Genomic DNA, 57,671 nt, shown 5'->3' with positions numbered 1-57,671 from the left:
TAAATTTCCAAACCATGATTACAGATCTTACGGGTATGGAACTTGCAAACGCATCACTTCTTGACGAAAGTACTGCTGCTGCAGAAGCTATGAGTCTTTTATTTGCTGTTAGAGAAAGAGCACAGAAAAAAGACAACGTCAATAAGTTTTTTGTTTCAGATGCTGTTTTACCTCAAACTATTTCTGTTTTAAAGACACGTGCGCTTCCTATTGGAATTGATTTAGTAATCGGTGACGAAAACACATTTGATTTTTCTTCAGAATACTTCGGTGCTATTGTTCAGTATCCTGGTAAAAACGGACAAATTACAGACATTAAAACATTCATTGCAAAAGCAAATGAAAACAATATAAAAGTTGCAGTAGCAGCAGATATTTTAAGCTTAATTAAGCTTGAAGCTCCAGGACAATTTGGTGCCGATGTTGTTGTTGGTACAACACAACGTTTTGGTATACCAATGGGTTATGGTGGTCCTCATGCAGCTTATTTTGCAACAAAAGAAGCTTATAAACGTGATATTCCTGGTCGTATTATAGGCGTTACCAAAGACGCTAACGACAACCGTGCATTACGTATGGCGCTTCAAACAAGAGAGCAGCACATTAAGCGTGATAGAGCAACATCTAACATTTGCACAGCACAAGTTTTACTAGCGGTAATGGCAGGTATGTATGCTGTTTACCATGGTCCAAAAGGCTTAACGTTTATAGCAAATAAAGTTCATAATAGTGCTTCTACCTTAGCGTCTACCCTTTCAAAAATGGGATTAGAACAAACAAACACATCTTTCTTTGACACTTTACAAGTCAAAGCTAATGCTGCTAAAGTAAAAGAAGTAGCAGAAAACAATGAAGTTAACTTCTACTATCAAGATGATAACACCGTTTTAATTTCTATTAACGAAACAACTTCAATTTCTGATTTAAATGAAATTGTTAAAATTTTCGCTGAAGCGGAAAACAAAAAAGCAATAGAAATAACTGAATTAGCTGACACAAATAATATAGATAATGACTTAAACAGAACAAGCGACTTTTTAACGCTTGAAGTATTTAACAGCTACCATTCTGAAACCGAATTAATGCGTTACATCAAAAAGTTAGAGCGCAAAGATTTGGCATTAAACCATTCTATGATTTCTTTAGGATCTTGTACAATGAAGTTAAATGCAGCTTCAGAAATGCTACCTCTAAGTCAAACCAATTGGGGAAGCATTCACCCATTTGCTCCAATAGATCAAACTGAAGGTTATCAAAAAGTATTAAAAGCTTTAGAGGATCAATTAACAGAAATTACTGGTTTTGCAGCAACATCGTTACAACCAAATTCTGGTGCACAAGGTGAATATGCAGGATTAATGGTAATTAAAGCCTATCATGAATCTCGTGGCGATCATCACCGTAACATCTGTTTAATTCCTAGTTCTGCACACGGAACAAACCCTGCAAGTGCGGTAATGGCAGGTATGAAAGTAGTCGTGACAAAAGCAGACGATAACGGAAATATTGATGTAGAAGATTTACGTGAAAAAGCCGAATTACACGCAGAAAACCTTTCTGCTTTAATGGTTACTTACCCATCAACTCATGGTGTATATGAGTCAGCAATTAAAGATATTACAAAAATCATCCATGATAACGGCGGACAAGTATATATGGATGGCGCAAACATGAATGCACAAGTAGGATTAACAAACCCTGGTAACATTGGTGCAGATGTTTGTCACTTAAACTTACATAAAACGTTTGCTATTCCTCATGGTGGTGGCGGACCTGGTGTTGGTCCAATTTGTGTAGCTAAGCAATTAGCTCCGTTTTTACCTGGCAATCCAATAATAAAAACTGGTGGCGATAATGCTATTACAGCAATATCTGCAGCTCCTTTTGGAAGTTCTTTAGTATGTTTAATTTCTTATGGATATATTAAAATGTTAGGTGCTGAAGGACTAAGAGCATCTACAGAAATAGCTATCTTAAACGCTAATTATATCAAACACCGTTTACAAGGTGCTTTTGAAACTTTATATTCTGGCGAAAGAGGTCGCGCAGCTCACGAAATGATTATAGACTGTAGACCATTTAAAGCTAACGGTATAGAAGTAACAGATATCGCAAAACGTTTAATGGATTACGGTTTCCACTCGCCTACTGTATCATTCCCTGTTGCAGGAACAATGATGATTGAACCAACAGAAAGTGAAAGTAAAGCCGAAATGGATCGTTTTTGTGACGCCATGATTTCTATTAGAAAAGAAATTGATGCTGTAACTAAAGAAGACGAAAATAACCCGCTAAAAAATGCACCTCATACTTTAGATATGCTAACAAGTGACGAATGGTTACTACCATACTCTCGTGAAAAAGCAGCATATCCTTTAGAGTATGTTAAAGAAAATAAATTTTGGCCTTCTGTACGTCGTGTAAATGATGCTTATGGAGATCGTAATTTAATCTGTACTTGTGCGCCAATAGAAGAATATATGGAAGCATAATAGCTTTTGGGCATCGTATAATATAAATTCAAATCTGTCTTTTTATTTAGTAGCTAGTATATTTGTATATTAGTAAAAAATAAAAAGGCAGATTTTTTTTATGACTATAAAAATTACCGGAACTGGAAGTTATATTCCAGAAAATATTGAAAAGAACGAAGACTTTCATCAACATGAGTTTTTAAATGTAGACGGTTCCCAAATCAACTCCCCGAACGAAGTTATTGTTGAAAAATTTAAAGCAATTACAGGTATTGTTGAAAGACGCTACGCAGACGATAAGTTAATAGCTTCCGATTTAGGTTTTCTTGCTGCAGAAAAAGCTATAGAAGACGCTAAAATTGATAGGGAAGATATAGATTACATTATCGTAGCACACAACTTTGGAGACGTTAAAAAAGATGCGATCCAAAGTGATATTTTACCTTGTTTAGCAACCAGAGTAAAACATAAACTTCGCATTAAAAACCCTAAATGTGTTGCTTATGACATATTATTTGGTTGTCCTGGTTGGATTGAAGGTACAATCCAAGCACAAGCATTTATAAAAGCTGGAATGGCAAAAAAATGTTTAGTAATTGGTGCCGAAACATTATCTAGAGTGGTAGATAAACACGATCGTGATAGCATGATTTACAGTGATGGCGCTGGCGCAACAATTATTGAAGCTACAGATGAAGAAGGTGGAATTTTAGCACACAATACCGCCAGCTTCACATACGATGAAGCCTATTATTTATTCTTCGGAAATTCTAACAATCCAGAATTAGATAAAGACACTAGGTACATAAAAATGCATGGTCGTAAAATTTACGAATTTGCATTAACAAACGTACCACTAGCTATGAAAGAATGCTTAGACGAAAGTGGTGTAGATATAAAAGACGTTAAAAAGATATTGATCCATCAAGCTAATGAAAAAATGGACGAAGCTATCATAAAACGTTTTTACAGACTTTACAAAACTCCAGTTCCAAAAGGCATTATGCCAATGAGTATTCATAAACTTGGCAACAGTTCGGTTGCAACAGTACCAACACTTTTTGACTTAATTAGAAATAATAAATTAGAAAATCAGCATATAGAAAAAGGAGATGTTATTATATTTGCTAGCGTTGGTGCAGGAATGCACATAAACGCTATTGTTTATAAATACTAATCCGCTGTTGCGGAAAATAACTAATGTACGAAAACACATTTCCGCATAAAAGATATAAGCTTACGTTTCAATTTTTAGAAAAACATATTTCTAAATCCGAAACCATTTTGGATTTAGGTGTAGAAAATCCGTTTACCAAAATACTAAAGGGTAACGGATTTTCTGTTAAAAATACTAAAGGAGAAGATTTAGATATAGATACTTCAACTATAGAAAATTCCGATGCTACCGTAGTCACAGCTTTTGAAATTTTTGAACATCTACTCTCGCCTTTTACCGTTTTAAAAAGTATAAAAGCCAATAAATTAGTAATTAGCGTACCATTGCGCTTATGGTTTTCTTCTGCTTACAGAAGTAAAACCGATATGTGGGACAGACATTATCATGAGTTTGAAGATTGGCAATTAGACTGGTTACTAGAAAAAACTGGTTGGAAAATTATTGACCGTCAAAAATGGACTAATCCAACCAAAAAACTAGGCATTAGACCAATTTTAAGATGGTTTACACCAAGATATTATATTGTTTATGCTGAACGAATTTCAAAATAATTTAAAAATGAAATTCTGCATTATCATACCAGCGCATAACGAAGAAGATTCTATTGGATTAACGTTAGATTCTTTGGTTAAACAATCCTTACTTCCGCAGGAAATTGTTGTGGTTAATGATAATTCTACAGATAAAACTAAAGAGATTGTTGAAGATTTTCAGCAACAATTCAACTTTATAAAACTAGTTAATAACACCTCATCAAATCAACATTTACCTGGCACAAAAATAATTAATGCTTTTTATAAAGGTTATGCTATTGCAAACAAAGATTATGATGTGATTTGTAAGTTTGATGCCGATTTAATTTTTCCGCTTAATTATTTAGAACAGTTAGCATTTCATTTTAATAAAGATGAAACTATAGGAATGGTTGCCGGATATTGTTATGTCGAAAAAAATAACCAATGGGTTTTAGAGTCTATTACTGGTAAAGATCATATAAGAGGCGCTTTAAAAACATATACAAAATCCTGTTTTGAAGCTATTGGACAGCTAAAAACATCTATGGGTTGGGATACTATCGATGAGTTATTAGCAAAGTATTTTGGTTACAAATTAGTTTTAGATGATAATCTTCATGTTAAACACTTAAAACCGACTGGCGCAAGTTACAATAAAGCTGCAAAACACCTACAAGGTGAAGCTATGTACAAAATGCGATATGGAATTACACTTACGCTTTTGACAGCTGTAAAAATGAGTTTAAAGAAAAAAAGTTGTCCTTACTTTTATAATTATCTAGTTGGCTATTTAAAAGCTACTTTTAATAAACCTGAACGTTTAATTACTAAAGATCAAGGTAAATTTATTAGAAACTTACGCTGGAAAGGCATTAAAGAAAAACTTTTTTAATCTCTTAAGCTCCAAATTTTATAATCACTTAAAGCTTCTATTTTATTTTCAACTTCATCGTCTAATTCATGAAAGAAATCTATGCCAGTCAAAGACTCTATTTTATCTACTGAAGTTACAAATTTGTATAGAGGTTGATTAGATTCTTGATGTGGTAATAAAAAAGCAATTACTTTAGTTTTTCCTGTATTATTATCTAATATTATCTTATAAAACTGGTTAGGCACAGCTACACCTTCTTCACCAATAGTCTTAAGATTATCTTTTAAAATTCCTCCTGTTACTACAAATACACCATCATATTTTTTTGCCCAATAACGTGTTTTTTGTTCTAAACGATTCCAGATTCCTGCATTAAAATCGTGATTTTGTGGTGAAATATTACTGGTTAAAAACGTTTCGTCATGCGCTTCTTTACTGTATCTTCTATCTCCTGCAGGACATAAATGACCGCGGTCGTAACCGGATTGCTTATAGTTGCGCCAATGTGCTGCGCCTGTTTTTACCGCGTTATCAATTTCAAAGTATGGTCTTTTGTGTTCTTTTTTACTAATGTGTGATTTTTTAAGCTCGTAGGCAACCCATTCTGCTTGCTCATGTGGCTCGCTATAACTTAAACTGTAACCATTATGGTGAATTATTTGACCTGTTGTACTGGTTGGTAAAAAATATTCATTTGTATTATTTATGACTTTTTTACCAATTTCAACATTAGCATTCTTTTCTTGATTGTCTAAATAAAAATTATAAGAATATAATGCGATTAAAGCAATTGCTGTTAGTAAAGAAACTTTGGTTTTATAAGTCATTTAAATCTACATTTAAAAAAATCAAAAATAGTAATAAATAAAAAAAGACCTTTTCGTTTGGAAAAGGTCTTCTAACTAACACAAATAGACAATACTATTTCTCTTCTTCGTAATCTGCAATTTTATTCAGTTTTTCTATCTCTCTTTTATATTTTCTATTAGCCTTTTCGATGTTCCCTTTTTCAATTTGCTCGTTATATTTTTCTATTGCTTTTTCATTAACTTTCATGTATTTCTCAACAGTTTCGGTTAACTCTTCTTGTAAATCGGCATACTTTTCAGAAACTTCCTCTATGTTTTCTTTATATTCTTTTTCTGAAACATTGGTTTCTATCATTAACTCATTATATTCTTTTTGAATATCTGCAACATCTTCCATAACCTCTTCTGTTTTTAACCAGTCTGGAATACTATTATCTAAAGTTGCTATAACTCCTCTTAAATTTCCTACACGTTCTTTAGTGTAGATATTGGCTTTTTTCATTTCTTCTAACTCATATGTTAGAATATTAAATTGTTGCCATCCGTCAAAACCTACAATTCCAGCTTCGGTAGTTTGGTAGTTAATATTTCTACCATCACTCATAGCATACTCTTTAGACATGACTTGATCTGATTGCATGATGTAATCACTTTCTGAGTTCCTGCTTGAAGATTTATCCATTTCGTTTTCTAAATCTTCTACCTGTTCTTCTACAGTATCTACTTCTGTATCTTTTGTCTTATAATCATTTTTACAAGACATAAATGCTAAACCAGATACTACTAATGTTGTTGTTACTAATTTAATTGATTTCATAGTTTTTAGTTTTTTTGGTTTATATACCTCCAAAACTAATGGTAACTTTTATGTAGTAGAAATTTTAAAACATAAACTAATCCTAAAAATTTATTGAAAATTAACAGAAACAAACTAACCTTTAACTTTTTCTGAAAATATTATGTTAATACATAAATTATATTCAAACATCAGTCAAATAAAAAAGCTCTAAAAAATAACTTTTTAGAGCTTTTAGTAAACTATATTTATTAAGTCTATTGCATACTAGCTAAACTTGCTTTAATTGTTTCAATCTTAGCTAACGCATCTGCTTCTTTCTTTTTCTCACTAGCTACAACTTGTTCTGGTGCATTATTTACAAAACGCTCGTTTGACAGCTTTTTCTGTACCGATTTTAAGAAACCTTCAGTATAATTTAACTCTTCGGTTAGCTTTTTAATTTCGGCTTCAACGTCTATCGCGCCAACCATTGGCACAAAATATTCGTTAGATTTAACTCTAAAGGTTAATGCACCTTCAACAGCTTCATCTACATACTTAATCGCTTCAAGATTACCCATTTTTTGGATAATTGCATCAAACGTAGTAGATGCTTTTTCATTATTAATTACCGAAAATCCTATCGCATCTTTAAACGCAATGTTTTTTTCCTTTCTAATGGTACGAATACCCGAAATCACTTCTGAAGCAAAATCAAATTCTGAAATCAAGGTTTCGTTTATTGGTTTTGCTGTTGGCCAACTCGCTACAATTAGAGCTTCTTCTGGCGTGCGTTCTTTTATGTAATGCCATAAATCTTCAGTTAAAAATGGCATAAACGGATGTACAATTTTTAAGTTATCTTCAAAAATTGAGATAATTGCGTTATACGTTTTAGCATCTATTGGTTGTTGGTATGCTGGTTTTACCATTTCTAGTAACCAACCACAAAAATCGTCGTAAATTAACTTGTAAATTGCCATTAACGCATCGCTTAAACGATATTTGCTAAAGTGGTCTTCAATCTCGATTAATGCTTTTTGGAATTTAGATTCGTACCATTCTATTGCAATCTTACTTGCTTCTGGTTGCTCTATTGTTTCTGACACTTCCCAACCATCAACTAAACGGTAGGCATTCCAGATTTTGTTACCAAAACCTTTTCCTTGTTGGCATAACGATTCGTCAAACAATAAATCGTTTCCTGCTGCACTACTTAATAATAATCCAACACGAACACCATCGGCGCTGTATTCTTCAATAAGTTTTAATGCGTCTGGTGAGTTTCCTAAAGATTTACTCATTTTACGACGTTGCTTATCACGTACCAATCCTGTTAAGTATACATTCTGAAAAGGTTTTTCATCTTTATACTCGTAACCAGCAATTATCATACGTGCTACCCAAAAGAATAAAATATCTGGACCAGTGACTAAGTCGTTTGTTGGGTAATAGTATTTAATTTCTTTGTTTTCTGGATTGCGAATACCATCAAAAACCGACATTGGCCACAACCATGATGAGAACCATGTGTCTAGAGCATCCGTTTCTTGACGTAATTCTTCAGCTTTAAGTGAAGAATTTCCTGTTTTATCTTGAGCAAGTTTTACTGCATCTTCAATAGTTTCAGCAACTACAAAATCTTCTTTTCCGTCGCCATAATAGTATGCAGGAATTTGTTGTCCCCAAAGTAATTGACGCGAAATATTCCAATCACGGATGTTTTCCATCCAGTGACGATACGTGTTTTCGAACTTTTTTGGGAATAGTTTTATATCGGCATCTTCACCTAAAACCGCTTTTATTGCTGGTTTTACCAAGTCTTCCATTTTTAAGAACCACTGGTCGCTTAACCTTGGCTCTATAACTGCTTTGGTACGTTCTGACGTACCTACCTTGTTAATATGTGTTTCAGTTTTAACTAAAACACCATTTTCTTCTAACTCTTTAGCTATAGCTTTACGTACTACAAAACGATCTTGACCTTCATAGTGTAAACCGTAGCTGTTTAAAGTTGCGTCTTCATTAAAAATATCTACTACTTCAAGATTATGCTTATCTCCTAGCATCTTGTCGTTTTCGTCATGCGCTGGTGTTACTTTTAAACAACCTGTACCAAATTCTAAATCTACATAGTCATCTTCAATAATAGGGATTACACGGTTGCAGATTGGTACAATTGCTTTTTTTCCACGTAAGTGAACAAAACGCTCGTCATTAGGGTTAATACAAATTGCTGTATCACCAAAAATGGTTTCAGGACGTGTTGTAGCAATAGTCAGTGTATCGTCGCTACCTTCAATCTTATACTTTAAATAGTATAGGTTTCCTTGCTTTTCTTCGTAAATAACTTCTTCATCCGAAAGTGTTGTTTTTGCTTCTGGATCCCAATTTACCATACGATAACCGCGATAAATTAAGCCTTTATTGTATAAATCTACAAAGACTTTAATTACGGCTTCGCTCATATCGTCATCCATAGTAAACTTAGTACGATCCCAATCGCAAGAGCAACCTAGCTTTTTTAATTGTTCAAGGATTACTCCTCCATATTCGTGCGTCCAATCCCAAGCATGTTTTAAAAACTCGTCTCTAGTTAAATCATTTTTATCTATTCCTTGTGCTTTTAATTTTGCTACAACTTTTGCTTCTGTAGCAATAGATGCGTGATCTGTACCTGGTACCCAACAGGCGTTTTTACCTTGTAAACGTGCGCGACGTATTAATACATCTTGAATGGTATTATTTAACATATGTCCCATATGTAATACTCCTGTTACGTTTGGAGGCGGAATAACTATGGTGTATGGTTCTCTTTCGTCAGGTTCTGAATGAAAATAATTATGTTTCATCCAGTAGTCATACCACTTATTTTCTACGGATTTTGCATCATATTTTGATGGGATACTCATCTTTGGAATAGTTTTTGAATTATAGTTGGCAAAAATACTTATTATTCTGTTTTTGTGAAATTATATAGCAGATTAATGCACCGTTAAATTATTCAAAAGTATTTGTTTGAGTGTATTACATCTAATATTTTTGCTAGAGGAGTAAAAAGTGATTAAATTTACAAATCATTAAAATTTATATACAATGAAAAAATTAATGACATTATTATTTGTTGGCTTGATTAGTTTAACAGTTAATGCTCAAGAAAAAGTAGCAAAAATTGAATTTAAAGAAACTACAATAGACTACGGTACAATAGAAAAAGGAGCTAATGGTTTAAGAACTTTTGAATTTACTAATACAGGTGACGCGCCGTTAATTATATCTAAAGTAAGTTCTAGTTGCGGATGTACAGTCCCAAAAAAACCTGAAAAACCAATTATGCCAGGTGAAAAAGGTGAAATAGAGGTAAAATATGACACAAATAGAGTAATGCCAATTAGAAAAACAATTACTGTTTTATCTAATGCAGATACACCAACAGTTTCTTTAAAAATTAAAGGAAACGTTATTGATCCTTCAAAGACAAGCGTGTTAGCTAAAAAAGAAAAGAGTGTTATGGAAAAATAACATTTATAAAATTTTTATTAAAGCCGAAAACTAATGTTTTCGGCTTTTTTTATTCTAAAGGAGATTTTAATGTAATAGCAAACTTACGCTCTATTCCGTTTCTGATCACAACAAACTTTAATTCTTCTCCTGAATCTTTATAGAAATATCCTGTTAGTTTTTCTAAAGTCATATCTTGAGTACTTCTATTATTTATGTAAATGATTTCATCACCTCTTAATAACCCTGCTTTTTCTGCTGGAGAATTAGGTAAAACTTCATAAATAGTATAAACTAGCTTAAGATTATATTTATAATTAGGTTTTATAATGCTGTTAATGTTTATAGACTTTTCATCTTTATAACTTACCGCTGAGTTTTGTTTTGCATTAAGTTCCATAACCATTCTAACGCCACTATTTTCAACTAAAATCCCGCTTTTATTATAACTAAACTTATCCTTATAATAGCTATTAGGTTTTAACATTAACCGTGAATTTGAGTAATCAAACACAGAATTAAACCGTTTTAATATCTCTCCTCCTAAAGAGCCATTTCTACCCTCATAAGATCTCATAAAATTAACAGCTAAAGTATCAGGAAATGCAACTGTTGGTTGTTCTATATCAAACATTCCTAATGTTATTTTTTTAATTTTAGAGCGCCTACCATAAACACTACCATTAAGTCCCGTACCAAGATAATCTATAAATGATTTTTGTTTTAGTTGTATATTATTAACCTTGTCTTCAAATAACCAAAGTGCATCACTATTACCTGAATCTAATAGTAAATTAACTGGTATATTTTTATTTGCACCAATATCTACATAAGACAAAACATAGGGTCTATTATTTTCTAAGTTTAAATCTAATACTTGGCACCTTCTGCACATTCTTAATTTGTATTCTGATGGTCTTTTAATTTTAATAAACTTTCGATTATAATTAATTTCTATAATAAAATCTTTAAAAAAATCATAACCAATAATGCCATCTATAGGTATTCCTATTTTTGGCGCAAAATTTAGTTCTGGATCAAAAACGGCATAAAAAGCTTGGTCGCTATTTACTGCTTCACCAATTTTAAAAGTATTATGACTAGAGCGTAAAGCTTCTAAATCATTTCCGTTACCTAATCCTCTTACTTTTATTTTTTCTGCATTTAAAATTTGTAAAGAATCTGCAGCTTTTAAAAAATTAAAAACTATAGGTTTACTAACACCTGTATCCAATAAAAACGTTAATTCTAAGCCATTAACTTCAACAGGAATCAATATGACATTATTTATTAATTCAAATCTAATTTTATCAGACGTTTTACCTTCTGGAAGTTTATATATACTCTGTGAATAAAGACTTTGAAATAACGCAAATATTAATAATAATGTGATTTTAGCACTTTGCATTAGTAAATAATAAAAAATATGTCCTCTTAAATTTACAAATCTTTAATTACTTGATACTTTTTAGTTGGTATTATTTGAATTATTCTCTAATAATTTTTGCAAATTTGCAGGACAAATATTAATTAGTATGCCAGTAATTTCAAAAAAGGGGCAATCAATGCCTCAATCACCTATAAGAAAGTTAGTTCCTTACGCAGAACAAGCCTATAAAGAAGGTAAAACGGTTTACCATTTAAACATAGGACAACCAGATATAAAAACTCCTCAAGTTGCTTTAGACGCTGTTAAAGTTCACTCTTTAGACATTTTAGCTTACACAAGGTCTGAAGGGTCTGAAGGTTACCGTAAAAAAATAGCAGATTACTATGCTAAAAATGATATCCATGTAAAACATGATGACATAATTGTAACTACTGGTGGTAGTGAAGCTTTATTGTTTGCTTTTGGTAGTATTATGGATGTTGATGACGAGGTAATTATACCAGAACCTTTTTATGCAAATTACAACGGATTTTCTACCGCTTCTGGTGTAAAAGTTGTACCTGTAATTTCAAAAATTGAAGACAACTTTGCTTTACCTGCTATAGAAGAGTTTGAAAAACTAATCACGCCAAAAACAAAAGCAATATTAATTTGTAACCCAGGTAATCCAACAGGTTATTTATATTCTAAAGAAGAAATTAAAAAGTTAGCAGAAATCGTTAAAAAACACGATCTATTTTTAATAGCTGATGAAGTATATCGAGAGTTTGCTTACGACGGTGCAAAACACTACTCAATCTTACAAGAAGAAGGTTTAGAAGATTACGCCATAGTTATAGATTCTGTATCAAAAAGATATAGCATGTGTGGCGCACGTATTGGATGCTTAGTTTCTAAAAGTAAAGATGTTATAGCTACAGCATTAAAATTTGCGCAAGCGCGATTAAGTCCGCCAACATTAGCACAAATTGCAAGTGAAGCCGCTTTACAAACACCACAAAGTTACTTTGATGAAGTGAATAAAGAATATGTAGAGCGTCGTAACGTTTTAATAGAAGAATTAAGCAAAATTGAAGGTGTTAAAGTAGCAAAACCTAAAGGTGCTTTTTATTGTATTGCCGAGCTACCTATTAAAAATGCAGATAAATTTGCGCAGTGGTTATTAGAATCTTTTGATGTTAACAAAGAAACCATTATGGTTGCTCCTGCTGCTGGTTTTTATAGCTCACCAAATGTAGGTTTAAACCAAATAAGAATTGCTTACGTATTAAATAAAGAAAGTTTGGTAAAAGCCGTTAACATTTTAAAAGAAGCCCTTAAAGTTTACAAAGATTAGTGCAAGTACAGCATAACATATCATTAAAACCTTACAATACTTTTGGTATTGATGTTAAGGCTAAGCATTTTATTTCAGTAGAAAATATAGACGATTTAAAAACTATATTTTCTACTGAAAAATTTCCTAATAAATTTATAATTGGTGGCGGCAGCAATATGCTATTAACAAAAGATGTTGATGCACTTGTCATTCATTTAAATTTGAAAGGAAAGAAAACAGTTTCTACAAACGATAATCATGTTTTTATAAAAGCTGAAGCTGGAGAAAACTGGCACGATTTTGTACTTTGGACTTTAAAACAAAATTATGGCGGTTTAGAAAATATGTCTTTAATACCTGGTAATGTTGGTACATCGCCCATACAAAATATTGGTGCTTACGGTGTAGAACTTAAGGATGTTTTTGAGTCTTGCGAAGTCTTAAATTTAGACACATTAACTATTGAAACTTTATCAAAAAAAGACTGTCAATTTGGGTACCGTAACTCGATTTTTAAAAACGAAGCTAAAGGCAAGTACATTATTTTAAATGTAACTTTTAAGCTAACCAAAAACAACCATAATCTACACACTAATTATGGCGCAATACTTTCTCAATTAGAAACAATGAATGTTACTAATCCAACCATTCAAGATGTTTCTAAAGCTGTAATTGCTATAAGACAAAGTAAATTACCGGATCCAAAAGAGATTGGTAATTCTGGTAGTTTTTTTAAAAATCCAATTATTTCAACTGAACAGTTTAAAGAGCTACAACGTAATTTTCCTGAGGCACCTCATTATGTAATTTCAGAAACTGAGGTAAAAGTACCTGCTGGTTGGCTAATAGAAACTGCTGGATTTAAAGGAAAAACTTTTGATCATTACGGCGTACATAAAAAACAAGCACTAGTGTTGGTTAATTATGGTGGCGCAAAAGGCGAAGACATTCTTCAACTTTCAAAATTGATACAAAAAACAATTTATCGTATATTTAATATTTCTATTGAAGCCGAAGTAAATATTTTTTAATAATCACTTCAAAAGATAAAACTAACTAACTCTTAAAACTGCATATTTGGACTTTTCGATTGAAGACAGTATCATTAAGCATCTAAAAAATGGCGATAAAAAAGCCATTACTCTTCTGTATGAAAACTATGCAGATGCGCTTTTTGGTGTTATAAAAAAAGTAATTAGTGACGACGATTTAGCACAAGATGTATTACAAATAACCTTAATTAAAGTCTGGAAAAAAGGTAAAAGCTATGACCCAGAAAAAGCCAAATTATTTACTTGGTTATACCGTATTGCATACAACTCTGCAATAGATAAAGTTAGATCTGTAAATAATAAAGCAACAAAGGAAATCCAAATTGAAAATTCAAACGTATATAAACTGACTACCAAAAGTTTAAACGAAGATGTGATGGATATAAAAAAACACCTTCACACCTTAGAATTTAAATATCAAGAAGTCATTAACGCATTGTTTTTTGAAGGTATGACACAACAAGAAGCAAGTGAAGAGTTAAATATACCTTTAGGAACCATCAAATCTAGATTGAAAATTGCGTTACGTGAATTGAAAAAAATTTACAACCCTTAATTGTAAAAAGTGATGAATGTAAATGAACAAATAACTACTTTTTTAAAATCTAATTTATTAGATAAATACTTGATAGGTCAAACTACAGCTTCAGAAACTGAAGAGGTAGAACATTATATAAACACCTATCCAGAAGTTAAAAAAGTTTACGAAAAACTACAAGACAAACTAGAACTTTCAGCTCAAATAAATGCTGTAAAAGCCCCTAAAAATGCATTAGATAATATTTTAAATGCATTAGAAGAAGACACACCTGTTATACCAATACAGCCTACTCATAAACCAAAAAGAAAATGGTTTAGTCTAGCAATTGCTGCAAGTGTAGCAGCTTTACTTTTTGCTGGTAGTTCTGCATATTTATATGTGCAAAACTCAAATCTTTCTAACGAAAATCAAGTTATCGTAGACGAGATTTTTGACCTTAGAAGTGATATTGCAAAAAACAACAGTCGTTTAACTGATGTATTAGAGCAATTTAAACAACTTAACAACCCAGAAACAGAAAAGTACGTATTAAAAGGAAACCGCAGTGCAAAAGACTTAAAAACTGTAGCTTACATCAATCCAAAAGAAAAAAAATCTATGATTGATGTAGTGTCTTTACCTCAATTACCAGACGATCAAGTCTATCAAATCTGGGCAGATATACAAGGTAAAATGGTTAGCTTAGGTATTTTAACAGAAGCAGATAGAAAACTTCAAGAAATACCTTATACAGAAGATGCTTTAGGATTAAGCATATCTGTAGAACCAAAAGGCGGAAGCTTAGAACGATCTAGTGACACACCTGTTGCAGAAATCTCTTTAAAGCTTAACGAGTAAAACATTTCAAACTAACAATAAACAAAAAGCCATACTAAAAAGTATGGCTTTTTGTTTGGTTTAATTTGTATTAAAATTAATATCTTTGCAACAACAAAAAGACACTTTATTTTGAAACTTTTATTAATAACATTATTACTTCTAGGATTAGGTATTGCTGGTATTGCTATAAAAATTTGGGCAAAAAAAGATGGTAAGTTTGCGGGTACTTGCGCTAGCCAAAACCCAATGCTTAACAAAGATGGTGATGCTTGTGGTTTTTGCGGAAAAACTCCAGATCAATTCGATTCGTGTAACGAGCCTCAACACTCTTAATAAAACATGATTATACTTGATATACTGTTCTACAGTTTTATAATTGTAGTTATTATTCAAGTATTATATTATGCTGTACTTTTTGGTAGTTTTTCTTTTTCAAAAACAGAATCAAAAGCTACTAAAAGTAACTTACCTATTTCGGTCATTATTTGTGCTAAAAATGAAGCCGAAAACATCAAACGTTTTTTACCTTCAATTTTAAATCAAGATTATCCAAACTTTGAAGTTGTTTTAATTAACGACGCTTCTATTGATGATACTTTAGATGTTTTTGAAGCTTTCGCAGAAAAACATAATAACATAAAAATTGTAAACGTAGAAAATAACGAAGCGTTTTGGGGCAATAAAAAATATGCCCTTACATTAGGTATTAAAGCAGCAAAACACAAACATTTACTGTTTACAGATGCAGATTGCAAACCTGTTTCTAATCAATGGATTACTAAAATCGCTTCGCATTTTACAGAACAAAAAACTATTGTTTTAGGTTATGGCGCTTATCAAAAAATTAAAAACTCATTTTTAAATAAACTCATTAGATACGAAACCTTACTTACTGCAACACAATATTTTTCTTTTGCTAAAATAGGTATACCATATATGGGCGTAGGTAGAAATCTTGCTTATCATAGTGATGAGTTTTTTAACGCTAACGGTTTTATAAACCATATAAAAATAAGATCTGGTGATGATGATTTATTTATTAATGAAGTCGCAAGCGAAAAAAACACGACTATTTGTATAGATCCACAAAGTTTTACCATATCTCTACCTAAAACTAATTTTAAAGATTGGTTTAGACAAAAACGCAGACACGTGTCTACTGCAAATCTTTATAAGTTTAAACACAAATTTTTGTTAGCGCTATTTTACATTAGTCAGGTTTTATTCTGGATTTTAGGAATAGCACTTATTTCAACACTTTATTTATGGCCATTTGTGCTAGGAATTATTATTTTAAGGTTTATCTTACAATTTTTAAGTATCGGATTTTCAGCAAAAAAATTAAAAGAATTTGATATAGTTTTTTTACTTCCTTTTTTAGAGACTTCTTTACTTGTCATACAATTCTGTATCTTTATAAATAATAAAATTTCAAAACCTAATTATTGGAAATAAAAGACGCTATAAAAAAAGCTAAAAACAACGACCAAAAAGCGTTTAAACAATTACTAAACACTTATTGGGACCAAGTATATGGTTTTCAATTAAAACGTGTTGAAAACGAAAATGACGCAGAAGATATAACCATACAAACCTTCTCTAAAGCGTTTGATAAGATTGAGACTTTTGACGAAAAATATACATTTAGCACTTGGTTAATTACCATTTCTAAAAATATACATATTGACATTGTAAGAAAAGAAAAAAACTCAATAAAACATGCACTATCTAGGACAGATGAAGAAGTATATAATGTTTTAGACGAAACACCTTCTGTTGAAGACAAACTAATTACAGAACAAAACCTAGCTAAACTACTTAGAGATATAAAAAAGTTAAAGCCTCATTACCAAGAAGTAATTAACTTAAGATATTTTCAAGAATACAGTTATAAAGAAATTTCTGAAGAGCTTAACGAACCTATAAACAACGTAAAAGTTAAATTATTACGAGCAAAAAAATTACTTGCAGAGATTATTCAGAAAAAATAAATTTCACAATTAAATTCTCATATAATTTACTAAAATTAGTTAACCAAGCTAAAGTTTTAAATCACACTTATAACTCGTATCTTTGCAAGTAGAAAAATAAACTATGAATACAGAGAACGTTTCAAATATATTACCAGAAAGAAAACCTAAACCAAAATGGTTACGTGTTAAATTACCAACTGGTAAAAAGTATACCGAATTAAGAGGCTTAGTAGACAAGTACAATTTAAATACCATTTGTACTTCTGGAAGTTGTCCAAATATGGGCGAATGTTGGGGAGAAGGAACTGCTACTTTTATGATTTTGGGTAACGTTTGCACAAGATCTTGTGGTTTTTGTGGTGTGAAAACAGGTAGACCAGAAGATGTAGATTGGGACGAACCTGAAAAAGTTGCTCGTTCTATCAAAATAATGAAAATTAAACATGCCGTTTTAACTAGTGTTGATAGAGACGATTTAAAAGACATGGGAAGTATCATGTGGGCAGAAACTGTTAAAGCTGTACGACGCATGAATCCTGAAACAACAATGGAGACTTTAATTCCAGATTTTCAAGGTATCGAAATGCATATTGATAGACTTATCAATGTTGCTCCAGAAGTTATTTCGCACAACATAGAAACCGTAAGACGCTTAACTAGGGAAGTACGTATACAAGCAAAATACGACCGTAGTATGCAAGTTTTAAAATATTTAAAACAGCAAGGACAACGCCGTACAAAATCTGGTATAATGTTAGGTTTAGGAGAAACTAGAGAAGAAGTTATTGAAACACTTCACGATCTTAAAGAAAATGACGTAGATGTTGTAACTATTGGACAATACCTACAACCAAGTAAAAAACACTTACCAGTAAAGCGTTTTATAATGCCTGACGAATTTAAAGAATATGAAGAAATAGGACTTAAATTAGGTTTTAGACATGTAGAAAGTAGCGCTTTAGTTCGTTCATCTTACAAAGCTCAAAAACATATTAATTAATGATAACGGTTGCTATTAACGGTTTTGGTCGTATTGGTAGACGTGTTTTTAGATTATTACATAATCATTCATCGATAAAGGTTGTTGCTATAAACGATTTGGCAGATGCTAAAACATTAGCTCATTTATTAAAATACGATAGTATACATGGTGTTTTTCCTGCTGAAATTTCTTCAACAGAAAATACAATAATAGTTAATAATAAATCTATTCCATTATTTAACAAAAAGCACCCTAAAGAAACCGATTGGTCTTTAGTTAATCCTGATTTTGTAATTGAGTCTACAGGAAAATTTAAAACGTCTGAAGATTTAGAATTTCATTTAAAGAACGGAGCTAAACGAGTCATATTAAGCGTACCACCAACCGAAGATGATATTAAAACCATTGTTTTAGGCGTAAATGAAAGTAGTATTAATGGCGAAGAAAAAATAATATCTAACGCCTCTTGTACTACTAACAACGCTGCACCAATGATTAACATCATTAATGATTTGTGTGGTATAGATCAAGCTTACATTACAACAGTACACTCTTACACTACAGATCAAAGTCTACACGACCAACCTCACAGAGATTTACGTCGTGCCAGAGCTGCTGGACAAAGCATTGTCCCAACCACAACTGGAGCAGCAAAAGCTTTAACTAAAATTTTTCCTGAATTATCAGATGTTATTGGCGGTTGTGGTATTAGAGTTCCAGTTGCTAACGGATCTTTAACAGATATTACTTTTAATGTTAAAAAGACAGTGACAATTGAAGAGGTTAATCAAGCTTTTAAAAATGCTTCAAAAAACCAATTTAAAGGCGTTTTAGAATACACAGAAGACCCTATAGTATCTATTGATATTGTTGGCAATACACATTCATGTATATTCGATTCTCAAATGACCTCTGTCATAGGTAATATGGTAAAAATTATAGGTTGGTACGATAACGAAACTGGTTACTCTAGCAGAATTATTGACTTAATTAACTATTTATCGAATAAATAGTTAATTTTATCTGATAAATATTTATATTTGTTTGATGTGTAATGCTATGAGTACCCTAACCAAAACATACCTACTATACTTATTTATAAGTCTATTTGGTCTTAATCTATTTGCTCAAGAAGAATTAACTCAAACTGAAATTGAGTCAATTCAAGAAAGCATAGATTTTGACATTAATTTTGCTCAAAAAAACATAGATAATAATGAGTATTACAAAGCTCAAGACGACCTAGAACAAGCACTAGAATTAGCACAACAAATTAATGACAATAAAAGTATTGGCTTAATCTACTCCAAAATGGGTAAATTGTATTACATACAAGAAAACCCAGAAGAAGCCACTAAAATTCTTGTTAAAGCTATAGAAAAACAACGCTTTGCTAAAGACAATATAAATATTGCAGAAACCTATAAAACCTTAGGATTAGTATATCTTAAGCAAAAAAAAGAATATAACAACGCTATTGATTACTTTAATTCTGCAGAAGTTATCTTTGAAAACGAAGATTTACACTCCTTTGAAGCAGAAACTAAAATGTATAAAGCAGACGCTTACTACATTTTAAAAAACTATGAAATGGCAGATGAGTTATATGAAGATGCTATTAGCCTTTCAAAAAGATACCAACACAATCAATTATTAAGTATAAACTACTTAAAATCTGGACTTGCTAAAGCTGCTTTAAACAACATTGAAGAGGCTGAAGAACTTGCTGAGTTAGGTTTTCAAATTGCAGAAAAAAATGGGTTTATAGATATTATAAGCACTGGCTATAAAATAAAAAGCGACATTAAAGAAGCTGCTGGCGACTATAAAACGTCTAATTCTCTATTAAAAAAGCACCTTAAATTAAATGACTCTTTGCTTCAAGTAAAACGCTCTTATTTAGCAGAAGATAAAAAACTAGATTTCTTATATGATAACCCAATAGAGTATCAAAAAGAAAGAGAAGCAGACTTACAAAAAGAAGCAAACTCTTCATGGTTAGAAAAATTAACTACCATATTAAGTATTGCTTTAATTACTATTCTTTCTCTATTAACATTATCACTTTACAAAAACAATAATATTAGATTAAAATCTAATAACATTTTACATAAAAAAAATGCAGAGCTTACCGTTGCAATGGAAAAAGCAGAGCTTGCTACAAAAACTAAAGCAAACTTCTTATCTACCGTAACACACGAGTTAAGAACACCTTTGTATGCCGTTACAGGACTTACAAATATGCTATTAGAAGAAGACCCAAAACCTGAACAAATACAGCATTTAAAATCTTTAAAATTTTCAGGAGATTATCTACTAACTTTTATTAATGACATTCTTCAAATTAATAAAATTGAAGCTAATAAAGTAGATGTAGAACCAGAAGTTTTCAACCTAAAAAAGAAAGTAGAAAATGTTATTTCTGCATTAAACAATTCTGCGTTAGATAACAATATTAACATTCATTTTGAATACGACCGTAATCTACCAGAAAACTTTAATGCCGATCAATTAAAAATATCTCAAATTTTAATTAATCTAATTGGTAACTCTATAAAATTTACCAAAGACGGTGATATTTGGATAAGAATTATTCAGCAAAAAGTATCTGGAGATAATCTTGAAGTTAGATTTGAAATTGAAGATAATGGTATTGGTATAAGTGAAGAGAAGCAACAAAATTTATTTGAAAGTTTCTCTCAAGGCTCTATTCAAATAAACCGTAAATATGGTGGTACTGGTCTAGGACTTTCTATCGTAAAAGGATTAATAGACATTTTAAAAGGAAAGATTTATTTAAAAAGCGAACTTGGAAAAGGAACCACTTTTTACTTTGAATTACCTTTAAAAAGAAGTCACGAAGAAGTTAAAGTAGAAAAAACGACTTACTTTAAAGATGTAGACGAAATAGAATTAAGTAACATTAAGATTTTAGTTGTAGAAGACAACAAAATTAACCAAATGATTACACGTAAAATTCTAAATAAAATGAATTTATACTGTGATGTTGTAGATAATGGTGAAGAAGCTGTAGACAAAGTTAAAACAGGCAGTTACGATGTTGTTTTAATGGATATACACATGCCTGGAATAAGCGGTATTGAAGCCACAAGAATGATTAGAGCATTTGATAGAGAATTAACCATTTTTGCATTAACAGCAGTTACTATTGAAGATAAAATGCAAGAATTTGACGAAGCTGGTTTTACAGACATCATTCCTAAACCTTTTAAACAAGAAGATTTTGAGCGTAAACTTTACAATGCTTTAATGTCTGATGGTTCTCAAATTAGCCAAGAGTAAACGCTTTAACTAAAGCATCAAATTGTTCTGAATTATCAATAACCGTTTTAATTGGTAAAAAGTATAATTTATCTTTTAAAACAGCTTCATTTTTAAGACGCATATAATCTTTTTCTGTAGTTACAATCTTATCTAATTCTGAAAGCTTTTTAATATCGTTTTCAGTAAAATTATGATGATCTTTAAACTCGATATGATTAAAATCTAACCGTAGGGATTTTAGATAATTTACTAAAGGTTTTGCGTTTGCAATACCTGTTACTAAAGTAAAAGATTCAAGTTTGTTTAAGCTAAACTTTTCCGTTTCATTTAAAACCAAATCATTATAACCAATATGACTAAAAAACACATGTTGATATACCTTTGGTTTCAATTTTAAAACAATAGCTTCTTTATCATTTTGACTCAAAATTTCAGGACATTTAGTTACCACAATTATATTAGCTCTTTTTGCCCCTTTTTTTGGTTCGCGTAGATTTCCTGTTGGTAAAACAAAGTCATCTACATAAAGATTATTATACGTTGTTAGTAAAATATTATAACCTGCTTTTACTTTTCTATGCTGAAACGCATCATCTAAAATAACAACTTCTGGTTTTGGTTTTATTGCTCTTAATGTTGATATACCATGTTGCCTGTCTTCATCAACTGCAACTGTAATTTCATCTTTAAATTTATGATAAAATTGAAATGGCTCATCACCTAATTCAGACGCTGTAATATTATCTTCTGCTAATAGAAAGCCTTTTGTTTTTCTTCCGTAACCTCTACTTAAAGTAACTAAATTGGTTTCATCTTTTAACAATCTAATCAAATACTCAACCATTGGTGTTTTTCCTGTACCGCCAGCACTTAAATTACCAACACAGATTATAGGAAAATCATAGCTCATGGACTTAAACCAACCTTTATCGTAAGCAAAATTTCTAAACCAAGTCGCTAAAAAATAAATTGGCACAAAAGGAAAAAGTATGATTCTTATAAACTTCATTTTAAGATAAAATTTCTGTTTTGTTTTAACAGATTACAGTAACGAAAGTAAATATTTTATATTTGTTTTAAATTATTAAACCTAAAAAAGTATGCTAATAAAAGACATTATTAACGCTTTAGAAGAAGATGCACCATTACACTATGCAGAAGATTTTGACAATGTTGGTCTTTTGGTTGGCAATAAAAATACCGAAGTTACTTCGGCTTTAATCACATTAGACACAACAGAAGATGTTGTAGAAGAAGCTATTGCAAAAAAATGCAACTTAATTATCAGTTTTCACCCTATCATTTTTAAAGGTTTAAAAAGCTTAACAGGCAAAAATTATGTAGAGCGCACTGTGTTAAAAGCCATAAAAAACGATATTGCTATTTATGCCATACATACCGCTTTAGACAATTACAAAAAAGGTGTAAACGCTATGCTTTGTAATCAATTAGGCTTGGTTAATCAACGCATTTTAATTCCGCAAAAACAAACTATAAAAAAACTAACAACATTTGTTCCTAAAGCAGAAGCAGAACAACTTCGTAATGCACTATTTAGCGCAGGAGCAGGAAGCATCGGTAATTATAATCATTGTAGTTTTAACGTAGAAGGTATTGGCACATTCAATCCTAACGAAGACACAAATCCTACTATTGGTAATATTGGTGAAACGCATTACGAAAACGAAACAAAAATTGGCATTACATTCCCTAAACACTTAGAAAACAAAGTTTTAGAAGCATTATTTAAATCACATTCTTATGAAGAGGTTGCTTACGAGGTAACTACTTTAGAAAACACAAATCAAAATATAGGAATGGGAATGATTGCTGAATTTGAAACCGCTATGACAGAAGTTGATTTTTTAAATCATCTTAAGCAAAAAATGAAGGTTTCAAACATTAGACACACTCAATTTTTAGAAAAACCAATCAAAAAAGTAGCGGTTTTAGGTGGTTCTGGTAGCTTTGCTATTGGTACTGCAAAAGCATCAGGCGCAGACGCTTATGTCACTGCAGACCTTAAATATCACGACTTTTTTCAAGCAGAAAACAACATCCTTTTAGCAGATATTGGACATTACGAGAGCGAACAGTACACAAAAAACGGTTTAGTAGCAATACTTACAAAAAAAATTCCTAATTTTGCATTCGTTTTATCAAACACAAATACCAATCCTGTTAAGTATTTTTAAAATATGGCAAAGAAGAAAGAAGCAACAGTAGAAGAACGTTTAAGAGCATTATACGATCTACAATTAATCGACTCTAGAATAGACGAGATAAGAAACGTTCGTGGAGAACTACCTTTAGAGGTTAGCGATTTAGAAGATGAAGTTGCGGGATTAAAAACAAGACTAGAAAAATTAGAAGAAAGTCTTAATAATATTGATACTGAAATTTCTGATAGAAAAAATTTAATTGAAGAATCTAAAGCTTTAATTAAAAAGTACACAGAACAACAAAAAAATGTTAGAAATAACAGAGAATTTAACTCTTTAAGTAAAGAAGTTGAATATCAAGAATTAGAAATTCAATTAGCTGAAAAGCACATAAGAGAATTTAAAGCTCAAATCGAGCAAAAGAAAGAAGTAATTGCTAAAACTAAAGAGCATACTAAAGATCGTGAAACACACCTTAAACACAAAAAAGGTGAATTAGAGGCTATTTTAAAAGAAACTGAAAAAGAAGAGAAAGCTTTAATTGAAAAGTCTGAAGAGTCTAAAGATAAAATAGAAGATCGTTTAGTAAAAGCCTACGAGCGAATAAGAGCAAACGTAAAAAACGGATTAGCTGTTGTACCAATTGAAAGAGGTGCATCTGGAGGATCTTACTTTACAATTCCGCCACAAGTACAAATGGAAATTGCATCACGTAAAAAAATTATTACAGACGAGCACAGTGGACGTATCTTAGTAGATTCGGCTTTAGCAGACGAAGAGCAAGAAAAAATGAACAAGTTATTTGCTAAGTTATCATCTTAAGCTAAATAACAGAACAAATATTTTATCAGAGCCTTCAATAAATTGAAGGTTCTTTTTTTTTAAGACAATTTTATAAAAAAGAAATTAAGGCTTTAGTAATTTTTACGTCTAAAGATGAAAAAGAAATTTATTATGAAACGATTACTACCTATCCTATTACTTACGCTCCTTTTTAGCTGTAATAATCAAGCACAAACAAATCCAAAACAAGAAGCAGTAAAAAATGCCAAGCCTATTGAAGTACCTTTAAAAAACGGATTAGCTAAAGCATATTTTGCTAGTGGCTGTTTTTGGTGTGTAGAAGCAGTTTACGAAAGTGTTAAAGGTGTAAATGAAGCTATAAGTGGTTATTCTGGCGGATATACACAAAACCCAACTTACGAGATAAGTAACACAGGATTAACGGGTCATGCCGAAGCTGTAGAAGTAATTTACGACCCTAAAGTTGTTAGTTTTTCAACCTTGGTAGATGTATATTTTGCTTCACAAAATCCAACACAAGTTAATGGACAAGGACCAGATCGTGGATCTCAATACCGTTCTATTATTTTTTATCAAAATGAAGCACAAAAGAAAATTATAGAAGAGAAAAAAGCTGCTTTAGCTAAACAATTAAATGCAACAATTGCTGCTGAAGTCTATCCGTTTCAAAAATTTTGGAAAGCAGAAGACTATCACCAAAATTATGAGAAGCTACATCCTGAAAACCCATATATACAAAACGTTTCTATACCACGTTTAAAAAAGTTTCAAGCTAAAATGCCTGAAGTTTTAAAGGAAAAACACTAAACTTTCCTAGCCTTTATCTCAAAGATTAAAGGATACAATTTATCTTTAGTAACGTACGTTTCAGATTTAGTTTGTTCTAAATTTGGAAGTACGTTATAAGGACTTTCATCATGCTCGTTTAAATAATCAATACGTAAACCAGCTTCGGTTAATGCGTTGATGACTTCGCTTAAACCATGGTTCCAACCGTATTCTTTACTTATCATTTTAGAATCAGTATCTGCGTAAGTCCCTTCGTATTCTTCATAAATTGCTTCATCTTGCATGTAACCGTATTTCATTTTTGGTTGTCCGTCTAAATAATCAAACATCCAAACTATTGGATGAAACTCGACCATATAAAATGTACCTCCTTCTTTTAAACGCTCTGCAATCATTTTTCCCCAAGGTTTTAAATCGGGTAACCAACCTATTACACCATAACTAGTAAAAACAATATCAAACTGCTCTTTTACATGTTGTGATGTATCTAAAACATTACAACATATAAAGTTGGCATCTAATTTTAATTGATTGTTTAATTGTTGCGCAAGTTTTACACCTTCGTCACTTAAATCTACTCCTGTACACTTTGCGCCTAACTTACTCCAACTTAAGGTGTCTTGACCAAAATGACATTGCAAATGCAATAACGACTTACCTTTTACGTCTGGCAAAGCTTTTAACTCGTATGCATTAAGCGAGTTTTCACCATTTATAAATGCGTCTAAATTATAAAAATCGCTATTGGCGTGCGCTTTTACTTTTTTATTCCAAGTAGCTTTATTTGTACTAAAGGCGTCGTTAAGGTCTTTCATTTTTGTAAATTAATGATGCTAAATTTTATCTAAAATTAAACTAAAAAATTGATTCCGAATTTCTATTACGTATTTTTGCAAAAAAACTTATGAGAATACTTTATACAATTTCTATACTTTCAATTTTACTTTTTAGTTGTAAAAATGAAACTAAACAAGTCCAAAAAAAAGAATCAAAACCAATTACTACTGCCGAGAAAATTGCTAACAACTATGGGTTTAAGCAGTTTAAAAACATTAAAGAAATAGCATTTACTTTTAATGTAGATAAAGATAGTTCTCATTACCAACGCTCTTGGATATGGAAACCTAAAAGTAATGATGTAACTTTAATTACCGCTAAAGATACAATTACCTACAACCGAAAATCTATTGATAGTACATCTATAAAAGCAGATCAAGGCTTTATTAATGATAAATTCTGGTTGTTAACTCCATTCCAATTAATGTGGGATAAAAGTGCTTCAATATCAAAAGTTGTAAAAGCTAAAGCACCAATAAGTAAATTAGAAACTAATAAAATAACTATTACCTATCCTAATAATGGAGGATATACACCTGGTGATGCTTATGACTTTTATTTTAATGATAATTACCTTATTACCGAATGGGTTTATAGAGAAGGAAATAAAAAAGAGGCTTCATTAATTACAACTTTTGAAAACCACAAAGATTTTAATGGTATTAAAATTGCTTTAGAACATAAACAAGCAGATGTTAATTGGAATTTAAACTTTACTGATATAAAAGTTACCACAGAATAAACCTTTCGGTTTTTTAATCTTAATTTTGTCTTATACAATGTAAGTTTCACGTGGGTTTAAAACTTAAAACGTATAGCTTACATTTTCCGCCATATGGCGTCTATATATATTTGCGCTTTGATTATATCAAGGCGCTTTTTTGTAGTCTCCTAATGTAAAGTAAATCTGGGTACCACGCCCTAAAACACTTTCAATTTTTATTTTCCCACCTAAGATATTTATATAAGCATTAGCAATGGTCAACCCAAGTCCTGCACCATGTAAAGCAGACTCATTATCTAAGTCTACTTTAAAAAAAGGCAATCTTACTTTATCTAGATCTTTGTCTGCTATACCTATACCTGTATCTTGTATTTTAAACTCTACTTTTTTATCATCTAAAATATTACAAATTACATTTACTACTCCGTAAGGTTTAGTAAATGTAATAGCGTTTTGTATTAAATGTTTTAAAGCTTCATAAAGCTTTTCTTGGTCACTCAGCAACATATAATCTTGCTCAATATCTGCAGTAATCATTAGTTTTACTTTATGAGCTTTAGCTAAAAAATAAAGATCTTTTTTTATATTTTCTAAAACAGTTTCAATATTTACCGGTTCTGTATTAATTGTATATACACCAGACTCTATTTTAGATACTTCTACAACATCATTAAAAACACTAAGTAGTTTATTTCCATTAGTTTCTATAATATTAAAGTATTCTTTGTTTTTATCATCAATATTTAAACTCGATTTTAACAAAGCTGTACTACCCAAAATACTATACATTGGTGTATTAATCTCATGACTCATATTACCTAAGAAGGCTGTTTTTAATCTATCAGATTGCTCTGCTTTTTCTTTAGCTTTGATTGTTAATTTATTTTCTTCTATTAATAAGTCCTGAAGCTCTGCTTCTTTAAGTAATGCTTTATTTAGCTGCTTAATTAAAAAAGCTACACAAAACACAGTAAGTAAAGAGAATAATATATTATTAATAAACACAGTCATTAACCCTTCAAACGGACCTTCTACATAAAAATTAATTTCAATAATTTTAAAATATTTTATAACTAATACTAAAAAATAAAATAATGCTGTAAGTAAAACCGTATAAACACCTGCTTTTGTACCACTATATAGTGTTACAAGTATGCTAACCATATAAAGTAAAATTGGTCCATTTCCTCCTAATCCTAAATCCAAAACCAGACAAAGTGAAAGCACAAAAAAGTTAACAGTAAAAATTTGTTTTCTATGTTTTAAACTAAGTGGCTTATAGAAAAAAGCAAAAAACAATAAAATTATAGCTAACGTATCTATGTATAAAATAAACAATTTATCTAAAACTATTGCTGCTGTAATACTTGGCACATAAGCTACAGAACCTAGCAAAACGGTTAAAGTTATTATTGAAATAAAAAGTTTATCCCTGTAATAAGACAGACGATCTGTTTCATTTTTATGATTTTGCATATCTAGATAAGAGATATACCATCTTTGATATTTACGTAGAAAATCTCTTACCATTTACGTTAATGTTAGTTTCATAAAAAATCAATCAAAAAAAATTAAAAAACTATTGTAATTATACCAATTACAACGCTAGTAATCTTTAAGTACTTAATAAATTTATGTTATTTTTGTTAGCAACGCAAAAAAATATACAATTGACCAACTATAAAACCGGTCTTGATTACGCAAAAACACAAGACCAAAAAGATTCTTTAGCGAAATATCGCAATCAATTTCATATTCCAAAAGATAAAGAAGGAAACGACTGGTTATACTTTACAGGAAACTCGCTAGGATTACAACCAAAAAGTACACAAAAATACATTCAACAAGAATTAAACGATTGGGCAAAGCTTGGTGTAGAAGGACATTTTGAAGCCAAAAACCCATGGATGCCGTATCACGAATTCTTGACTGAAAGTATGGCAAAAATCGTAGGCGCAAAACCTATTGAAGTTGTAGTGATGAATACGCTAACCACTAACCTACACTTGCTAATGGTTAGTTTTTATCAACCTACAAAGACCAAATATAAAATTGTAATTGAAAGTGATGCATTTCCGTCAGATCGATATGCAGTGCAAACACAATTAGATTTTCATGGTTTTGATACTAATGAAGGTTTAATTGAATGGAAACCTCGTGAAGGTGAAGAATTACTAAACATTGAAGATTTAGAAACCATTTTAGATGAACAAGGTGATGAAATCGCTTTGCTATTAATTGGTGGCGTTAATTATTACACAGGTCAATATTTAGATATAAAGCGTATTGCCGAATTAGGTCACGCTAAAAACTGTATGGTTGGTATCGATTTAGCGCATGGCGTAGGAAACATTCTACCAGAATTACACAATTCAGGAGTCGATTTTGCAGCTTGGTGTACTTACAAATATTTAAATTCTGGACCAGGTAGTTTAGGCGGACTTTTTGTTCACGAAAAACACGCGCACAATAAAGATTTAAAGCGTTTTGCTGGTTGGTGGAGTCATAATAAAGACACACGTTTTAATATGCGTCAACCATTAGACGTTACACCTGGCGCCGAAGGTTGGCAACTTAGTAATCCACCAATTTTATCTATGGCTGCCATAAAAGCGTCTTTGGATATGTTTAACGAGGTTGGTATGGAAGCGTTACGCAAAAAATCAGAACAACTAACAGGTTATTTTGAGTTTTTAATTAATGAATTAAACAACGATAAAATAAAAATAATCACACCAACAGATCCAAAACAACGTGGTTGCCAATTATCGATTCAAGTTAAAGATGCCGATAAAAGCTTACATCACAAATTGACCGAAGCTAATATAATTACAGATTGGCGCGAACCTGATGTAATACGTTGTGCACCAGTACCGCTTTACAACAGTTTTGAAGATGTATTTAGAATGGTTGAAAAGTTGAAAGAAATTTTGTAGATGAAAAATTTTTTTTCACTAATAAAGGATGAAAATATTTTACTCAAAATCAAGAAGAAATCTCAAGCAAGTTTTTGGGAATATCAAATTTTAGGTCTGTTCTATTATCTTTTTAATTTAAGCTTTGACTATTTTATAATAACTGAAAAAAAAATAGTTTATGTAATAAAAAATAAATTAATAAAAATTGATGAATACAGTGATTTTTCAACCTTAGAATTTAATTCTAAAAACGATATTTTTTACTATAAAAACATTGATAATCAAGAACAAAAATTAAATTTAAAAAGACTTAGATTATCTTATGAAGAAATTCAAAAAATAAAGAAAGTATTGAATCATAATATTTAGACACTTGATTAAACAAGGATAAAATAATGAAACAAAAAGAAAACATATTAATCATCGGCGCAGGTTTATGCGGTTCACTTTTAGCACTTCGTTTAGCACAACGTGGCTATAACGTTAATGTTTACGAAAGCAGACCAGATCTTCGAGTTACAGATATTTCTGCAGGACGTTCTATCAACCTTGCCTTATCAGATCGCGGATTTAAAGCCTTACGTTTAGCTAATGTTGAAGATAAAGCGCGTGAGATTTGTATCCCAATGAAAGGTAGACTCATGCACGATACCAAAGGTAACACCTTTGCATCCAACTATTCTGGTCGCGATAACGAATACATCAACTCAATTTCAAGAGGCGATTTAAATGGCATGTTATTAACCGAAGCCGATAAATACAACAATCTAACTATTCATTTTAATACAGAATGTGAAACTGTAGATTTAGACACAAACACCGTTCATTTTGTAAACCGAAACACAAAAGAAACGTTTAACGTCACTGCAGACGTTATTTTTGGTACAGATGGCGCAGGTTCAGAATTAAGAAAAAGCTACTTTTTACAGCGTAAATTTTTGTTTAGTTTTTCTCAAAATTTCTTAACTCACGGTTATAAAGAATTAGAAATTCCTGCAGCCAAAGACGGAAGCCATCAAATCAGTAAAGATTATTTGCATATTTGGCCAAGAGGCGAATATATGCTTATCGCTTTACCTAATTTAGACGGAAGTTTTACGGTGACGCTGTTTTTAAGCCATGAAGAAGGCACTTATAATTTCAAAGATTTAGATACTGAAGACAAAATAAAAGCCTTTTTCCAAGCACAATTTCCTGATGCTTTAGCGCTAATTCCGAACATTGCTGAAGAGTTTGCAAACAATCCAACAGGCGCTTTAGGGACTATAAAATCTTCACCTTGGCATTATCAAGGCAACACTTTAATTTTAGGTGATGCAGCACATGCTGTTGTTCCGTTTTACGGTCAAGGGATGAATGCCTCTTTTGAAGATGTAGCTGTTTTAGATAGCATTATCGATAAACATGAAGACGATTGGGAAACCATTTTTAAAACCTACCAATCGGTTAGAAAAGCAGATGCAGATGCTATTGGCGAGTTAGCCGAAGAGAACTATTACGAAATGCGTGATCACGTTGCTAACCCAATGTTCAAAACAAAGCGCCTGCTAGAAATGCAATTAGAAAAGCATTTCCCAGAGCACTATTTTTCAAAATACTCGATGGTCACATTCAATGAAAATATTGGCTATCACGAAGCTATGACCAAAGGTCGTGCGCAAGACAAAGCCATTTTAAACATGATTGCAGACAATGAGATATCAATAACAGCAGATATGACTTATGAGCAATTAGAAAAGGCTTTACAAAAAGTACAAGAAAAAACTAACGATATTATAGATGATGACAACGTTGCAAAAACGATGCATCACTAAATTCCTGCGAAAGCAGGAATCTCATAAAAAAGAATAAACTGTCACTTCGAGCGCAGTCGAGAAGTCTCTATAAAAGATTGCTCTATTGGCTCAATATGACAAAATAATCAATAAAAAAGATTCTGAATAAAGTTCAGAATGACAACTAATATGAACACAAACGCAGGAACTAAAGTAACACCAAGAGGCGCATATCCACATGTAAAAGTGGTCGGCGATTTCATTTTCGTATCAGGAACCAGTTCAAGACGTGCGGACAATACGATTGCTGGTGTAGAACTTATTGACGAAATGAACACCAAAAAATTAGATATCGAAGTTCAAACCAGAGAAGTTTTAAAAAACATCGATAAAAATTTACAAACCGTTGGTGCCAGCCTAAAAGACGTAGTTGATGTGACTACATTTTTAGTAAACATGAACGATTTTGCAGGTTACAACAAAGCCTACGCTGAGTTTTTTGAAAAAGCAACAGGACCAACAAGAACAACAGTTGCCGTGCACCAATTACCACATCCAGATTTATTGGTTGAGATAAAGGTTATGGCGTACAAAAGAAAAGAGTAAAGAGAAGAGAACAGAGAGAAAAGACAAAAACTCTATTTTCTATATTCTTTTCTCTATTATCTGTGAATAAAATGAACATCAAAAACTACATAAACGGCGAATTCACAAATCCAGAAAGCAATCAGTGGATTGACAACTACAATCCTTCAAATGGTGAAGTCTATGGACAAATCCCAAACTCATCAAAAGACGATGTAGAGCAAGCTTATCAAAGCGCTAAATCTGCTTTTCCTAGCTGGAGTCAAACTACATTAGAAGAACGTAGCAGAATTCTAATTAAGATTTCAGAATTATTAGAAGCCAATTTAGACCGTTTTGCTGAAGCCGAAAGTAAGGACAACGGAAAACCTGTAAGTCTTGCCAAAATGGTCGATATACCAAGAGCTGCAAGTAATTTCAGGTTTTTTGGAAATGCCATTACACAATTTGCAAGCGAAAGTCACGAAAGCGTTGGTCAAAACGCTGTAAATTATACACTACGCCAACCTATTGGTGTTGTTGGTTGTATAAGTCCGTGGAATTTACCTTTATATCTTTTCACTTGGAAAATAGCACCAGCAATCGCAGCTGGTAATTGCGTCGTAGCCAAACCAAGCGAAGTCACACCAATGACAGCTTATTTATTAGGCGAAATTTGTAACGAAGCTGGTTTGCCAAAAGGCGTGTTGAATATTGTTCACGGTTTAGGCACTACGACAGGTCAAGCTATAGTAGAACATACAAATATCAAAGCTATTAGTTTTACTGGCGGAACAGCAACTGGCGCACATATTGCCAAAGTCGCTGCACCAATGTTTAAAAAACTGTCTTTAGAATTAGGCGGAAAAAATCCAAATATCATCTTTGCCGATTGCGATTATGACGATATGCTGAACACAACGTTACGCTCGTCGTTTGCTAATCAAGGTCAGATTTGTTTATGTGGAAGCCGAATTTTTGTAGAAGAAACTATTTATGACAAATTCAAAGCTGACTTTGTCGAAAAAGTAAAAAGTTTAAAAGTTGGTCACCCTTCTGAAATAGATACGAATATTGGAGCATTAGTTTCAAAACTACATCTTGAAAAGGTGAAAAGCTACATCGAAATTGCTAAAGAAGAAGGCGCAACTGTTTTATGTGGCGGAAACGAAGTTACTGTTGAAGGCTACGAAAACGGTTACTATTTGCAACCTACAGTTATCGAGGTTAAAACAGACGATTGCCGTGTAAATCAAGAAGAAATTTTTGGTCCAGTCGTCACCATTATGCCATTTAAAACTGAAGACGACGTGTTAGAAATGGCTAATAAGGTGAAATATGGATTATCGGCAACACTTTGGACCAATAACCTAAAGCGCACGATGCGAATGAGCAACCAACTACAAGCAGGTATTGTTTGGGTAAACACTTGGATGATGCGCGATTTACGAACACCTTTTGGTGGCGTAAAAGCAAGCGGAGTTGGTCGCGAAGGTGGATTTGAAGCTTTACGCTTTTTTACTGAGGCTAAAAATGTATGTATAAAGTATTAATTTGATGTCGCCTCGAGCGCAGTCGAGAGGTTAATTATGAAAACGTATTATGTTTACATATTGAAATGTTCAGATGGGTTAACATATACTGGAATAACAAATAACATATCTAGGCGATTTGAAGAACACTAAAACGGATTAAATAAAACATGTTTTACATACAAAAGAAGACCTGTTGAATTAATATTTCATCAAGAGTTTAACAATGTAGAACAAGCAATATATTTTGAAAAGAAAATAAAAAAATGGAGTGCAAAAAAGAAATTTGCTTTAGCTAATGGAGAGTATAATTTGTTGCAAATTCTAGCTGAATGTAGAAATGCAACACATTCTAAATATAAACCGAACAGTTAAGTAGGTCTCGACTGCGCTCGACAAGACAGAATTATGAATCTAAACTTAAACAACAAATACGCGCTAGTATGTGGTAGCACAGCAGGAATTGGTAAAGCAACTGCTTTAGCTTTAGCTGAAGAAGGTGCAAATATCACACTAGTAGCAAGAAACGAAGCCAAGCTAAAGGCAGTTTTAGCTGAATTACCAAAACACAGAAATCACGATTATATCGTAGCCGATTTTTCTAATCCGATGGAATTAAAAGAAAAAGTTGAAAGCTATATTAAGAATATTCACGGATTTCATGTCTTGGTAAACAATACTGGTGGACCAGCTGGTGGACCAGTTTTTGATGCAAAAATTGAAGAATTTGAAAGCGCTTTTACACAACATTTAAAATGTAATCATGTATTAGTGCAAGCTGTTGTTCCGTTTATGAAAGATGAAGAATATGGACGTATTGTTAACGTAATTTCTACCTCTGTAAAACAGCCATTAGATGGACTTGGTGTAAGTAATACCATTCGTGGTGCCGTAGCTAACTGGAGCAAAACCTTGGCTAACGAGCTTGGACAGTTTAGTATTACTGTAAACAATGTATTACCTGGAGCAACAGGAACAGAACGTTTAACTGAAATTATTAAAAACAAAAGCGCTAAAACAGGCAAGACGGAAGAAGAATCTGCTAATGCTATGAAAAGCGCTGTACCAGCAAAACGTTTTGCAAAACCAGAAGAATTAGCTGCTGCAATCACCTTTTTAGCAAGTGAATGTGCCAGCTATATTAACGGAATTAACCTTCCGGTTGATGGTGGTAGAACAAAAAGTTTATAAGCCTAATATTTCAAAAATATTATTCTTAATTTTATTGAATTGATGAATCTGCGTTAAGGATTGCAGCGACATCCTTTTTTACGTCAGTTTGAGTGTTTTGCGAAGCATGAGCAAAATGTATCGAAAACAAGTAAAAAAGATATAGCGTAAAGCCTGACCCGATAGGGTAACGCCCAAAATATTATATTATGAGCAAATTATTTCCGCCTATTAATTTTAAAGCATGGATTGAAGAAAATCGTCATTTATTAAAACCACCTGTTGGTAATAAAGTGGTTTGGAAAGATGCCGATGTTATTGTTATGGTTGTTGGTGGACCAAACGATAGACAAGATTATCACTATAATGAAACACCTGAATTTTTCCATCAAATTGAAGGCGACATGGTCTTAAAAGTGATTGAAGATGGTAAACCAAAAGATATTCATATTAGAGAAGGTGAAATTTTTGTATTACCGCCAAAAGTACCACATTCACCTCAACGTAGTGCAAACACTGTTGGTTTGGTGATCGAATATCCAAGACCAGAAGGTGTTATGGATAAATTACAATGGTACTCGGATGAGGATACAAGTTTGATTTATGAAGAAGAATTTATGCTTGATAATATAGAAACTGATATGCCTGCTATTTTTGACCGTTATAACGATATGGTTAAAAAAGGTGCTTTTAAAAAATAAACCCAATTACATCTAACCAACAGAAAAACAGTTACTAAAATTTAAAATTTGGTAATCCCTTAAACAAATGAGCAAACGCAAACTAAGAATTAACGGTCATTCACATTTACTGCCTTATCCGGAAGAAATTCCACAATTTATGAAAGATAAAGGTATTTTTTGGGTAGATAAAGACCGTAAATACATGCTTCAAAAAGATTGGAATAGACCCATTACTGACTCAAGTTTTTTCTTAAATGAAAAATTAGAATGGATGGAGCGCAACAAAATAGACCATGCAGTTGTGCTAAACTTATCTCAGTTATATGGTAATGGTTTGCGTGTTGAAGAAATGAAGCAAGCCTTACGTTTTCAAAATGATTTTAACGCAAAAATTCAGCATGAAAACCCAAGCAAATTTACTACAGGGTTTGTAGTACATCCAGGATTTGTACGTGGTGCTTGTTGGGAAATTGAACGCTGTGTGGAAGAATTAGGTATGCGTTTATTGTGTCTACCAACGCATTACATGGATACGATTGGGACTTGGCGTTGTATTTTTGATGAGGAAAACGAGCCTATTTTTGAATTGGCCAATAAGTATAATTTAGCTGTTGAAATTCATCCCTATGATGGTGAAAAATTTATCAAATTAGAAAACACATCGTGGCGATTTCATCTCATTTGGATGTTAGCGCAATGTGCAGATGCGTATCACTTTTTAACCTTAAATGGCTATCAAGATAAGTATCCAAACATGCGAACTTGTTTTGCGCATGGCGGACAATTGGCACAGATTAATTTAGGACGACGCATACAAGGATTTGATGGTAGACCAGATTTATTTGAAGGTAAACATCACCCAAGAAAAGCTGTAGCGCATCCAAATATTTTCTTTGATACATTGGTACACGATACTGGCGGACTTCAATTATTGATTAAAAATCAAACGTCTAAACAAGTCTTAATGGGATTAGATGATCCATATCCTTTAGGTGAAATGGAAAGCGTAAAACAAAGTTCTTATCCGGGTAAAATATTAGATCTAGCTATAGAAAGAGATATTATTAATGAAACCGAACGTGATGCAATTTGGGAAGACAATGTAATACGTTGGCTTTGCGGAAATGATCAAGCTGAAAAGGATAAATTATATAAGCGAATTTTAGGATAATGCACTTTTTACCAGAAAAATTAGACGATTATGTTGTTGCACATTCTGAAGAAGAGCCTGAATTACTACAACAACTAACCAGAGAAACCTACCAAAAAATTTTACAACCTATTATGCTTTCTGGATCGTATCAAGGTCGTGTGTTAAGCATGATTTCTAAATTAGTGCGTCCTAAAACTATTTTAGAATTAGGTACTTTTACAGGTTATGCAACACTTTGTTTAGCTGAAGGTTTAGATAAAAATGGTCAAATACATACTATAGATATTAATGAAGAATTGCATGATTTTCAGCGTAAATATTTTGATAAATCAGCTTATGGAGATCAAATCATTCAGCATACAGGAAGTGCTTTAGATATTATTCCTGCTTTAGATATGACATTTGATTTAGTATTTATTGATGCAGATAAACCTAATTACGTTAATTACTTTCATTTAATTATTGAAAAGCTAAATCCTGGCGGGATTATTCTATCTGATAACGTCTTATGGCACGGTAAAGTAGTTGAACCTTTAAACGAAAAAGATACATCTACAAAAGCTGTTTTAGAGTTTAATAAACTTTTAAAAGACGACCATCGCATAGAAACTGTATTGCTACCAATACGTGATGGACTGACTATTAGTAGAAAAAAATAGGTTTTATGAAGTTAAGAGATATCATAATATTAATTTTGAAATGGTTACCAACAGTAGCAATCTCTATTTTTTATATATTAAATGCTGTAGATAAAATTATTGATTCAAATCAGAACGAAAAGGTGATTTCTAATTCAAGTGTTATGATTTCTACTGGGATTTTCTTACTTGTTTCAGTGATATTATTTTTTTATAACAAGACGATGTTTATAGGAACTTTTTTACTATCTCTTTACATGACTCTTATAGTATTTATACATATCTATAAGGATAAACCTTTTGAGGTTGCAGCATTAATTGTGATTTCAACCATTTTTGCTTGCTATATAAGAAATCCTAAACAATTCAATTAAAACTAAGAGTAATTACTCTCTTTAAAAGCAAAAAAACCTCTTCAACTTGAAGAGGTTTTTTTGTGACTTATTTCATTTTAATTATTGTACAGCTTGCAAAGCATCTATTGTTCCGTAACCAAAACTAGAATGTTTATTAGGATATAAATGTGCAGATTGCTTTAACTTATTTAAGACTTGGCTTCTACTCCAACTTGGATATTTAGACCAAACTAATGCAGCAATACCAGCAGTTGTTGCTGTAGCGACAGAAGATCCGCCTGTATATTGTCTTTGTCCGTTATAAAACCCTAAAACTGGCGGATGTTTACTAGTATTATTATCACCTTCCATTACGATAGTAAAATCTATTTTATCACCTTCGTGACACACATCGCAAGTTTCATAATAAGCACCATCTGTAATACCAGTTACTGCAACAGTTTCGCTCATAGTTGCTGGAAAAATAACACCATACCAATTGGTAAAACTAGTTGATGTTCCTCCAGCAGCAAAAATTAATTTTCCTTTACTGTATGCGTATTTAACTGCATCTTTTATATTACCAATTGACCACGGATAACCTATTGACATCGAGATTATTTTAACATCACTTCTGTTTCCTAATTGAGTTAATGCATCACTTACACCTTTACGCTCGTGATAATCATTTAAAACTACATCTTCCGTAGCTCTGTAAGCCACAAGGTTTGCATTATAAGCAACACCAACTGGCATTCCGTTATCGTTACGCGGTGCAGCAATGGTTGATCCCATTTGCGTACCATGACCACATTTATCATGTGGACCATCATAATTGCTGCTCCACCACCAAGAAGAATCTATAAATGTCCCGTACTTTTGAACAAAACGACCGTTTGAATATCCGTCGTTAAATCCAGAACTATTTAATAATGTTTGAGATTGAGATACACCTGTATCTATTAATCCTACAGTAATACCTGATCCTGTTGAATAGTTCCATGCTTGTGGAATATTGTGCTGATAGAAGTGCCAAGACACTTGCGCATTATTTGGGGCTACAGTAGAATAATGTGCAGAATTTATAGTTTCTCCATTTTTAGAACATCCAGAATCTGACAAAGATCGTTGACTACTTGTGTTAGTAGAATAATATTGGTTATATCCATTAGGCTCTAAATACCTAACACCATTGATTGATTTTAAGCGTTTTATTGTTTCAAAATTTTCAACCTGAACATCAACAACATTAATAATATCATGCTCTACCAATGTTTTTTCGCTTCGTTTATATCCTTCAGTAGCTTCTACAATTTGAAGAATATTTTCTAAGTTTTGTTTTAGTCTTTCAGATTTTACTTCACTAAAAAACTCATCTTCTTGACCGTAACCTATCGTTAAAATATTATTACCGTGTGTAACTGCACTCCAAAGTGTATGTGCATCTACTTGGCTCCAATCAAAATCACCAGTAGTTTCTAAACTTTCGGTTATTTTACTATTAATTTCTTGTACTGTTAAAGGATCTTTTACTTGTTGCACTGAAAAAGATTGATCTTCATGCACGTCTTCTTCTTGACAAGATTGCATAAAAACAATTGCTAAACAAAATATTGCTAGCTTTAAGGGAAAAGTTTTCATAATTGCTGGTTTATCGGTTAATCAATTAAATATATAAATAATTAACAAATATTAACTTATAAAATTATGAATTCTCTAAAAAAATAGAAGTTTGGTGTGAAATTTAATATATATTTTAGCGATTAATCCCATTGAAGTATAATATACTATTGCACTAAAAAAGCTGAGATTTAAAAATAACTTTCTCTTCTACTTTCCTCTAAAATAAAAAGGATATAAAAGTATGGAGCGACACTTATGAAAATGTACTAAAAGCTTTATTTGTTACGTTTTATTGAACCTGTAAACTGCTCTAAATCGTCTTTTACTTTGTTTAACTCTTCGTTTACTTCTTTGGTAATGCTTGTATCTATACCATTATTTTCTGCAGATTTTGTAATCTCATGTTTAATATCGTTGGTAGCGTCTTTTAATGTACGCATACCTTTCCCTAATCCTTTAGCGATATCTGGTATATTTTTAGCTCCGAACAGCATGACAACCACCAAGAGTATGAAAAACACTTCGGTTGTACTAATAAATAATATTTGTGATGCTAATATCATGCTGCAAATATACTAAGATGTTTGTTTAGTCCTTAAAAATAAACCTCCAAAATTTGAGCGTCATCAGACTTTAACATAACGTCATTTACAGATGCTGGTAAAAGAATGGTTTCTCCTGTATTTATGGTATAATCTTTTTGCTGATATTGAATTACAGCTTGACCAGAAACACACATGTAAATCACAAAAGAATCTACATTACTGTAATCTTTTTTTACTTCTCCTTTAATTGGTAGAAAATTAGATTTAAAATATGGAGAATGAATTAATTTATTAGATGTATTTAATTCTTTTTGATAATCAGTCCTGTAGCTACTTTCTACATTAAAATCAAGCACTTCTGTAGCTTGTTCTGTATGTAACTCTCTTGTTTTACCTGTTGTTTTGTCTACACGATCATAATCATAAACACGATAAGTGACATCTGATGTTTGCTGAATTTCTGCCAACATAACTCCTGCTCCAATAGCATGTATACGACCCGTTGGAATATAAAATGCATCTCCTTTTTTTACATTTTCATGATGCATTACATCTAAAACAGATGTATCTTCTAAATGCTGTTTAAATTGTGTTTTATCAATTTCTTTTTCAAAACCTACAATAATATTAGCGTCTTGATCTGCTTGCATGATGTACCACATTTCGTTTTTCCCAAAGGAATTATGATGTGCTTTTGCATATTCATTATTAGGATGTACTTGTATTGAAAGTGGTGTTTTAGCATCTATAAATTTAATTAGCAAAGGAAAAGCTTCACCAAACTGTTTATACACGCTTTCTCCTAAAAATTCGCCTTTAAACTCTTTTATTAGTTGTTTTAAAGTGTAACCTTTTAATGATCCATCTGCAACTACTGTTTCATCATTAGGTACATCAGAGATTTCCCAAGACTCACCAATAGATTCTGAATCGTAATCTTTATTAAGAACGGTTTTTAATTTGTTTCCGCCCCAAATTCTATACTTAAATAGAGGTTGAAATTTTAAAGGAGTTAGCATTTGTCTAATATTTTAAACAAAATTAAAAATTTTTATTGACTAATATACTGTTTTACAGCATTCTATTTTTAGTGTAAATTTTAGTATTTTTACATAATAGCAAACCCTATTACAATGAGCTTAAAAAATATCGAAACTAATCCTATCTTAGAGCGCTTACCTAAGCACTTAACGCAATTTATAAAACCTCAAAACTATGAGGATTACAGTGCTATTGATCAAGCCGTTTGGCGCTATGCTATGCGTAAAAATGTAGATTACTTAAGCCAAGTTGCTCATCATTCTTATTTAGACGGTTTAAAACAAACAGGAATTAGTATTGATGCTATACCAAACATGTATGGTATGAATCGTATTTTAAAAGAAATTGGTTGGGCTGCAGTTGCAGTAGATGGATTTATTCCACCTAATGCGTTTATGGAATTTCAAGCTTATAATGTTTTAGTTATTGCTAGTGATATTAGACAATTAGAACATATTGAATATACGCCTGCTCCAGATATTATTCATGAAGGTGCAGGACATGCTCCAATTATTGCAAATCCAGAATATGCAGAATATTTAAGACGTTTTGGTGAAATTGGTTGCAAAGCGATTAGTAGCGCAAAAGATTACGAATTATATGATGCTGTAAGACATCTTTCTATAATAAAAGAAGCACCAAATACGCCACAAGACGAGATTGATAAAGCCGAAAAAAAAGTTGAAAATTTACAACAAAATATGGGTAAACCCAGCGAAATGGCTTTAATAAGAAATTTACATTGGTGGACTGTAGAATACGGTTTAATTGGCACACTTGAACAACCTAAAATTTACGGAGCTGGATTATTATCTTCTATCGGAGAAAGTGCTTGGTGCATGACCGATAAAGTGAAAAAACTACCGTACTCTATAGAAGCTACTTTTCAGGATTTTGATATTACAAAACCACAACCACAACTATTTGTCACACCTGACTTTGCACACTTAAGTTTAGTTTTAGAAGAGTTTGCAAATACTATGGCATTACGTACTGGTGGCGCAAGCGCAGTAAATAAATTAATAGAAAGTAACGCGCTAGGTACAATAGAATTAAGTACAGGTTTACAAATTTCGGGAGTATTTACTAATGTTATAGAAACTAACGGAAAAGTACATTACATCCAAACCACTGGTAAAACTGCATTGGCTAATCGTGATAAAGAATTAGTAGGACATAGTACTTTAGAACATCCCGAAGGTTTTGGATCTCCAATAGGAAAATTAAAAGGTATTAATCTTGCTATTGAAGATATGTCGCCAAGAGATTTACGTGCATATGACATTTATGAAGGTGAAACAGTAACGCTTGAATTTGAAGGTAATATTACCGTAACTGGTGAAATCATTACAGGAACTAGAAACCTACAAGGAAAAATTATATTAATAAGCTTTAAAAACTGTACCGTAAAACATAACGATACGGTTTTATTTAAACCAGAATGGGGACAATATGATATGGCTGTAGGAAAAAAAGTTATTTCTGGATATTCTGGACCTGCAGATTTACATAGTTTTGATCTGATTTCTCATAAAATTAGTAGCAATACCATTCATGAGGAAAAATCACCAGAAAAGCTTGAACTTATTTCACTTTACAAACAAGTTAGAGATTACAGAGAAGGTACAAATAAAACCATTTCTAGAACTAAAGTTTTAGAACAGTTACAAGATAAATTTCCTAACGATTGGCTTTTACCTGTCGAGTTGTACGAATTAGCCTTTAAAGGCAATGAAAAAGAATTATGTACTTCTATTTTAAACCATCTAGAAACTATTAAACAAAACCGACCTAAAATTGGTCATTTAATAGATGACGGCATTAAAATTGTAAATGAAGAAGCTGTTTTAAGTTAAACTATTTATAACTAGCTAGCTTTTCTTTTGTAAAACTACTTAGCACTAATTTACCGCTAATTTTAGCACGTTCTTTAAGTAATACGTCCCAATTTTCGGTGTTTTGCCAAAGTACGTTTTTAAGTTCTGATAACGCTTCTGGATTGTAACTCGCTAATTTATTTGCTAGTTCGATTACTGCTTGGTCTAATTCTTCTATGGTTTCAAAAACATTTGCATAAAGTCCTTTGTCTTTAGCATATTCTGCCGAGTAAAAATTTTCAGCATCAATAGTCATTTGTGAAAATGCGGTTGCTCCTATTTTTTTAGTTACTGCTGGCTCGATTACAAATGGCCCAATACCAATACTTATTTCGCTTAATTTAATAGCTGCATATTTGGTTGCTAAACAATAATCTGTTGCACTAGCCAAACCAACACCGCCACCAACAGCTTTACCTTGTACGCGCCCAATAATAATTTTACCACAAGTACGCATGGCATTGATAACATTAGCAAAACCAGAGAAAAATAAATCTCCTGCTTCTAAATTATCTATCGCAATTAACTCTTTAAAGCTTGCTCCTGCGCAAAATGTACGGTCGCCACCACTTTTTAAAACAATTACTTTTACTTCATCATCGTTACCTGCATTGGTGATTACTTGCGCTAATTCTTTTAAAATAGGACTTGGCATTGCATTATGTTCTGGAGTAAAAAACTCGATAAATGCTATATTATTTTTGGTAGTTTGCTTAACGTAAGACTGAGCCATAAATGATTTTTTAGTTTTTGTAGTTACAAATTTAAGAGTTTAAATTATATCTTTAAGCAGAAGTAACAATTGTTACTAAGAACTATGCTATGTTTTGTATTTTTACATCAATTAAAACAGCAATTAGATTATGGGAATTTTCAGCTTTCTTTTTGGTAATAAAAATGAAAAAATTAAAGACTTTCAAAATAGAGGTGCAATAATTTTAGATGTTAGGTCTAAAGCCGAATATGATTCTGGAGCTATACCTGGCTCTAAACATATACCATTACCAAGCATACAAAGTAAAGTTGCCGATATTAAAAAATGGAACAAACCTGTAATTACATGTTGTGCTAGCGGTATGCGATCTGGTAGTGCTGCAGCTATTTTACGACAAAATGGTGTTGAGACTATAAATGGTGGCGGTTGGCTTAACCTTGCTAAAAAGTTAGGCTTATAATTTTAAATCTTCTACTTTATCTATTACTTTTTGGTTGTATTGCAATGTCCAACCTAAACTATTGGTTAAAATATAGAATTTAGATAGCTCACTAACTAATCTATTCTCTGCATTTGACTTTAAATTAGATGCATTTATCTTTTTAGCTATTTGCTGTTTAACCGTTTTGTTAATAGCGTTATAATCTTCGGCTTGAAAAGGATCTAAAAAATCTGCCTGTACATCGTAATACTCTAATTCTGGATATATTTTAAGTTCTTGTTCTGGTATTTTTGTAATGGTTAGTGTTTTATTTTCTTCGTCTAAATTAAATTCAATTTTACTTAAATCGTATGCAATAGTTACTTCTGCATTTACAACTACTAGTGCTTTTTTTTCAACCTCTATTAAATCTCCAAATACTGCTTTGCTATTTTTATAGCTAAAAACTTCGCTAAAATTACCTTCGGTAACAACTAGCTTACTAACATTTTTTATTTGCTTTTCTATTAATGCAGAATGTTCTTGAATAAGGGTTTCTTCTTTATTAGAACATTTATTTATGATAAATATAACCATTAAAGTTATGCATATTCCTATTACTATTTTTCTCATAATTTAAAGGTAAATAAAAAAGCACCAATGTTTACTATAAACAAATGATGCTTTTTTTATATATAGATTAATAGCCTTGCAAAAATAAATTTATATTGTTGAGGCTAAATGATTTAAATGTTACTAAATTGATAATAAAAAAACACCAGATTTAATAAACTCTTAATAAGTTTATTAATCTGGTGCTTATAGTGAAATATGATTAATAGCTTTATAAAATTAGAACTATCTTTGAGTTTGTATCTTTTTTTTCGACCAAAAGAACATATCTTAGTTTAAGATACTATTTGTAGATTTTATCTTACAAAACAAACTAAAAAAACTTCTAAATCAAATTGTTACGTCTTGCTTTTTGTACAGCTTCTAGTTTTGAGTGCACTTGTAGCTTTGAGTAAATATTTTCTATATGTTTTCTTACTGTAGACGGTGATAAAAACAAATTATCTGCTATAACTTTATAACTTAATCCTTTTGACAATTGCTCTAAAACCTCAACTTCTCTGTTGGTTAAATTAATTTCTTCTTTTGATACATCTTTAAAATCTACTGGATTACGGAGTAACTTTAATGTTTTTAACGCTATAGAAGGATTCATTGCTGCGCCACCATTTAAGGTATCTACAATACCATTAAATAACTCATGTGGATTAACATCTTTTAATAAATACCCATCTGCTCCTGCTTTTATGGCGTTAAAAATATTCTCGTCATTATCAAAAACCGTTAGCATAATTATTTTTATTTGAGGATACTTTTGTTTTACAGCTAATGTTGTTTCGATACCGTTTAAGACAGGCATTTCTATATCCATTAAAAGCGCATCTAAATTATGATCTTTATCAAGTTTTTCTAACAAATCTGCACCATTATTGGCGGTATATTTTACTTGAATTTCTTCGAAAAAAGAAAGCTTCTCTTTTATTGAAGAAATTAAAAAACTGTTATCGTCTATAATGGCTATTTTCATTAGTACTTTTTTTAATTAATTTGAAATTTCCTTTAGTAAATCAACCTGTTCTTTAATAATATTTAGTTTGAAATTTAACAACTTATAGTTATAATCTTTATCAAAAATAAGTTTAGTGCTTTTCTCATTTTCAAAGTTTAAGTTAGTATTCAAACTATTTATAATATAATTATGACGCTGTTTTTCTTTTTTTATAAATTGAAAATGCCAGATTAAAATAAATACTAAAGTTAACGTAAATAAAATTATTAGTGTTTTCATTTTTCATCTGTTAAATTATTCAATTAAATCAACATTACAATAGTCTTTATCCTGATATGTTACATTTACAAGTTGTTGTGTTACTATTGATATATTTAAATCTGTAACATCAACCATAAAATCTGAAACAGAAAAACCTGATACATCTGTAAAATTATAGGGAATTAAATCTATGTTATAATTTAAAAAATTTAAGTCTGCTATTGAAATTTTAGTGCAAATTTGGTTTGGATTGTAATTAAAAACACCAATATATTCTGATTGTGTTACAACACTACCTTGTGACTGAAATTGTAAAAAATTACCTGTGCTTTGACTAAACACACTACCTTGATGATATTTATTTGAAAGCAATTGACCTTCTTCATTAATAGAATAAGTTATTAATCCTCTTAAATAGTATTTATTAAGACCAAACTCTTCTATAGAAATACCACCAGGACTAAAATTTGTACCACCTTGAGTATTATCTATTGAAAATTGATGATTCCAATGGTCAATCAAATTTCCGTTTAAATCAAAAACCATATAACCTCCAAGTCCAGTCGCATCATATTGAAAAGTATTATAAGGCCAAATTATTTTATCTGTACTTGTAATAATTGGTACAGAAGAAGTTAGCAAAGCATCTGGTCTAGTATCTGGCGCTTTCTTTATAAAAACAATATTTCCTTGCCAATCAAACTTTGCAATTATAGCATCGCTACCTAATCTACCAAATGCATAAAACCCATCTGCAACAGCTACATTTCTTAACCAGTGATAAGTTGTGTTATTTTCTATTGCCTTAATTAATAGTCCTGTTGTTGCATCAATAATAAACATCCATTGCATGTTACACACAACTAGTTTATTATTTTTTATATTACTAATTGAGTTGTAATAGTAAGAATCGTAATAAGGCAACGAGTAAAAATCGTATTTTTTTTGCCAAACAACATTTAAACTATCATTTAACCTAATAGCAAAAACACGACCAGAGTTAACATTAGAGCTACTAAAAACAGTACCGCTAATTAATAAATCTCCTGACTGATCTAAATAATAATGATGAACATCTATATCTCCATTAATTTGAATTGTATTTAGTTGATTAGTTTGAAAATTTAAAAATGAAACTGTCACAAAATTTTCTCCTAAGTTTTGCTTAGCAATGAAAATTCCGTTTTCATTTTTAGCTTTAAAACCGTCTAATCTATTAATATAGGCTTGACCATCAAAAAGTAATTGGTTAGCATTAGAATTTATAGACGAGTTATTATTCTCTACTTCATCATCAGAAGATTTTGAACATGAAAAACACATCAAAATTATTAAAAGCAAAAACAGAGTAGCAGGCTTTTTCATTTATAAAATTTATTAGTTTTTTATACTATCAAAGCTACTATTACATAGGTGATTTTAAAATAAGGCACTTGCCCTATTTAAACACTTACATTTCAAATTTTATGGTGATTTCTGTTCCTTGGCTGGAAGATTTCATATCAAAATCTGCATCAATTTCGTTAGCTCTTTTCTTCATTGATGACAAACCATTTCCTGCTTCTATAGTTGATTGATCAAACCCAACACCATTGTCTATAATCGAAATTTTTAAATCACTACCATCTATCTCAAAATTAACCACAATTTTAGTTGCTTTGGCGTGTCTTACTGCATTATTTATTGCTTCTTGTATGATGCGATATACGTCTATTCCTTGAAGTGAATTAAGCTTAACATTATCTGTATCCTTAGGATAATTAAACTCAAAATCAATACCTAATAAAGAGGTTTTTGCAGCTTCTATAAAGTTGGTGGTTCTTGTTTTTAGGTCTTCAAAAGTAATTTCTTCTTTATTCATTGCCCAAATTGTATCGCGCAAATCTGTGATTGTACTTCTGGTAAAATTACCAATAGAATCGAACTTATTGTAAAGTTTTTCTTTGGTAAACTCAAAATATTTTAAGTTGTCTAAAGACGAAATTATAAAGGTTAACTGAGAACCAATATTATCGTGTAAATCTTTAGAAATAGCTAATCGTTGTTCTTGTAAATTATTTTGATTTTCAATTTTTATTAAAGCCTCTTTTAATTCGTTTTCTTTAATTATTTGTTTGTTTTTTAAGCGTTGTTGTTTATAAACTAAATAACCAATTAACCCTAAAAAGAAAGCTAAACCAAATGCGTAGTAAGTTATGGTGGTTTTTCTCTTTATTTTTGCTTCTTTAATTAATATATCAGATTTTGCTTCTGCTAGTTGTTTTTCTTTTTTTTCGGTTTCAAATTGTATTTGGAGTTCTTCTATCTTATTTTGAGTTGCTACATTGTCTGTACTATCCTTTAAAGCTTGAAATCTTTCATTAAAGCCTAAAGCCTCCTTGTATTTATTTAGTTTTTTATAGCATGTAGCTATATTTTGATAACAGTATTTTTCTAAATGTTTGTACTTGTATTTATTTGCTAATTTTGCACAGGTTTTATAATTCTCTATAGCTTTCTCGTAATTTCCTTCTTGTTGAAAAATTTCTGCGACGTGCACAAAATTTACAGTAATTCCATAATTATCTGCAATCTTATTTCTTATAACCGAAGAGCTATCTACATAGGTTTTTGCTAAGTCATAATTTTGCTTTTCGGCAAACGTATTAGCTATATTTGCGTAGCTATAACCAAGCCCTATACTATCTTTTAACTGCTTCTTTATAGCTAAAGATTTATATTGATAATATAAAGCGCTATCAAGTTTTTTGTCCATACTTAGCAATACGCCATAATTATCATATACTGGATTTAAACCTTCTAAATCATTTTCAATTTCTAGTAGTTTTATTCCTTTTTGCATGTAATACAACCCTTTATCTAAGTCTCTAGTTTTTAAGTTGTAGCCTAAACCACCGTAAGCTATACCTGCTTTTGTATTGTTCTTTTTATGTTCAAAAATTCTTATTGCTTGCAAAGTGTACTCTAATCCTTGATCAAATTTATTTTGATACGATTTAAGTTGACCGTATTTAAACATAATTTCGCCTAAAGCAATACTGTCGTTTATACTTTTAGAAAGTTCAATTCCTTTATTAAATAATTGCTCTGATTTTTCTAGCTCTGCGACAAAACTTCCGTAGGGAATTTCAATAATAGTATTTAAAGCTTGTTTTGGCTTTTGGGTTTTAATTTGGTTGCTTATACTATCTAGATATGTGTTTTGATCTTGAGCAAAGAGATTAAATCCTATAAAAAAGAAAAGAAAGAAAAAACGATTCATGCAAGTTATTTTTAGACTTATAAAGTAAGGTGATAATTATTATATTTCAAAAAAAGCTAAAAAAATAAACACCAACTTATAAGTAAAACTTATTTTAATGTTGGTGTTTACAGATTAATAGCGCGTTTTTAGTATTTACATACTATAATTTATATGCGTAGATGGTGCTTTTATTGGCTTTATAAAATAGCACACCTGCTACTTCGTCTACTTGATATTCTGGTTTTTTGTCTTTAAGAATAATTTCTTTATCCACATTACCGTTGTCTTTATTTACTTTAACTAAGCCAACGCCATCATCTAATTTAGTTAGAATGAATTGTGAATTTTCGGTAGCTGCGGTTGCTTTAAAACGTTTTGACATGATTTTAAAAGACTCGTCTGCTATAGAGGCAAACATATCTGCAGCTCTTTTGTTTTCTTTTCCATAATCATTGTAGTTATCTAGATTATTAGCACTACCGTATCGTGTTTTATTTAAACCTGCTTGATAAGAATGCGCCATAGTTAGTGCTGTAGATGCAACAGCTACTACGCCAGATAAGGCTTTCATGAAACCGCTTTTTGATGGTGATTTATAGTATTTATGATACACTTCGTTACCATCTTTATCTAATACCATCATATTTTGAGATGAAGCTAAATAGATATTTCCGTTTCTCATTTCCATTTGGTTAGCGTCTTCTTTTTCGTCAAACTTTACTTTTGCAAAATCTTGTGTATCACCAGAATTTGCATCAATACTAAAAATAGTACCATCTGCAGCAATTAAATATCTATTATTATCGGCATCAAAAGTTGACGCTACAGAAGCTGAATTTTTATATTTTAATGGCTTATCCCAAACTTGCTCACCTGTTTTTAGGTTTACAATATTTGCATCTTCGCTAGTTATATAAATTAATCCTTGAGGAGAGTTTGCCATAACCATTATATTTTCTCCTGTTTTTAATGGCTTTTTAAATAACGTTTCTCCTTCAAAAGAAATCTTATTTATTCCTCCTTGCTGGATTCCGAATAAAATCCCATCATCCTGCACATAAAAGTGCTGCACATAACCTTTAGTTTTTGGTGCTTTTTCCCAAAGATCTTCTCCTGTACTAGCGCTTAAAAAAGCGATTTCAGATTCGTTTTTTTGAGAGAATACACTTTTATCTCCGCCATCACTTTTGTTACTAACAACAGCTATACCTTGCGGTAATATTTCAAAATTAGATACAATTCCTTTTACTTTTCTATCGTCTTGCCATAGCTCTTTTCCATCTGCTCCAATTTTATGTATTCTTGTGTTTTTTCCGTTTGTTGTGGTTTCAAAACCATAAATTTCTTTTTCAGATTTATCAGACACCATCCAAGCTACTCTTTTAATCTTGTTTGTCCATAAATCTTCTCCTGTATGAGATTTTGCAATTAAACCTTGAGCTGTTGGAATGATTAAAAAATCTTTTAATAATAATGGTAATCCTGTTACACTAAAATCTTTAGCTACACCTACTCTGCCTGGTTTATCTAAAAAGAAACTGTAATCTAATTGTTGTGTGCTTAAATCGTAAACTGCAACTTTAGGTGTCATTTTTTCGGCTTTTGTGCCTGTTTTTTGGATACCACTAACTACTAATTTATTGTCTGGTAAAAAGATATTACATGTGTAAACTTGATTCCAATTATCATTATCTGAGTTAAAAATCACTTTTCCTGTTATGTAATTAATAACTGCTCTTTTAGTTTTTGTAATACCTGCTAATTTAGAGCCTGCACCTTGTGATACTATGATATATGGCGAATCTTCTACAAAAATAGTTTCTTCTGGAGTTAACTTACCAAAATTATTAAATGTAAATGTTGGTGTGCTAGTTTCTGGGTTTATTCCTACTAAACCATCATTTGTTGCAACTACTAAAATGCCACCAACAGTTAATGTCATTTCGTTAATTGTTGCGCCTAAATCGTAAGAATTGTTAGGTTGCTCTGCTTTTTGTGCCAATGATAATTGAACACAAAAAATAATTAAAAGTAGATTAATAGCTTTCATAACTTCTTTAATTAAAACACAGTCTTATTTACATCTTTTTGTAAAGCCAAGGTTACTCCGCTTTGAAATAACTTTACAGCACTTACAAAGGTTTTGTCAGAAAACCCATTATCTATCCAAAAGTAATAGTAGAATGATACCGTATGAGCAGATTCGTTATAATAACATTTAATCATTATCACTTCTTTGTTTACGGTATTAAACACCTCTAAAATCTCGTCTTTTTTAGCACCTTTTTTTACAGTATAAACACTATTAATACTTATATATCTTTGTTTAGGATCAATATCTAAGTACATTGTTTGACTGTCTTTTATTTTTATAAACGTGTCTTTAACGTCCAACACATCCATATAGGCATTTTCAAAAATAGTTTCTAAGTATTTAGGTGTTACATTATCTGGAGATGATAATTGTCCTTGAGCAAAGGATTGCGTTGCTATACACATTAAAAAAAGCAACATTAGTTGTTTTAAAGTTTTCATTTTGTTTCGATTTTAAATTATGATTCAAAATTGAAATAAAACAACAAAAATGTAAATACGTCATTTGGCGTATTTTACTAAAAATCAATAAAAGGGAAAGATTTTTTAAGTGTTTCTTTACGTTTTTTTAACTGAAGTAAAAACTGCTGATGCGCTTCTGAAGAAGCATTAAAAGGTTTATGAGACAACCCTTTTTGGATAGCTTCGACGTCTTCCATAGTTGATTTTGCACTAGAAGAAACCCAAGTATTTAAAAACTTATCCCAAATATAATCTACTGCTAATGGACTTGGATGTAACATATCTTGATTGTAAAATCTATAATCTCTTAACTCGTCCATCATAATCTCGTAAGAAGGAAAATAATTTAAGTTATGTTTTTTGGATTCATGATTTTTACTTAAAAACTCATGAATAGCAGTAATTAAATGCGATTTACTTCTTGTATTTTCTATAAAACCATCTTTAATATGCCTAACAGGAGATACTGTAAAAATAAATTGAGCTTTAGGATTAACTAGACTAATTAATGAAACTAAGCTTTGTAGGCTTTTTTCTATTTGAACTGGTGATAATAATTCTTTTTTGAAGTTTTTCTGAGGAATTTTATGACAATTTGCCACAACTTGTTGAGTTTCTAGAAAACGATATATCCAAGCAGTTCCTAGCGTAATAATTATGTGTGAAGCTGATTTAAGTTTAAGTTTAGCATCAACTATCGTATCATTTAATGTAGAAAGAAGTTCTTCTTTAGAATGATTACTAAAAATTGAATGTGCATTTAAACAATGAAACTGTTCGTTATTAAATAATACATCTTTATCTGTAAATATTTGATCGGTTAATGCTTTTTTTATTAAAGTTTCAATCGCTAAAGGATGAAACAAAATACCTAATGGGTTAACTGTATACTGAAACTTATAATAATTAAATTTTTCGGCAATGTTTTCTGCAAAACAAGACCCTAACAATACCACTTTAGAGTTATAATTTATTTGGTTATTAGGTATAACCTGAAGTGGTATGTTGGTTTGTAAGTTCATATATCTATAAAAGTAGATTATGCCAAATAAGCTTCTACAGCAGATAAAGCAGCATTAATACCATCAGGGTTTTTACCACCTGCGGTAGCAAAAAATGGTTGTCCGCCACCGCCACCTTGGATGTGCTTACCTAACTCTCTAACAATGGTTCCTGCGTTTAAACCTTTACTTTCTACTAAGTTTTTAGAGATATAACAAGATAAGATTGCTTTACCGTTATTTTCTGCTCCAAATAATAAAAACAGGTTATCAAATTGACTACCTAATTCAAAACATAAATCTTTAATTCCGGATGCATCTAAATCTAATTTTTTAGCTAAGAAATTAATGCCATTAATTTCTTTAATTTCAGATTTTAACTGTCCTTTTATATTTTGAGCTTTATCTTTTAATAACTGCTCAATTTGTTTTTTTAAGGCTGTATTTTCTTCTTGTAAATTTTGAAGTGCTTTAACTGGTTCTTTAGCATTATTAAGCAAATCTTTCATTTCAAAAAAAGCACGATTATTATCATGAAAATAGCTTTTTACAGCATCGTTTGTTATAGCTTCTATACGTCTTATTCCTGCTGCAACAGCACTTTCTGACACGATTTTAAAATGCCAAATATCTGCTGTATTATTTACATGTGTTCCACCACATAATTCTATAGACTGTCCAAATCTTATAGTACGTACTGCATCACCATATTTTTCACCAAATAACGCCATAGCACCTTCTTCTATAGCTTTTTCCATTGGTACGTTGCGTTGTTCTTGTAATGGTAATTTACTTTCTATTCTTGCGTTTACAAAGTTTTCTACGTCACGTAATTCTTCAACAGTCATTTTAGAAAAATGAGAAAAGTCAAAACGTAAGTATTTACTATGCACTGCACTTCCTTTTTGTTCTACATGATCACCTAAAATTTCGCGAAGTGCTTGATGTAATAAGTGTGTTGCTGTATGATTACACTCGGTTCTATAACGTTGTTTAGCATCTACAGTTGCTTTAAACTTCTCTGTAATATTAGCTGGTAAATTTTTAGTTAAATGTATAGCTACATTATTCTCCTTTTTTGTGTCTAAAATGTAAACCACATCGCCATGAGCGTCTTCTAAATAGCCTTTATCACCAACTTGTCCACCACCTTCTGCATAAAATGGTGTTAAGTTAAATACCAATTGGTACATCTCTCCATCTTTATTTGAGGTAACTTTGCGATATTTAGTGATTTTTACGTTAGTTTCTAGAGTATCATAACCAACAAACTCTTGTTCTTCATCTTCAATTAAAATGGTCCAATCGTCAGATTTTAATTCTGATGCTTTTCTTCCTCTAGATTGTTGTTCTTCAAGACGTTTTTTATAGTCTTCTTTATTGTACGTAAATCCTTTTTCACGTAAAATTAAATCGGTTAAATCTTCAGGAAAACCGTAAGTATCTTTAAGCTCAAATACTTTAGAACCTGAAATTTCTTTTCCTTTAGCAGTTTCAACAATACGATCTAGAATTGTTAAACCTTGCTCTAACGTACGTAAAAAAGAGGTTTCTTCTTCTTTAATTACGTTTTCTATTAGTTGTTTTTGAGCTTTTAGTTCTGGGAATGCTTGTCCCATTTTTTCAACTAAAACATTAACTAAACGGTAAATAAAAGGTTCGTTTTTATCTAAAAAAGTAAAGCCATAACGTACTGCACGACGTAAAATGCGTCTTATAACATAACCTGCACCATTATTACTTGGTAATTGCCCATCTGCAATAGAAAAAGCTACTGCGCGCACGTGATCTGAAATAACACGAATAGCAACATCTATTTTATCTTCTTTACCATAATCTTTATGCGTTATGGTTTCAATTTCTCTAATTAATGGCGTAAATACATCGGTATCATAATTTGAAGTTTTGTTTTGCAACACCATACATAAACGCTCAAATCCCATACCTGTATCGATATGTTTGTTTGGTAATTCTTCTAGGCTTCCATCTGCTTTACGATTGTATTGCATAAAGACAAGATTCCAGATTTCTACCACTTGTGGATGATCCTCGTTAACTAAAGACTTACCGTCTACTTTTGCTTTTTCTTCAGCAGAACGAATATCTACATGAATTTCGCTACAAGGTCCGCAAGGTCCTTGATCGCCCATTTCCCAAAAGTTATCTTTTTTATTTCCTTTTAAAATTCGGTCTTCGCTTATATATTCTTTCCAAATATCATAAGCTTCTGTATCCATACCTAAGTTATCTGCATCATCACTACCTTCAAAAACAGTGACGTAAAGTATGTCTTTATCTATTTTATAAACTTCGGTTAATAATTCCCAAGCCCAAGCAATTGCTTCTTTTTTAAAGTAATCGCCAAACGACCAGTTACCTAACATCTCAAACAACGTATGATGATAGGTATCGTAACCAACCTCTTCTAAATCGTTATGTTTACCAGATACTCTTAAACATTTTTGAGAATCTGCAATACGATTATTTTTTGGCTGTGCATTACCTAAAAAATATTCTTTAAAAGGTGCCATACCCGAGTTAACAAACATTAAGGTTGGATCATCTTTTAAAACCATTGATGCAGAAGGCACAATGCTATGCTTTTTGTTTTTAAAAAAATCTAAAAAAGTAGAACGAATGTCTTGAGAATTCATATTTATATTTTAATACTTGCCTTTTTTAAAGCGTTTTACACCAAAATAAAAGACTTTAGTTTTATTTACTTAAATTTAAACTGAAATATTTTTGTAAGTTTGCTCGTTACTGTTTTGATTAAAGCCCAACTTAAATCATATTTTTAACAGCAAAAATAGTATAAATTAAGGAATGAGTAAGGTAAAATATTATTATGATTCTGAAACGCTTTCATATAAAAAAATAGAGCGTAAAAAAAGACGTACATTTAAGTTCATCTTATTGTTTCTTTTAGCTAGTGTTTTATTTAGCTTTTTACTTGTTTTTATAGCCGGTCATTACATAGAATCGCCTAAAGAAAAAGCATTAAAACGCGAGTTGGCGAACTTAGAATTTCAATACGAATTGTTGAATAAAAAAATGAGTCAAGCCGAAACTGTTTTAGCCAACATCGAAGAGCGAGACAATACCATTTACAGATTATATTTTGAGGCCAATCCAATACCAGAAGAACAACGCAAAGCTGGTTTTGGTGGTGTAAACCGTTACAAAAAACTTGAAGGTTTTGATAATTCTGAATTAATTATAAATAGCAACAAGCGTATTGATAAACTTTTAAAACGTATTGTAGTGCAATCTAAATCTTTAGATGAAATTGCTGTTTTAGCTGAAGAAAAAGAAAAACTATTAACATCTATACCGGCAATACAACCAGTTAACAATAAAGATTTAACCAGAATGGCTTCTGGTTACGGTATGCGTTCTGACCCATTTACTAAACAACGTAAAATGCATTGGGGAATGGATTTTACCGCGCCAAGAGGCACACCTGTTTATGCTTCTGGAGATGGTGTTGTGGTAAGAGCAGACAGCAATAGTTCTGGTTACGGAAAACATATTAGAATAGACCATGGTTATGGTTATGTTAGCTTATACGCACATCTTTACAAGTATAATGTGCAAAAAAACCAAAAAGTAAAACGCGGAGATTTAATTGGTTTTGTAGGTAGTACTGGTCGTAGTGAAGCACCTCATTTACATTACGAAATCTTTAAAGATGACCAACGTATTAACCCAATAAACTTCTACTACGGTAGTTTAACTCCTGAAGAGTTTAGCAAATTATTAGAACGTGCATCTTTAGAAAACCAATCTTTAGACTAATGATAATTGATTTACCTGAAAAAAGATATTATTCTATTGGTGAAGTCGCCAAAGCTTTTGATGTAAACACGTCTTTAATACGTTTTTGGGAAAAAGAATTTGAAGTTTTAAAACCCAAAAAAAACGCTAAAGGCAATCGTAAATTTACACCAGAAGACGTAAAAAACCTTCAGCTTATTTATCATTTGGTAAAAGAACGCGGGTTTACTTTGGAAGGAGCAAAAATTCATTTAAAAGAAGAAAAGAAAAAAACACTCGATAATTTTGAAATAATCGCTAAATTAGAAAGTGTAAAAAACCAACTTATAAAACTAAAAGAACAACTTTAAAACCAACACATCATGAAAAAATGGCTTGTACCAATTATCTTAATTGCACTAGCAGTTATTTTTGGAGTAAGAGTATACAACTCGACAATAGGATTAGAAGAAAATGTAGAAGAAGCATGGGCTAAGGTAGAAAGCTCTTACCAAAGACGTAGTGACCTAATTGGCAACCTTGTAAAAACAGTACAAGGTGCAGCAGATTTTGAAAAAAGTACATTAGAGTCTGTAATTAATGCCAGAGCAAAAGCAACATCTATAAATATAGACCCAACAAATATTACTCCAGAACAGTTACAACAATTCAATCAAGCACAAAGCGGTTTAAGCAGTGCTTTATCTAGATTATTAGTAACTGTAGAACGTTATCCAGACTTAAAGGCTAATCAAAATTTTTTAGAACTACAAAGTCAATTAGAAGGTACCGAAAATAGAATTAATGTAGCAAGAGATAGGTTTAATGAAACGGTAAAACCTTATAATAAACATATAAGAACTTTCCCTAACAATCTACTTGCTGGTATTTTTGGTTTTGAGAAAAAAGCTTATTTTGAAGCAGAAGAAGGAAGCGAAAAAGCTCCTGATGTAGAATTTGATTTTTAATAAAACGCGATGTCTTTAGACGTAGAATCTTTTTTAACCGCTAGTGAAGAACAAGACATTGTTGATGCTATTAAGTTAGCAGAAAAAAACACGTCTGGAGAAATACGAGTTCATATAGAAAACACTTGTAATGCACATCTTGAAGAACGTGCTTTAGAAGTGTTTTCTGTTTTAAAAATGCACAACACCAAAAACCGAAATGGTGTCTTAATTTATGTTGCTGTAGACGATCATAAATTTAGCATTTACGGTGATCAAGGTATTAACAAAGTAGTGCCTGATAACTTCTGGGACGAGACAAAAGATATCATTCAAAAGCATTTTAGAAACGGTAACTTTAAACAAGGTCTTGTTGATGGCATTATACACGCTGGCGAAGCATTAAAAGCACATTTTCCTATAGAAGATGATGACACAAATGAGTTAACCAATACGATTTCTAAAGGATGAAAATAAGTAAACAGTTTATAAAAAACAGTGTATTTATTTTAGCACTATTATCGTTTAGT

56 protein-coding genes and 1 pseudogene (2 of these 57 only partly in view) are annotated in these 57,671 nt (G+C 31.4%); 37 read left to right on the top strand and 20 right to left on the bottom strand.

Features of this window, described 5'->3' with window-relative positions:
* From gcvP to INR78_RS08305, 4 genes are all read left to right on the top strand, one after another.
* Nucleotides 1-2,492: the 3' portion of an aminomethyl-transferring glycine dehydrogenase gene (gene gcvP, locus INR78_RS08320; RefSeq protein WP_223076157.1), read on the top strand. 358 nt of this gene lie to the left of the window's left edge; the window shows 2,492 of its 2,850 coding nt (coding positions 359-2,850); its start codon lies off the left edge, out of view; its stop codon occupies nt 2,490-2,492.
* A 100-nt stretch (nt 2,493-2,592) separates the two neighbouring features.
* Nucleotides 2,593-3,651, top strand: a complete 1,059-nt coding sequence (locus tag INR78_RS08315) for a 3-oxoacyl-ACP synthase III family protein (protein WP_223076156.1) — start codon at nt 2,593-2,595, stop codon at nt 3,649-3,651.
* 23 nt (nt 3,652-3,674) lie between these two features.
* Nucleotides 3,675-4,202 (top strand): methyltransferase, encoded by a 528-nt coding sequence (locus INR78_RS08310; protein WP_223076155.1) that lies wholly within the window; start codon nt 3,675-3,677, stop codon nt 4,200-4,202.
* Between the two features lie 7 nt (nt 4,203-4,209).
* Complete coding sequence (locus INR78_RS08305) at nt 4,210-5,058, top strand: glycosyltransferase family 2 protein (RefSeq protein WP_223076154.1); 849 nt, start codon at nt 4,210-4,212, stop codon at nt 5,056-5,058.
* On the opposite strand, the gene INR78_RS08300 is transcribed toward INR78_RS08305, so the two are convergent.
* The 3 genes from INR78_RS08300 to INR78_RS08290 all read right to left on the bottom strand — a co-directional run bounded on the left by INR78_RS08300 (nt 5,055) and on the right by INR78_RS08290 (nt 9,539).
* Nucleotides 5,055-5,867, bottom strand: a complete 813-nt coding sequence (locus INR78_RS08300) for a DNA/RNA non-specific endonuclease (protein ID WP_223076153.1) — start codon at nt 5,865-5,867, stop codon at nt 5,055-5,057. The two genes, INR78_RS08305 and INR78_RS08300, sit on opposite strands and share 4 nt — an antisense overlap.
* 94 nt (nt 5,868-5,961) lie before the next feature.
* A complete protein-coding gene (locus INR78_RS08295) occupies nt 5,962-6,666 on the bottom strand; it encodes a hypothetical protein (RefSeq protein WP_223076152.1) in 705 nt (234 codons plus the stop codon).
* Nucleotides 6,667-6,902: 236 nt separating this feature from the next.
* Nucleotides 6,903-9,539 (bottom strand): valine--tRNA ligase, encoded by a 2,637-nt coding sequence (locus INR78_RS08290; RefSeq protein WP_223076151.1) that lies wholly within the window; start codon nt 9,537-9,539, stop codon nt 6,903-6,905.
* Nucleotides 9,540-9,723: 184 nt separating this feature from the next.
* Between INR78_RS08290 and INR78_RS08285 the strand changes: the two genes are divergently transcribed.
* Nucleotides 9,724-10,149, top strand: coding sequence for a DUF1573 domain-containing protein (locus INR78_RS08285; protein ID WP_027880253.1), 426 nt, complete (start codon nt 9,724-9,726; stop codon nt 10,147-10,149).
* A 49-nt stretch (nt 10,150-10,198) separates the two neighbouring features.
* Here INR78_RS08285 and INR78_RS08280 read toward each other — a convergent pair whose 3' ends face one another.
* Nucleotides 10,199-11,536, bottom strand: a complete 1,338-nt coding sequence (locus INR78_RS08280) for an aspartyl protease family protein (RefSeq protein ID WP_223076150.1) — start codon at nt 11,534-11,536, stop codon at nt 10,199-10,201.
* A 127-nt stretch (nt 11,537-11,663) separates the two neighbouring features.
* Between INR78_RS08280 and INR78_RS08275 the strand changes: the two genes are divergently transcribed.
* The 10 genes from INR78_RS08275 (at nt 11,664) to INR78_RS08230 (ending at nt 21,506) form a co-directional block, all read left to right on the top strand.
* Nucleotides 11,664-12,854, top strand: a complete 1,191-nt coding sequence (locus INR78_RS08275) for a pyridoxal phosphate-dependent aminotransferase (RefSeq protein WP_223076149.1) — start codon at nt 11,664-11,666, stop codon at nt 12,852-12,854.
* On the top strand, nt 12,854-13,867 hold the full coding sequence (murB, locus tag INR78_RS08270; protein ID WP_223076148.1) for a UDP-N-acetylmuramate dehydrogenase: 1,014 nt from the start codon (nt 12,854-12,856) through the stop codon (nt 13,865-13,867). The genes INR78_RS08275 and murB overlap by 1 nt, the downstream gene beginning before the upstream one ends.
* Nucleotides 13,868-13,913: 46 nt before the next feature.
* Nucleotides 13,914-14,444, top strand: a complete 531-nt coding sequence (locus INR78_RS08265; RefSeq protein ID WP_106676689.1) for an RNA polymerase sigma factor — start codon at nt 13,914-13,916, stop codon at nt 14,442-14,444.
* A 12-nt stretch (nt 14,445-14,456) separates the two neighbouring features.
* Entirely contained in the window at nt 14,457-15,266 is an 810-nt protein-coding gene (locus INR78_RS08260) for an anti-sigma factor domain-containing protein (RefSeq protein ID WP_223076147.1), read from the top strand.
* A gap of 111 nt (nt 15,267-15,377) precedes the next feature.
* Entirely contained in the window at nt 15,378-15,581 is a 204-nt protein-coding gene (locus tag INR78_RS08255) for a hypothetical protein (RefSeq protein ID WP_027880259.1), read from the top strand.
* A gap of 6 nt (nt 15,582-15,587) precedes the next feature.
* Nucleotides 15,588-16,703, top strand: a complete 1,116-nt coding sequence (locus tag INR78_RS08250; RefSeq protein WP_223076146.1) for a glycosyltransferase — start codon at nt 15,588-15,590, stop codon at nt 16,701-16,703.
* Nucleotides 16,694-17,239: an RNA polymerase sigma factor gene (locus INR78_RS08245; protein ID WP_027880261.1), complete on the top strand. Its 546-nt coding sequence runs from the start codon at nt 16,694-16,696 to the stop codon at nt 17,237-17,239. Before INR78_RS08250 ends, INR78_RS08245 begins: the two co-directional genes overlap by 10 nt.
* Before the next feature lie 103 nt (nt 17,240-17,342).
* Complete coding sequence (gene lipA, locus INR78_RS08240) at nt 17,343-18,221, top strand: lipoyl synthase (RefSeq protein ID WP_027880262.1); 879 nt, start codon at nt 17,343-17,345, stop codon at nt 18,219-18,221.
* Nucleotides 18,221-19,216, top strand: a complete 996-nt coding sequence (gene gap / locus INR78_RS08235) for a type I glyceraldehyde-3-phosphate dehydrogenase (protein ID WP_223076145.1) — start codon at nt 18,221-18,223, stop codon at nt 19,214-19,216. The genes lipA and gap overlap by 1 nt, the downstream gene beginning before the upstream one ends.
* Before the next feature lie 46 nt (nt 19,217-19,262).
* Nucleotides 19,263-21,506 (top strand): ATP-binding protein, encoded by a 2,244-nt coding sequence (locus INR78_RS08230; protein ID WP_223076144.1) that lies wholly within the window; start codon nt 19,263-19,265, stop codon nt 21,504-21,506.
* Here INR78_RS08230 and lpxK read toward each other — a convergent pair.
* Complete coding sequence (gene lpxK, locus INR78_RS08225; protein WP_223076143.1) at nt 21,493-22,497, bottom strand: tetraacyldisaccharide 4'-kinase; 1,005 nt, start codon at nt 22,495-22,497, stop codon at nt 21,493-21,495. The two genes, INR78_RS08230 and lpxK, sit on opposite strands and share 14 nt — an antisense overlap.
* A gap of 91 nt (nt 22,498-22,588) precedes the next feature.
* Between lpxK and INR78_RS08220 the strand changes: the two genes are divergently transcribed.
* The 3 genes from INR78_RS08220 (at nt 22,589) to msrA (ending at nt 25,261) form a co-directional block, all read left to right on the top strand.
* Nucleotides 22,589-23,683, top strand: coding sequence for a Nif3-like dinuclear metal center hexameric protein (locus INR78_RS08220; RefSeq protein WP_223076142.1), 1,095 nt, complete (start codon nt 22,589-22,591; stop codon nt 23,681-23,683).
* A 3-nt stretch (nt 23,684-23,686) separates the two neighbouring features.
* Complete coding sequence (locus tag INR78_RS08215; protein ID WP_223076141.1) at nt 23,687-24,472, top strand: zinc ribbon domain-containing protein; 786 nt, start codon at nt 23,687-23,689, stop codon at nt 24,470-24,472.
* A 132-nt stretch (nt 24,473-24,604) separates the two neighbouring features.
* On the top strand, nt 24,605-25,261 hold the full coding sequence (msrA, locus tag INR78_RS08210) for a peptide-methionine (S)-S-oxide reductase MsrA (RefSeq protein ID WP_223076140.1): 657 nt from the start codon (nt 24,605-24,607) through the stop codon (nt 25,259-25,261).
* Here the strand turns inward: msrA and INR78_RS08205 are convergent.
* Nucleotides 25,258-26,058, bottom strand: a complete 801-nt coding sequence (locus INR78_RS08205; protein WP_223076139.1) for a bifunctional 2-polyprenyl-6-hydroxyphenol methylase/3-demethylubiquinol 3-O-methyltransferase UbiG — start codon at nt 26,056-26,058, stop codon at nt 25,258-25,260. The genes msrA and INR78_RS08205 overlap by 4 nt on opposite strands.
* An 89-nt stretch (nt 26,059-26,147) precedes the next feature.
* Here INR78_RS08205 and INR78_RS08200 point away from each other — a divergent pair, with 89 nt between their 5' ends.
* Nucleotides 26,148-26,822 (top strand): hypothetical protein, encoded by a 675-nt coding sequence (locus INR78_RS08200; protein ID WP_223076138.1) that lies wholly within the window; start codon nt 26,148-26,150, stop codon nt 26,820-26,822.
* Nucleotides 26,823-26,948: 126 nt separating this feature from the next.
* On the opposite strand, the gene INR78_RS08195 is transcribed toward INR78_RS08200, so the two are convergent.
* Nucleotides 26,949-28,334 carry a HAMP domain-containing sensor histidine kinase gene (locus INR78_RS08195; RefSeq protein ID WP_223076137.1) on the bottom strand — a complete coding sequence of 462 codons (1,386 nt, stop codon included), beginning with the start codon at nt 28,332-28,334 and terminating at the stop codon, nt 26,949-26,951.
* Nucleotides 28,335-28,474: 140 nt separating this feature from the next.
* Here INR78_RS08195 and kynU point away from each other — a divergent pair, with 140 nt between their 5' ends.
* The 11 genes and pseudogenes from kynU to INR78_RS08140 all read left to right on the top strand — a co-directional run bounded on the left by kynU (nt 28,475) and on the right by INR78_RS08140 (nt 37,611).
* Nucleotides 28,475-29,740 carry a kynureninase gene (gene kynU, locus INR78_RS08190; RefSeq protein WP_255593014.1) on the top strand — a complete coding sequence of 422 codons (1,266 nt, stop codon included), beginning with the start codon at nt 28,475-28,477 and terminating at the stop codon, nt 29,738-29,740.
* Nucleotides 29,741-30,091 (top strand): hypothetical protein, encoded by a 351-nt coding sequence (locus tag INR78_RS08185; RefSeq protein ID WP_223076135.1) that lies wholly within the window; start codon nt 29,741-29,743, stop codon nt 30,089-30,091.
* A 26-nt stretch (nt 30,092-30,117) separates the two neighbouring features.
* Nucleotides 30,118-31,536, top strand: a complete 1,419-nt coding sequence (locus INR78_RS08180; protein WP_223076134.1) for an NAD(P)/FAD-dependent oxidoreductase — start codon at nt 30,118-30,120, stop codon at nt 31,534-31,536.
* Between the two features lie 138 nt (nt 31,537-31,674).
* Nucleotides 31,675-32,103: a RidA family protein gene (locus tag INR78_RS08175; protein ID WP_255593010.1), complete on the top strand. Its 429-nt coding sequence runs from the start codon at nt 31,675-31,677 to the stop codon at nt 32,101-32,103.
* 71 nt (nt 32,104-32,174) lie between these two features.
* Nucleotides 32,175-33,614, top strand: a complete 1,440-nt coding sequence (locus INR78_RS08170; RefSeq protein WP_223076133.1) for an aldehyde dehydrogenase — start codon at nt 32,175-32,177, stop codon at nt 33,612-33,614.
* A gap of 36 nt (nt 33,615-33,650) precedes the next feature.
* A pseudogene (locus INR78_RS08165) lies at nt 33,651-33,968 on the top strand (GIY-YIG nuclease family protein).
* A gap of 33 nt (nt 33,969-34,001) precedes the next feature.
* Nucleotides 34,002-34,784, top strand: coding sequence for an SDR family oxidoreductase (locus tag INR78_RS08160; protein ID WP_223076132.1), 783 nt, complete (start codon nt 34,002-34,004; stop codon nt 34,782-34,784).
* Nucleotides 34,785-34,972: 188 nt separating this feature from the next.
* Complete coding sequence (locus tag INR78_RS08155) at nt 34,973-35,464, top strand: 3-hydroxyanthranilate 3,4-dioxygenase (protein WP_036227447.1); 492 nt, start codon at nt 34,973-34,975, stop codon at nt 35,462-35,464.
* A 67-nt stretch (nt 35,465-35,531) separates the two neighbouring features.
* Nucleotides 35,532-36,617, top strand: coding sequence for an amidohydrolase family protein (locus INR78_RS08150; protein ID WP_027880277.1), 1,086 nt, complete (start codon nt 35,532-35,534; stop codon nt 36,615-36,617).
* Nucleotides 36,617-37,258, top strand: a complete 642-nt coding sequence (locus tag INR78_RS08145) for an O-methyltransferase (protein WP_027880278.1) — start codon at nt 36,617-36,619, stop codon at nt 37,256-37,258. The genes INR78_RS08150 and INR78_RS08145 overlap by 1 nt, the downstream gene beginning before the upstream one ends.
* A gap of 5 nt (nt 37,259-37,263) precedes the next feature.
* Entirely contained in the window at nt 37,264-37,611 is a 348-nt protein-coding gene (locus tag INR78_RS08140; protein WP_027880279.1) for a hypothetical protein, read from the top strand.
* A gap of 81 nt (nt 37,612-37,692) precedes the next feature.
* Here INR78_RS08140 and INR78_RS08135 read toward each other — a convergent pair whose 3' ends face one another.
* The 3 genes from INR78_RS08135 to INR78_RS08125 all read right to left on the bottom strand — a co-directional run bounded on the left by INR78_RS08135 (nt 37,693) and on the right by INR78_RS08125 (nt 40,759).
* On the bottom strand, nt 37,693-39,213 hold the full coding sequence (locus INR78_RS08135; RefSeq protein WP_223076131.1) for a S8 family serine peptidase: 1,521 nt from the start codon (nt 39,211-39,213) through the stop codon (nt 37,693-37,695).
* Nucleotides 39,214-39,470: 257 nt separating this feature from the next.
* On the bottom strand, nt 39,471-39,758 hold the full coding sequence (locus INR78_RS08130) for a twin-arginine translocase TatA/TatE family subunit (RefSeq protein WP_036227460.1): 288 nt from the start codon (nt 39,756-39,758) through the stop codon (nt 39,471-39,473).
* A 32-nt stretch (nt 39,759-39,790) separates the two neighbouring features.
* Nucleotides 39,791-40,759 carry a type I phosphomannose isomerase catalytic subunit gene (locus INR78_RS08125; RefSeq protein ID WP_223076130.1) on the bottom strand — a complete coding sequence of 323 codons (969 nt, stop codon included), beginning with the start codon at nt 40,757-40,759 and terminating at the stop codon, nt 39,791-39,793.
* Nucleotides 40,760-40,873: 114 nt separating this feature from the next.
* Here INR78_RS08125 and INR78_RS08120 point away from each other — a divergent pair, with 114 nt between their 5' ends.
* On the top strand, nt 40,874-42,637 hold the full coding sequence (locus INR78_RS08120; RefSeq protein WP_223076129.1) for an aromatic amino acid hydroxylase: 1,764 nt from the start codon (nt 40,874-40,876) through the stop codon (nt 42,635-42,637).
* A gap of 1 nt (nt 42,638) precedes the next feature.
* Here INR78_RS08120 and INR78_RS08115 read toward each other — a convergent pair whose 3' ends face one another.
* Complete coding sequence (locus INR78_RS08115; protein WP_223076128.1) at nt 42,639-43,391, bottom strand: enoyl-CoA hydratase/isomerase family protein; 753 nt, start codon at nt 43,389-43,391, stop codon at nt 42,639-42,641.
* A 130-nt stretch (nt 43,392-43,521) separates the two neighbouring features.
* On the opposite strand from INR78_RS08115, the gene INR78_RS08110 reads away from it, so the two are divergent.
* Complete coding sequence (locus INR78_RS08110) at nt 43,522-43,833, top strand: rhodanese-like domain-containing protein (protein ID WP_223076127.1); 312 nt, start codon at nt 43,522-43,524, stop codon at nt 43,831-43,833.
* Here the strand turns inward: INR78_RS08110 and INR78_RS08105 are convergent.
* From INR78_RS08105 to alaS, 9 genes are all read right to left on the bottom strand, one after another.
* Entirely contained in the window at nt 43,828-44,427 is a 600-nt protein-coding gene (locus INR78_RS08105) for a DUF4230 domain-containing protein (protein ID WP_223076126.1), read from the bottom strand. The two genes, INR78_RS08110 and INR78_RS08105, sit on opposite strands and share 6 nt — an antisense overlap.
* Nucleotides 44,428-44,752: 325 nt before the next feature.
* Nucleotides 44,753-45,394, bottom strand: a complete 642-nt coding sequence (locus INR78_RS08100; protein WP_106676638.1) for a response regulator transcription factor — start codon at nt 45,392-45,394, stop codon at nt 44,753-44,755.
* Between the two features lie 15 nt (nt 45,395-45,409).
* Complete coding sequence (locus tag INR78_RS08095; protein WP_223076125.1) at nt 45,410-45,655, bottom strand: hypothetical protein; 246 nt, start codon at nt 45,653-45,655, stop codon at nt 45,410-45,412.
* A 15-nt stretch (nt 45,656-45,670) separates the two neighbouring features.
* Nucleotides 45,671-47,002: a hypothetical protein gene (locus INR78_RS08090; RefSeq protein ID WP_223076124.1), complete on the bottom strand. Its 1,332-nt coding sequence runs from the start codon at nt 47,000-47,002 to the stop codon at nt 45,671-45,673.
* Between the two features lie 85 nt (nt 47,003-47,087).
* Nucleotides 47,088-48,899: a tetratricopeptide repeat-containing sensor histidine kinase gene (locus INR78_RS08085; RefSeq protein ID WP_223076123.1), complete on the bottom strand. Its 1,812-nt coding sequence runs from the start codon at nt 48,897-48,899 to the stop codon at nt 47,088-47,090.
* 142 nt (nt 48,900-49,041) lie between these two features.
* On the bottom strand, nt 49,042-50,931 hold the full coding sequence (locus INR78_RS08080; RefSeq protein ID WP_106676632.1) for a PQQ-binding-like beta-propeller repeat protein: 1,890 nt from the start codon (nt 50,929-50,931) through the stop codon (nt 49,042-49,044).
* Between the two features lie 11 nt (nt 50,932-50,942).
* Nucleotides 50,943-51,416 (bottom strand): YbjN domain-containing protein, encoded by a 474-nt coding sequence (locus tag INR78_RS08075; protein ID WP_223076122.1) that lies wholly within the window; start codon nt 51,414-51,416, stop codon nt 50,943-50,945.
* A gap of 77 nt (nt 51,417-51,493) precedes the next feature.
* Nucleotides 51,494-52,459, bottom strand: coding sequence for a GSCFA domain-containing protein (locus tag INR78_RS08070; RefSeq protein ID WP_223076121.1), 966 nt, complete (start codon nt 52,457-52,459; stop codon nt 51,494-51,496).
* Between the two features lie 17 nt (nt 52,460-52,476).
* Entirely contained in the window at nt 52,477-55,092 is a 2,616-nt protein-coding gene (alaS, locus tag INR78_RS08065) for an alanine--tRNA ligase (protein WP_223076120.1), read from the bottom strand.
* Nucleotides 55,093-55,264: 172 nt separating this feature from the next.
* Here alaS and INR78_RS08060 point away from each other — a divergent pair, with 172 nt between their 5' ends.
* The 5 genes in view from INR78_RS08060 to INR78_RS08040 are tightly spaced (at most 12 nt apart) and all read left to right on the top strand, a layout consistent with a single transcriptional unit that may run on beyond the window.
* Nucleotides 55,265-56,236, top strand: coding sequence for a M23 family metallopeptidase (locus INR78_RS08060; RefSeq protein ID WP_027880294.1), 972 nt, complete (start codon nt 55,265-55,267; stop codon nt 56,234-56,236).
* Complete coding sequence (locus INR78_RS08055; RefSeq protein ID WP_027880295.1) at nt 56,236-56,565, top strand: MerR family transcriptional regulator; 330 nt, start codon at nt 56,236-56,238, stop codon at nt 56,563-56,565. Before INR78_RS08060 ends, INR78_RS08055 begins: the two co-directional genes overlap by 1 nt.
* A 12-nt stretch (nt 56,566-56,577) precedes the next feature.
* On the top strand, nt 56,578-57,162 hold the full coding sequence (locus tag INR78_RS08050) for a LemA family protein (RefSeq protein ID WP_223076119.1): 585 nt from the start codon (nt 56,578-56,580) through the stop codon (nt 57,160-57,162).
* A 9-nt stretch (nt 57,163-57,171) separates the two neighbouring features.
* Nucleotides 57,172-57,612, top strand: a complete 441-nt coding sequence (locus INR78_RS08045) for a TPM domain-containing protein (RefSeq protein ID WP_027880297.1) — start codon at nt 57,172-57,174, stop codon at nt 57,610-57,612.
* On the top strand, nt 57,609-57,671 hold the 5' portion of the coding sequence (locus INR78_RS08040; protein ID WP_223076118.1) for a YgcG family protein. 783 nt of this gene lie beyond the right edge of the window; the window shows 63 of its 846 coding nt (coding positions 1-63); it begins with the start codon at nt 57,609-57,611; the stop codon falls past the right edge of the window. The genes INR78_RS08045 and INR78_RS08040 overlap by 4 nt, the downstream gene beginning before the upstream one ends.

The sequence above is a fragment of the Mesoflavibacter sp. SCSIO 43206 genome, assembly GCF_019904215.1.
GTDB classification, from domain to species: Bacteria; Bacteroidota; Bacteroidia; order Flavobacteriales; family Flavobacteriaceae; genus Mesoflavibacter; species Mesoflavibacter zeaxanthinifaciens.
This window is presented reverse-complemented; position numbering and strand designations above follow the sequence as displayed.

Coding starts and splice junctions, on each gene's coding strand:
- INR78_RS08315 (WP_223076156.1), top strand. CDS start 2,593: ATGACTATAAAAATTACCGGAACTGGAAGTTATATTCCAGAAAATATT.
- INR78_RS08310 (WP_223076155.1), top strand. CDS start 3,675: ATGTACGAAAACACATTTCCGCATAAAAGATATAAGCTTACGTTTCAA.
- INR78_RS08305 (WP_223076154.1), top strand. CDS start 4,210: ATGAAATTCTGCATTATCATACCAGCGCATAACGAAGAAGATTCTATT.
- INR78_RS08300 (WP_223076153.1), bottom strand. CDS start 5,867: ATGACTTATAAAACCAAAGTTTCTTTACTAACAGCAATTGCTTTAATC.
- INR78_RS08295 (WP_223076152.1), bottom strand. CDS start 6,666: ATGAAATCAATTAAATTAGTAACAACAACATTAGTAGTATCTGGTTTA.
- INR78_RS08290 (WP_223076151.1), bottom strand. CDS start 9,539: ATGAGTATCCCATCAAAATATGATGCAAAATCCGTAGAAAATAAGTGG.
- INR78_RS08285 (WP_027880253.1), top strand. CDS start 9,724: ATGAAAAAATTAATGACATTATTATTTGTTGGCTTGATTAGTTTAACA.
- INR78_RS08280 (WP_223076150.1), bottom strand. CDS start 11,536: ATGCAAAGTGCTAAAATCACATTATTATTAATATTTGCGTTATTTCAA.
- INR78_RS08275 (WP_223076149.1), top strand. CDS start 11,664: ATGCCAGTAATTTCAAAAAAGGGGCAATCAATGCCTCAATCACCTATA.
- INR78_RS08260 (WP_223076147.1), top strand. CDS start 14,457: ATGAATGTAAATGAACAAATAACTACTTTTTTAAAATCTAATTTATTA.
- INR78_RS08250 (WP_223076146.1), top strand. CDS start 15,588: ATGATTATACTTGATATACTGTTCTACAGTTTTATAATTGTAGTTATT.
- lipA (WP_027880262.1), top strand. CDS start 17,343: ATGAATACAGAGAACGTTTCAAATATATTACCAGAAAGAAAACCTAAA.
- gap (WP_223076145.1), top strand. CDS start 18,221: ATGATAACGGTTGCTATTAACGGTTTTGGTCGTATTGGTAGACGTGTT.
- INR78_RS08230 (WP_223076144.1), top strand. CDS start 19,263: ATGAGTACCCTAACCAAAACATACCTACTATACTTATTTATAAGTCTA.
- lpxK (WP_223076143.1), bottom strand. CDS start 22,497: ATGAAGTTTATAAGAATCATACTTTTTCCTTTTGTGCCAATTTATTTT.
- INR78_RS08220 (WP_223076142.1), top strand. CDS start 22,589: ATGCTAATAAAAGACATTATTAACGCTTTAGAAGAAGATGCACCATTA.
- INR78_RS08215 (WP_223076141.1), top strand. CDS start 23,687: ATGGCAAAGAAGAAAGAAGCAACAGTAGAAGAACGTTTAAGAGCATTA.
- msrA (WP_223076140.1), top strand. CDS start 24,605: ATGAAACGATTACTACCTATCCTATTACTTACGCTCCTTTTTAGCTGT.
- INR78_RS08205 (WP_223076139.1), bottom strand. CDS start 26,058: ATGAAAGACCTTAACGACGCCTTTAGTACAAATAAAGCTACTTGGAAT.
- INR78_RS08200 (WP_223076138.1), top strand. CDS start 26,148: ATGAGAATACTTTATACAATTTCTATACTTTCAATTTTACTTTTTAGT.
- INR78_RS08195 (WP_223076137.1), bottom strand. CDS start 28,334: ATGGTAAGAGATTTTCTACGTAAATATCAAAGATGGTATATCTCTTAT.
- INR78_RS08185 (WP_223076135.1), top strand. CDS start 29,741: ATGAAAAATTTTTTTTCACTAATAAAGGATGAAAATATTTTACTCAAA.
- INR78_RS08180 (WP_223076134.1), top strand. CDS start 30,118: ATGAAACAAAAAGAAAACATATTAATCATCGGCGCAGGTTTATGCGGT.
- INR78_RS08175 (WP_255593010.1), top strand. CDS start 31,675: ATGACAACTAATATGAACACAAACGCAGGAACTAAAGTAACACCAAGA.
- INR78_RS08170 (WP_223076133.1), top strand. CDS start 32,175: ATGAACATCAAAAACTACATAAACGGCGAATTCACAAATCCAGAAAGC.
- INR78_RS08160 (WP_223076132.1), top strand. CDS start 34,002: ATGAATCTAAACTTAAACAACAAATACGCGCTAGTATGTGGTAGCACA.
- INR78_RS08155 (WP_036227447.1), top strand. CDS start 34,973: ATGAGCAAATTATTTCCGCCTATTAATTTTAAAGCATGGATTGAAGAA.
- INR78_RS08150 (WP_027880277.1), top strand. CDS start 35,532: ATGAGCAAACGCAAACTAAGAATTAACGGTCATTCACATTTACTGCCT.
- INR78_RS08145 (WP_027880278.1), top strand. CDS start 36,617: ATGCACTTTTTACCAGAAAAATTAGACGATTATGTTGTTGCACATTCT.
- INR78_RS08140 (WP_027880279.1), top strand. CDS start 37,264: ATGAAGTTAAGAGATATCATAATATTAATTTTGAAATGGTTACCAACA.
- INR78_RS08135 (WP_223076131.1), bottom strand. CDS start 39,213: ATGAAAACTTTTCCCTTAAAGCTAGCAATATTTTGTTTAGCAATTGTT.
- INR78_RS08130 (WP_036227460.1), bottom strand. CDS start 39,758: ATGATATTAGCATCACAAATATTATTTATTAGTACAACCGAAGTGTTT.
- INR78_RS08125 (WP_223076130.1), bottom strand. CDS start 40,759: ATGCTAACTCCTTTAAAATTTCAACCTCTATTTAAGTATAGAATTTGG.
- INR78_RS08120 (WP_223076129.1), top strand. CDS start 40,874: ATGAGCTTAAAAAATATCGAAACTAATCCTATCTTAGAGCGCTTACCT.
- INR78_RS08115 (WP_223076128.1), bottom strand. CDS start 43,391: ATGGCTCAGTCTTACGTTAAGCAAACTACCAAAAATAATATAGCATTT.
- INR78_RS08110 (WP_223076127.1), top strand. CDS start 43,522: ATGGGAATTTTCAGCTTTCTTTTTGGTAATAAAAATGAAAAAATTAAA.
- INR78_RS08105 (WP_223076126.1), bottom strand. CDS start 44,427: ATGAGAAAAATAGTAATAGGAATATGCATAACTTTAATGGTTATATTT.
- INR78_RS08100 (WP_106676638.1), bottom strand. CDS start 45,394: ATGAAAATAGCCATTATAGACGATAACAGTTTTTTAATTTCTTCAATA.
- INR78_RS08095 (WP_223076125.1), bottom strand. CDS start 45,655: ATGAAAACACTAATAATTTTATTTACGTTAACTTTAGTATTTATTTTA.
- INR78_RS08090 (WP_223076124.1), bottom strand. CDS start 47,002: ATGAAAAAGCCTGCTACTCTGTTTTTGCTTTTAATAATTTTGATGTGT.
- INR78_RS08085 (WP_223076123.1), bottom strand. CDS start 48,899: ATGAATCGTTTTTTCTTTCTTTTCTTTTTTATAGGATTTAATCTCTTT.
- INR78_RS08080 (WP_106676632.1), bottom strand. CDS start 50,931: ATGAAAGCTATTAATCTACTTTTAATTATTTTTTGTGTTCAATTATCA.
- INR78_RS08075 (WP_223076122.1), bottom strand. CDS start 51,416: ATGAAAACTTTAAAACAACTAATGTTGCTTTTTTTAATGTGTATAGCA.
- INR78_RS08070 (WP_223076121.1), bottom strand. CDS start 52,459: ATGAACTTACAAACCAACATACCACTTCAGGTTATACCTAATAACCAA.
- alaS (WP_223076120.1), bottom strand. CDS start 55,092: ATGAATTCTCAAGACATTCGTTCTACTTTTTTAGATTTTTTTAAAAAC.
- INR78_RS08060 (WP_027880294.1), top strand. CDS start 55,265: ATGAGTAAGGTAAAATATTATTATGATTCTGAAACGCTTTCATATAAA.
- INR78_RS08055 (WP_027880295.1), top strand. CDS start 56,236: ATGATAATTGATTTACCTGAAAAAAGATATTATTCTATTGGTGAAGTC.
- INR78_RS08050 (WP_223076119.1), top strand. CDS start 56,578: ATGAAAAAATGGCTTGTACCAATTATCTTAATTGCACTAGCAGTTATT.
- INR78_RS08045 (WP_027880297.1), top strand. CDS start 57,172: ATGTCTTTAGACGTAGAATCTTTTTTAACCGCTAGTGAAGAACAAGAC.